Source organism: Nesterenkonia sandarakina (assembly GCF_003003175.1).
Taxonomy (GTDB): Bacteria; Actinomycetota; Actinomycetes; order Actinomycetales; family Micrococcaceae; genus Nesterenkonia; species Nesterenkonia sandarakina_A.
In genome coordinates this window covers 55739-113409 of the sequence record NZ_PVTY01000006.1, presented here as the reverse complement: position 1 = coordinate 113409, position 57671 = coordinate 55739, and the positions used below count along the sequence as shown (strand labels likewise).

Annotated in this window: 47 protein-coding genes (2 of these 47 running past the window's edge); 42 read left to right on the top strand and 5 right to left on the bottom strand. The window is 67.3% G+C overall.

The features are described from left to right. From BCL67_RS06480 to BCL67_RS06400, 17 genes are all read left to right on the top strand, one after another. On the top strand, positions 1-604 hold the 3' portion of the coding sequence (locus BCL67_RS06480) for a LacI family DNA-binding transcriptional regulator (RefSeq protein WP_146131095.1). It extends 419 nt beyond the left edge of the window; 604 of the gene's 1023 nt are visible here — the last part of the coding sequence; its start codon lies off the left edge, out of view; its stop codon occupies positions 602-604. A 151-nt stretch (positions 605-755) separates the two neighbouring features. Then, positions 756-2435: a ribulokinase gene (gene araB / locus BCL67_RS06475; RefSeq protein ID WP_106122636.1), complete on the top strand. Its 1680-nt coding sequence runs from the start codon at positions 756-758 to the stop codon at positions 2433-2435. After that, positions 2432-3205, top strand: a complete 774-nt coding sequence (locus BCL67_RS06470; RefSeq protein ID WP_106122635.1) for an L-ribulose-5-phosphate 4-epimerase — start codon at positions 2432-2434, stop codon at positions 3203-3205. Before araB ends, BCL67_RS06470 begins: the two co-directional genes overlap by 4 nt. Further along, the gene (gene araA / locus BCL67_RS06465; protein ID WP_181255915.1) at positions 3202-4746 is read left to right on the top strand and encodes an L-arabinose isomerase; all 1545 of its coding nucleotides are present in this window, start codon (positions 3202-3204) and stop codon (positions 4744-4746) included. The genes BCL67_RS06470 and araA overlap by 4 nt, the downstream gene beginning before the upstream one ends. Before the next feature lie 79 nt (positions 4747-4825). Next, on the top strand, positions 4826-5989 hold the full coding sequence (chvE, locus tag BCL67_RS06460; RefSeq protein ID WP_106122634.1) for a multiple monosaccharide ABC transporter substrate-binding protein: 1164 nt from the start codon (positions 4826-4828) through the stop codon (positions 5987-5989). A gap of 103 nt (positions 5990-6092) precedes the next feature. Further along, positions 6093-7634, top strand: a complete 1542-nt coding sequence (gene mmsA, locus BCL67_RS06455; protein WP_106122633.1) for a multiple monosaccharide ABC transporter ATP-binding protein — start codon at positions 6093-6095, stop codon at positions 7632-7634. A 3-nt stretch (positions 7635-7637) separates the two neighbouring features. Continuing rightward, a complete protein-coding gene (mmsB, locus tag BCL67_RS06450) occupies positions 7638-8819 on the top strand; it encodes a multiple monosaccharide ABC transporter permease (RefSeq protein ID WP_106122632.1) in 1182 nt (393 codons plus the stop codon). A gap of 157 nt (positions 8820-8976) precedes the next feature. Next, a complete protein-coding gene (locus tag BCL67_RS15910) occupies positions 8977-11211 on the top strand; it encodes an SMP-30/gluconolactonase/LRE family protein (protein WP_181255914.1) in 2235 nt (744 codons plus the stop codon). A 277-nt stretch (positions 11212-11488) separates the two neighbouring features. After that, a complete protein-coding gene (locus BCL67_RS06440; RefSeq protein WP_106122699.1) occupies positions 11489-12637 on the top strand; it encodes a Gfo/Idh/MocA family protein in 1149 nt (382 codons plus the stop codon). 7 nt (positions 12638-12644) lie between these two features. Beyond that, the gene (locus BCL67_RS06435; protein WP_106122631.1) at positions 12645-13337 is read left to right on the top strand and encodes a ThuA domain-containing protein; all 693 of its coding nucleotides are present in this window, start codon (positions 12645-12647) and stop codon (positions 13335-13337) included. Further along, entirely contained in the window at positions 13334-14479 is a 1146-nt protein-coding gene (locus tag BCL67_RS06430) for a Gfo/Idh/MocA family protein (RefSeq protein ID WP_106122630.1), read from the top strand. The genes BCL67_RS06435 and BCL67_RS06430 overlap by 4 nt, the downstream gene beginning before the upstream one ends. 81 nt (positions 14480-14560) lie before the next feature. Beyond that, positions 14561-15622 (top strand): LacI family DNA-binding transcriptional regulator, encoded by a 1062-nt coding sequence (locus tag BCL67_RS06425; protein ID WP_106122629.1) that lies wholly within the window; start codon positions 14561-14563, stop codon positions 15620-15622. Positions 15623-15733: 111 nt separating this feature from the next. Then, positions 15734-17059 (top strand): extracellular solute-binding protein, encoded by a 1326-nt coding sequence (locus BCL67_RS06420; RefSeq protein WP_106122628.1) that lies wholly within the window; start codon positions 15734-15736, stop codon positions 17057-17059. Then, positions 17056-18030, top strand: a complete 975-nt coding sequence (locus BCL67_RS06415; protein ID WP_258174804.1) for a carbohydrate ABC transporter permease — start codon at positions 17056-17058, stop codon at positions 18028-18030. Before BCL67_RS06420 ends, BCL67_RS06415 begins: the two co-directional genes overlap by 4 nt. Then, positions 18027-18941: a carbohydrate ABC transporter permease gene (locus tag BCL67_RS06410; RefSeq protein ID WP_374955627.1), complete on the top strand. Its 915-nt coding sequence runs from the start codon at positions 18027-18029 to the stop codon at positions 18939-18941. The genes BCL67_RS06415 and BCL67_RS06410 overlap by 4 nt, the downstream gene beginning before the upstream one ends. A gap of 78 nt (positions 18942-19019) precedes the next feature. After that, complete coding sequence (gene arfA / locus BCL67_RS06405; protein WP_106122627.1) at positions 19020-20576, top strand: arabinosylfuranosidase ArfA; 1557 nt, start codon at positions 19020-19022, stop codon at positions 20574-20576. Positions 20577-20724: 148 nt separating this feature from the next. Then, a complete protein-coding gene (locus tag BCL67_RS06400) occupies positions 20725-22335 on the top strand; it encodes an aldehyde dehydrogenase (NADP(+)) (protein WP_106122626.1) in 1611 nt (536 codons plus the stop codon). 58 nt (positions 22336-22393) lie between these two features. Here the strand turns inward: BCL67_RS06400 and BCL67_RS06395 are convergent, their stop codons facing one another. Then, the gene (locus BCL67_RS06395) at positions 22394-23455 is read right to left on the bottom strand and encodes a M24 family metallopeptidase (protein WP_258174802.1); all 1062 of its coding nucleotides are present in this window, start codon (positions 23453-23455) and stop codon (positions 22394-22396) included. Positions 23456-23638: 183 nt separating this feature from the next. On the opposite strand from BCL67_RS06395, the gene BCL67_RS06390 reads away from it, so the two are divergent. From BCL67_RS06390 to BCL67_RS06360, 7 genes are all read left to right on the top strand, one after another. Further along, the gene (locus tag BCL67_RS06390; RefSeq protein WP_106122625.1) at positions 23639-24571 is read left to right on the top strand and encodes an NAD-dependent epimerase/dehydratase family protein; all 933 of its coding nucleotides are present in this window, start codon (positions 23639-23641) and stop codon (positions 24569-24571) included. Continuing rightward, positions 24568-25497: a 5-dehydro-4-deoxyglucarate dehydratase gene (locus tag BCL67_RS06385; protein WP_258174800.1), complete on the top strand. Its 930-nt coding sequence runs from the start codon at positions 24568-24570 to the stop codon at positions 25495-25497. The genes BCL67_RS06390 and BCL67_RS06385 overlap by 4 nt, the downstream gene beginning before the upstream one ends. Further along, positions 25497-26579, top strand: coding sequence for a mandelate racemase/muconate lactonizing enzyme family protein (locus tag BCL67_RS06380; protein ID WP_146131094.1), 1083 nt, complete (start codon positions 25497-25499; stop codon positions 26577-26579). Before BCL67_RS06385 ends, BCL67_RS06380 begins: the two co-directional genes overlap by 1 nt. Before the next feature lie 23 nt (positions 26580-26602). Continuing rightward, positions 26603-27634: a LacI family DNA-binding transcriptional regulator gene (locus BCL67_RS06375; protein ID WP_106122695.1), complete on the top strand. Its 1032-nt coding sequence runs from the start codon at positions 26603-26605 to the stop codon at positions 27632-27634. A gap of 171 nt (positions 27635-27805) precedes the next feature. Further along, positions 27806-29122 (top strand): ABC transporter substrate-binding protein, encoded by a 1317-nt coding sequence (locus BCL67_RS06370; RefSeq protein WP_106122622.1) that lies wholly within the window; start codon positions 27806-27808, stop codon positions 29120-29122. A gap of 148 nt (positions 29123-29270) precedes the next feature. Beyond that, the gene (locus BCL67_RS06365; RefSeq protein ID WP_106122621.1) at positions 29271-30923 is read left to right on the top strand and encodes an MGH1-like glycoside hydrolase domain-containing protein; all 1653 of its coding nucleotides are present in this window, start codon (positions 29271-29273) and stop codon (positions 30921-30923) included. Between the two features lie 63 nt (positions 30924-30986). Further along, the gene (locus BCL67_RS06360) at positions 30987-31877 is read left to right on the top strand and encodes a glycoside hydrolase family 43 protein (protein ID WP_181255913.1); all 891 of its coding nucleotides are present in this window, start codon (positions 30987-30989) and stop codon (positions 31875-31877) included. 3 nt (positions 31878-31880) lie between these two features. Here the strand turns inward: BCL67_RS06360 and BCL67_RS06355 are convergent, their stop codons facing one another. Continuing rightward, positions 31881-33149 carry an MFS transporter gene (locus BCL67_RS06355; RefSeq protein ID WP_106122620.1) on the bottom strand — a complete coding sequence of 423 codons (1269 nt, stop codon included), beginning with the start codon at positions 33147-33149 and terminating at the stop codon, positions 31881-31883. Positions 33150-33306: 157 nt separating this feature from the next. On the opposite strand from BCL67_RS06355, the gene BCL67_RS06350 reads away from it, so the two are divergent. Genes BCL67_RS06350 through BCL67_RS06340 form a run of 3 tightly spaced genes read left to right on the top strand, consistent with a single transcriptional unit; the run spans position 33307 to position 36625 of the window. Next, entirely contained in the window at positions 33307-34257 is a 951-nt protein-coding gene (locus BCL67_RS06350; protein WP_181255912.1) for a carbohydrate ABC transporter permease, read from the top strand. Beyond that, a complete protein-coding gene (locus BCL67_RS06345; RefSeq protein WP_106122619.1) occupies positions 34247-35182 on the top strand; it encodes a carbohydrate ABC transporter permease in 936 nt (311 codons plus the stop codon). Before BCL67_RS06350 ends, BCL67_RS06345 begins: the two co-directional genes overlap by 11 nt. A 60-nt stretch (positions 35183-35242) precedes the next feature. Continuing rightward, complete coding sequence (locus BCL67_RS06340) at positions 35243-36625, top strand: Gfo/Idh/MocA family protein (protein WP_106122618.1); 1383 nt, start codon at positions 35243-35245, stop codon at positions 36623-36625. 30 nt (positions 36626-36655) lie between these two features. Here BCL67_RS06340 and BCL67_RS06335 read toward each other — a convergent pair whose 3' ends face one another. After that, positions 36656-37663 (bottom strand): LacI family DNA-binding transcriptional regulator, encoded by a 1008-nt coding sequence (locus BCL67_RS06335; protein WP_106122617.1) that lies wholly within the window; start codon positions 37661-37663, stop codon positions 36656-36658. A 167-nt stretch (positions 37664-37830) separates the two neighbouring features. Here BCL67_RS06335 and BCL67_RS06330 point away from each other — a divergent pair, with 167 nt between their 5' ends. The 9 genes from BCL67_RS06330 to BCL67_RS06290 all read left to right on the top strand — a co-directional run bounded on the left by BCL67_RS06330 (position 37831) and on the right by BCL67_RS06290 (position 49210). Continuing rightward, positions 37831-39360, top strand: coding sequence for a sugar ABC transporter ATP-binding protein (locus tag BCL67_RS06330; protein ID WP_106122616.1), 1530 nt, complete (start codon positions 37831-37833; stop codon positions 39358-39360). Beyond that, positions 39357-40391: an ABC transporter permease gene (locus tag BCL67_RS06325; protein ID WP_106122615.1), complete on the top strand. Its 1035-nt coding sequence runs from the start codon at positions 39357-39359 to the stop codon at positions 40389-40391. Before BCL67_RS06330 ends, BCL67_RS06325 begins: the two co-directional genes overlap by 4 nt. After that, positions 40388-41584, top strand: coding sequence for an ABC transporter permease (locus tag BCL67_RS06320; RefSeq protein ID WP_106122614.1), 1197 nt, complete (start codon positions 40388-40390; stop codon positions 41582-41584). Before BCL67_RS06325 ends, BCL67_RS06320 begins: the two co-directional genes overlap by 4 nt. An 87-nt stretch (positions 41585-41671) precedes the next feature. Continuing rightward, positions 41672-42712 (top strand): rhamnose ABC transporter substrate-binding protein, encoded by a 1041-nt coding sequence (rhaS, locus tag BCL67_RS06315; protein WP_106122613.1) that lies wholly within the window; start codon positions 41672-41674, stop codon positions 42710-42712. Positions 42713-42810: 98 nt separating this feature from the next. Continuing rightward, positions 42811-43266 (top strand): L-rhamnose mutarotase, encoded by a 456-nt coding sequence (locus tag BCL67_RS06310; protein WP_106122612.1) that lies wholly within the window; start codon positions 42811-42813, stop codon positions 43264-43266. Positions 43267-43273: 7 nt separating this feature from the next. Continuing rightward, positions 43274-44434, top strand: coding sequence for an L-rhamnose isomerase (rhaI, locus tag BCL67_RS06305; RefSeq protein WP_106122611.1), 1161 nt, complete (start codon positions 43274-43276; stop codon positions 44432-44434). 11 nt (positions 44435-44445) lie between these two features. After that, positions 44446-46479, top strand: a complete 2034-nt coding sequence (locus BCL67_RS06300; RefSeq protein ID WP_106122610.1) for a bifunctional aldolase/short-chain dehydrogenase — start codon at positions 44446-44448, stop codon at positions 46477-46479. Further along, positions 46479-47918 (top strand): rhamnulokinase, encoded by a 1440-nt coding sequence (locus BCL67_RS06295; RefSeq protein ID WP_106122609.1) that lies wholly within the window; start codon positions 46479-46481, stop codon positions 47916-47918. The genes BCL67_RS06300 and BCL67_RS06295 overlap by 1 nt, the downstream gene beginning before the upstream one ends. A 56-nt stretch (positions 47919-47974) precedes the next feature. After that, positions 47975-49210 (top strand): alpha-hydroxy acid oxidase, encoded by a 1236-nt coding sequence (locus BCL67_RS06290; protein ID WP_106122608.1) that lies wholly within the window; start codon positions 47975-47977, stop codon positions 49208-49210. 77 nt (positions 49211-49287) lie between these two features. Here BCL67_RS06290 and BCL67_RS06285 read toward each other — a convergent pair whose 3' ends face one another. After that, positions 49288-50271, bottom strand: a complete 984-nt coding sequence (locus BCL67_RS06285; protein WP_106122607.1) for a sunset domain-containing protein — start codon at positions 50269-50271, stop codon at positions 49288-49290. 309 nt (positions 50272-50580) lie between these two features. Here BCL67_RS06285 and BCL67_RS06280 point away from each other — a divergent pair, with 309 nt between their 5' ends. The 4 genes from BCL67_RS06280 to BCL67_RS06265 all read left to right on the top strand — a co-directional run bounded on the left by BCL67_RS06280 (position 50581) and on the right by BCL67_RS06265 (position 54638). Then, positions 50581-51396 carry an electron transfer flavoprotein subunit beta/FixA family protein gene (locus BCL67_RS06280; protein WP_258174799.1) on the top strand — a complete coding sequence of 272 codons (816 nt, stop codon included), beginning with the start codon at positions 50581-50583 and terminating at the stop codon, positions 51394-51396. Continuing rightward, positions 51393-52352, top strand: coding sequence for an electron transfer flavoprotein subunit alpha/FixB family protein (locus BCL67_RS06275; RefSeq protein WP_106122606.1), 960 nt, complete (start codon positions 51393-51395; stop codon positions 52350-52352). Before BCL67_RS06280 ends, BCL67_RS06275 begins: the two co-directional genes overlap by 4 nt. Before the next feature lie 77 nt (positions 52353-52429). Next, positions 52430-53344, top strand: coding sequence for an HpcH/HpaI aldolase/citrate lyase family protein (locus BCL67_RS06270; RefSeq protein WP_106122605.1), 915 nt, complete (start codon positions 52430-52432; stop codon positions 53342-53344). 127 nt (positions 53345-53471) lie between these two features. Then, positions 53472-54638, top strand: a complete 1167-nt coding sequence (locus tag BCL67_RS06265; RefSeq protein ID WP_106122604.1) for an acyl-CoA dehydrogenase family protein — start codon at positions 53472-53474, stop codon at positions 54636-54638. 33 nt (positions 54639-54671) lie between these two features. Here BCL67_RS06265 and BCL67_RS06260 read toward each other — a convergent pair whose 3' ends face one another. Further along, positions 54672-55136, bottom strand: coding sequence for a GNAT family N-acetyltransferase (locus tag BCL67_RS06260; RefSeq protein ID WP_106122603.1), 465 nt, complete (start codon positions 55134-55136; stop codon positions 54672-54674). Positions 55137-55237: 101 nt separating this feature from the next. Between BCL67_RS06260 and BCL67_RS06255 the strand changes: the two genes are divergently transcribed. Both BCL67_RS06255 and BCL67_RS06250 read left to right on the top strand, forming a co-directional pair. Beyond that, positions 55238-56617: a sugar porter family MFS transporter gene (locus BCL67_RS06255; protein WP_106122602.1), complete on the top strand. Its 1380-nt coding sequence runs from the start codon at positions 55238-55240 to the stop codon at positions 56615-56617. A gap of 260 nt (positions 56618-56877) precedes the next feature. After that, positions 56878-57671 carry the 5' portion of a maleylacetate reductase gene (locus BCL67_RS06250; RefSeq protein ID WP_106122601.1) on the top strand. The gene runs 298 nt beyond the window's last position, so the window shows 794 of its 1092 coding nt (coding positions 1-794); it begins with the start codon at positions 56878-56880; its stop codon lies beyond the right edge, outside the window.

Sequence of the window (57671 nt, the reverse complement as noted above, 5' to 3'; positions counted from 1 at the left end):
GGCCAAGCAGCTCTCCACCCGTGTCCCGCTGGTGCTGGTCACCTCCGGGCTCTGGCCCGCCGGGAACATGAACGTGGCGGGCATCGACCAGGAGCTCGGTGCCCGCCGGGCCACCCAGCACCTGATCGACTGCGGTCATCGCTCGATCGCGCACATCGCCGGACCTATGGACTGGTTCGACGCCCGCGGACGCGTGGTCGGGTGGCGGCAGGCGCTCGCCGTCGCCGACCTCAGCGCCCCGCGGATGATCCGCGCCTCAGGCTGGACCGCCGAGGCCGGCTATGAGGCCGCCCAGCAGCTCTTCAGCCTGCCGGCGCTGCCGGATGCGATCTTCGCATCGAACGACTTCATCGCGCTGGGGCTGATCCGCGCCCTGGCCGAACATGGACTCTCGGTCCCGGGGGACATCTCGGTGGTCGGGTTCGACGACGTCGACGCGGCCGGGTACTTCTCGCCGCCGCTGACCACGGTGCGCCAGCCTTTCGAAGAGGCCGGACGTGCCGCCTTGGAGCTGCTGCTCGACGTCAGCGACGGGCTGACCCATGTGCCGAACTTCATCTCTCCGGAGCTGGTCGAGCGCGGATCCACCGCCCTGCGCGGCTGAAATAAAAATCTGGAACAGCTCTTGACGTGGAGTGCGATGTTAACGTTAACATTGCTGAGACGTGGATCACGTGACTGAGGTCACGCCCACATGCCGCTCACGGTCACCTCCGGCCCGGGGCCAGTTCCAGTTCAAGGAAGAACGGTGTTCAATGTCTGCTGCGGACGCAGTCGTCATCGGTGTCGACTACGGCACGCTCTCGGGGCGGGCTTTGGTGGTGCGGGTCAGCGACGGCGCAGAGCTCGGATCCGCCGTCCACGCCTACCGCCACGCGGTCATGGATGCGACGCTCAGCGCCCACCGCGGCCAGCCGCTGCCCCCGGAATGGGCGTTGCAGGTCCCCGGCGACTACGTCGAGGTGCTCAGGTCCGCGGTCCCGGAGGCCCTGCGTGAGGCCGGCGTCGCTCCCGAGCAGGTCATCGGCATCGCCACTGACTTCACCGCCTGCACCATGGTGCCCACCACGACTGAGGGCACCCCGCTCAGCGAGCTGCCCGACTACGCCGACCGTCCGCATGCCTACGTGAAGCTGTGGAAGCACCACGCCGCCCAGGCGCAGGCCGACCGGATCAACGAGCTCGCCCACTCCCGCGGGGAGTCCTGGATCAACCGCTACGGCGGATTCATCTCCTCTGAATGGGAGTTCGCCAAGGGACTGCAGATCCTCGAGGAGGACCCGGAGATCTACGCGGCCATGGACCACTGGGTCGAGGCCGCCGACTGGATCGTCTGGCAGCTGACCGGTGAGTATGTGCGCAATGCCTGCACCGCGGGCTATAAGGGCATCTATCAGGACGGCAGCTACCCCGACGCCGAGTTCCTCTCCGCCCTGAACCCCGAGTTCTCCGGCTTCGTGACGGAGAAGCTCGACCACCGGATCGGTCAGCTGGGGGAGCGCGCCGGCGGGCTGAGTGCCGCCGCCGCCGCATGGACCGGGCTGCCGGAGGGCATCGCCGTCGCCGTCGGCAACGTGGACGCCCATGTGACCGCCCCCGCCGCCGACGCGGTGGCGCCGGGACAGATGGTCGCCATCATGGGGACCTCGACCTGCCACGTGATGAACGGAGACCGGCTGGCCGAGGTGCCGGGGATGTGCGGCGCCGTCTATGGCGGGATCACCGACGGGCTCTGGGGCTATGAGGCCGGTCAGTCCGGCGTCGGTGACATCTTCGCCTGGTATGTGGAGAACCAGGTGCCCGGGGGCGTCAGCGCCGAGGCCGAGGGCCGGGGACTGAGCGTGCATGAGCTGCTCACCGAGAAGGCCGCCGCGCAGCCGGTCGGCGCGCACGGACTGGTGGCCCTGGACTGGCATTCGGGCAACCGCTCGGTGCTGGTGGACCATGAGCTCTCCGGCCTGGTGCTCGGCCAGACGCTGGCCACCAAGCCCGAGGACGGCTACCGCGCCCTGCTGGAGTCCACCGCCTTCGGCACCCGCACCATCATCGAAGCCTTCAACGACTCCGGTGTGCCGGTGACCGAGCTCGTCGTGGCGGGGGGACTGCTGCGGAACGCCTTCCTGATGCAGCTCTATGCCGACATCACGGGACTCCCGATCTCGACCATCGTCTCCGCCCAGGGACCGGCCCTGGGATCGGCCATCCACGCGGCCGTCGCCGCCGGCGCCTACCCGGACGCCTCCGCCGCCGGCGCCGTCATGGGTGGACGCCGCAAGAACGCCTACACCCCGCAGCCGGAGGCTGCCGCTGCCTATGACGAGCTCTACGCCGAATACCGGGCGCTGCACGACTACTTCGGCCGCGGCGGCAACGACGTCATGCGCCGGCTCAAGGCCATCCGCCGTCGGGCACACCACCAGGAGGTCACCGCATGAACGCCCTGCACCTGAACGATTTCTCGCTCACCGCCCGCGAGGCGATCGCTGAGGCCCGGGAGACGGTGGCCGGGCTGCATGCCGAGCTGCAGCGCAATGACCTGGTGGCCTGGACCGCGGGAAACGTCTCAGCCCGGGTGGACCTGCCGCAGGAGGCTGCGCAGGCCGCCGCCGAGGCCGCGGGCCAGGCCTCGGGCGATGTGTCAGGACTGTTCGTGATCAAGCCCTCCGGGGTCAGCTACGACGAGCTGGAGCCCGGCAACATGGTGGTCTGCACCCTGGACGGGGTCAAGATCGACGACGACACCTCCATCGGGCTCTCCCCCTCGTCCGACACCGCCGCCCACGCCTACGTCTACCGGCACATGCCCCATGTGGGCGGGGTGGTCCACACCCATTCCTCCTATGCGACCTCCTGGGCGGCCCGGGGCGAATCGATCCCGTGCGTGCTGACCATGATGGCCGATGAGTTCGGCGGAGACATCCCCATCGGGCCCTTCGCGCTGATCGGGGACGACTCGATCGGCCGCGGGATCGTGGAGACCTTGGAGGCCTCCCGGTCCAAGGCGGTGCTGATGGACCGGCACGGACCCTTCACCATCGGGGCCGACGCCCGCCAGGCGGTGAAGGCCGCGGTGCTCTGCGAGGAGGTCGCGCGCACCGTGCACTTCGCCCGCGCCTACGGCGATCCGCAGCGGATCGACCAGGACCAGATCGATGCGCTCTACGCGCGCTACCAGAACGTCTATGGACAGAAGGACCACGCATGAGCCCCAGCACCACCAGCCCCACCGGATCCCCGCTGGCCTCTCCCTTCGCGGGCAAGTCCATCTGGTTCCTCACCGGATCCCAGGGCCTCTACGGGCCCGAGACCCTGGATCAGGTCGCCGAGCAGTCCCGCCAGGTCACTGGCGCCCTCGACGCGGCAGAACAGATCCCGGTTCAGATCGTGTGGAAGCCGGTGCTCACCGAGCGCGACGCGATCCGCACCGCCGCACTGGAGGCCAACGCGGATGAGGACTGCCTCGGGGTGATCGTATGGATGCATACCTTCTCCCCGGCGAAGATGTGGATCGCGGGACTCGAGGCGCTGGCCAAGCCGCTGCTGCACTTCCACACCCAGGCGAACATGGCGCTGCCCTGGGCAGACATCGACATGGACTTCATGAACCTGAACCAGGCCGCCCACGGTGACCGCGAGTTCGGCTACATCGCCACCCGCACCGGGGTCCGGCGCAAGACCGTGGTCGGGCACAGCACCGATCCCAGGGTGCAGGGCGAGGTGGCCAGCTGGGCGCGCGCCGCGGCTGGATGGAACGAGCTGCAGAACATGCGGGTGTGCCGATTCGGGGACAACATGCGCAACGTCGCGGTCACCGAGGGGGACAAGACCGAGGCCGAGATCCGACTCGGCACCTCGATCAACACCTGGGCGGTCAACGACCTGGTCGCCCGGGTCGACGCCGTCACCGATGCCCAGGTCGATGAGCTGCTGGCCGAGTACGACGCGCACTACGACGTCGCGGCCGAGCTTCAGGACGGCGGGGCGCGTCGGGAGTCCCTGGCCTATGCCGCCCGGCAGGAGGCCGGGATGCACTCCTTCCTTCAAGAGGGCGGGTTCTCCGCGTTCACCACCAACTTCGAAGACCTCGGCGGACTGCGCCAGCTTCCCGGCCTGGCCGTACAGCGGCTCATGAGCGCCGGGTACGGGTTCGGCGCCGAAGGCGACTGGAAGACCGCTCTGCTGGTCCGGGCGGCGAAGGTCATGGGTCATGGCCTGCCCGGGGGCGCCTCGTTGATGGAGGACTACACCTACGAGATGACTCCGGGGAAGGAGAAGATCCTCGGCGCGCACATGTTGGAGATCTGTCCCTCGCTGACCACCTCCACCCCGCGGATCGAGATCCACCCGCTGGGCATCGGCGACCGGGAGGACCCGGTCCGGATGGTGTTCGACACCGATCCCGGTGAGGGCGTCGTCGTCGCCATGTCTGACCTGCGCGAACGGTTCCGGCTGACCGCGAACCTGGTGGACCTCGTGGCACCGGACGAGCCGCTGCCGAATCTTCCGGTGGCCCGCGCCGTGTGGGAGCCGCGCCCGAACTTCGCCACTTCCGCGACCTGCTGGCTCACCGCCGGGGCGGCGCATCACACGGTGCTCTCCACCGGGGCGGGGTTGGAGGCCTTCGAGGACCTCGCCGAGATCGCAGGCATGGAGCTGGCGGTCATCGATGCCGACACCACCGCCCGCGGCTTCGCTCAGGAGCTGCGCTTCAACGCGGCCTACCACCGACTTGCGCAGGGGCTCTAGCCCCGGCGCACGCAACACCCACTCATTCGCACCACGTGTCTACCGAAGGGGCAGGCACTACTTCTCAGGAGGAAACACCATGCACAACCGATCAATGAAGATGTTGGGCATCTCGGCGGCCCTGGTTCTGGGCCTCACCGCATGCTCCGGCGGCGGCGCAGGCAGCGACGGCGGCGGCGACGACGCCGGTGGCGGCGACGCAGCACCGGAGGACATGACCGTCGGAGTCTCGATGCCGACCCAGACCTACGAGCGCTGGGTCAATGACGGCGCCTCGGTGGAGGAGGGCCTGGAAGAGCTCGGCTACACCGCTGACCTGCAGTTCGCCGATGACGACATCCCCACCCAGCAGCAGCAGATCGACCAGATGATCACCCAGGAGTATGACGCGCTGATCATCGCCTCGATCGACGGCTCCTCGCTGACCAGCCAGCTCGACGCCGCCGCCGCGGCAGACATCCCGGTGATCTCCTACGACCGGCTGCTGACCAACAGCGAGGACGTCGACTTCTACGTCACCTTCGACAACTTCGCGGTGGGCCAGAACCAGGCCAACGCGCTGCTCTACGGGCTCGGCGTGCTGGATCAGGACTTCGAGCCGGCCGAGGACGCCCCCGAGGAGACGCTGAACGTCGAGCTCTTCGCCGGATCGCTGGATGACAACAATGCGCGGTTCTTCTGGGACGGCGCCATGGACGTCCTCGAGCCGTATATCGAGGACGAGACGATCACCGTTCCCTCGGGTCAGACCACCATCGAACAGGCCGCCACGCAGCGCTGGGAGCAGGAGACCGCGCAGGAACGCATGGAGAACCTGCTCACCAGCACCTACAGCGGCGACGAAGAGCTCCACGGTGTGCTCGCCCCGGCTGATCCGCTCTCCCGCGGCATCATCCAGGCGCTGCGCAGCGACGGTCTCGGCGACACCATCGAAGACGGGCTGCCGATCGTGACCGGGCAGGACGCCGAGATCGCGACCGTCTCGCTGATCGCCGACGGCGTGCAGCACTCCACCATCTTCAAGGACACCCGCCTGCTCGCCGAGCAGGCCGTCAACGCCGCGGACACCTTCCTCAACGGGGAAGAGCCCGAGGCCAACGACACCGAGAGCTACGACAACGGCTCCGCGGTCATCCCCTCCTACCTGCTGCCGGTGGAGATGATCCTCCAGGAGAACTACGAGGAGATCCTCGTGGACTCCGAGTACTACACCGAGGAACAGGTCGAGTCCGGCCAGCTCTGATCTCATCCGATATCTGAGCTGAGCATCGCTCACCAGTTGCACAGGGCGGGTCCGGGGTGAAAGCCCCGGACCCGCCCTGAAGCAGAGGTCCTAAGGAGGGCCCATGAACGAGAACATCCTCGAGATGCGCTCCATCACCAAGACGTTCCCAGGTGTGGTGGCGCTGAAAGACGTGAACCTTCAGGTGCGTCGGGGGGAGATCCACGCGGTCTGTGGCGAGAACGGTGCAGGCAAGTCCACCCTGATGAAGGTGCTCTCCGGGGTGCACCCGGCAGGCAGCTATGAGGGCGAGATCCACTTCGAGGGCGAGCATGTGAGCTTCTCCTCGATCAACGACTCAGAGGACCTGGGCATCGTGATCATCCACCAGGAGCTGGCTCTGGTGCCGCACCTCTCGGTGGCCGAGAACATCTTCCTGGGCAATGAGAAGGCCACGGCAGGCATCATCAACTGGCACGAGGTCAACTCCGCAGCCGTACGGCTGCTGGAGAAGGTCGGCCTGTCCGAGAACCCGGTCACCCCGGTGGGCCACATCGGCGTCGGCAAGCAGCAGCTGGTGGAGATCGCCAAGGCGCTGAGCAAGAACGTGAAGCTGCTGATCCTCGACGAGCCCACGGCTGCTCTGAACGACGACGACTCCAGACACCTGCTCGGCCTCATCCGCGACCTGCGCGATGAGGGCGTCACCTGCATCATCATCTCGCACAAGCTCGGCGAGATCGCGGCCGTGGCGGACTCCACCACCGTCATCCGAGACGGCAGCACGGTGGAGACCATCGACATGGCCGAGGCTACGCGCAACGGCGAAGACCTCACCCGACGGATCATCCGCGGCATGGTCGGACGTGACATGGAGAACATGTACCCGGACCGCGAGGTCACCCTCGGCGAGGAGGTGTTCCGGGTCGAGGACTGGCACGTGAACCACCCCACCCAGCCCGGCCGCAAGGTCGTGGACGGGGCTTCGCTGAACGTCCGTGCCGGAGAGGTGGTCGGCATCGCCGGACTCATGGGCGCCGGTCGCACCGAGCTGGCGATGAGCGTGTTCGGCAAGTCCTACGGGCGTGACATCACGGGCACGGTCTACATGCACAAGAAGCCCGTGAAGGTCGATTCCGTGGCCGACGCGATCAAGGCCGGCATCGCGTATGTCAGCGAGGATCGCAAGCGCTACGGACTCAACCTGATCGACGACATCCGACGCAATGTCAGCGCCGCGGCCCTCAAGCGGGTCGCTCCGCGCGGGTGGATCAACGGCAACGAGGAGATCGCGGTGGCCGAGCGCTACCGCACCTCGATGAACATCAAGGCGCCGACGGTGATGTCTGTCATCGGCAAGCTCTCCGGGGGAAACCAGCAGAAGGTGGTGCTGAGCAAATGGCTCTACACCGAGCCAGAGCTGCTGATCCTCGACGAGCCGACCCGCGGCATCGACGTCGGCGCGAAGTACGAAATCTATTCGATCATCAACAAGCTGGCCGCGTCGGGGAAGGCGATCATCGTCATCTCCTCGGAGCTGCCCGAGGTGCTGGGCATCTGTGACCGCGTGTACACGCTGTCCTCTGGCCGGATCACCGGGCAGGTTCCCGTGGAAGACGCCACCCAGGAGCGCCTCATGGAGCTCATGACTATGGAGAAGGACTGAGGCATGACCGGTACATCAAATCTCTTGGAGCTCATGACGCGGAATCTGCGTCAGAGCGGCATCTACATCGCGTTCGTGTTCATCGTCCTGCTCTTCGCGGTGCTCACCGGCGGCACGCTGCTGAGCCCGGGCAACCTCACCAACCTGGTGCTGCAGTACTCCTACATCCTGATCCTCGCGATCGGCATGGTGATGATCATCGTCGCCGGGCACATCGACCTCTCGGTGGGTTCGGTGGTGGCGCTCACCGGCGCCGTGGCCGCCGTCGTGGTGATCAGGGAGGGCATGCCCTGGTGGGTCGGCATCATCGCCGCGCTCATCACCGGCGTCCTGGTGGGCATCTGGCAGGGGTTCTGGGTGGCGATCGTGGGGATCCCCGCGTTCATCGTCACCCTGGCGGGCATGCTGATCTTCCGCGGGCTGACCATGCAGGTGCTGGACAACGTCTCGCTCTCCCCGTTCCCCGCTGAGTACCAGCGGATCGCCGGAGGTTTCCTCAACGGGCTGCTCGGCGGACCCGGCTACGACGTGTTCACCCTGGTGATCTTCGCCCTGGCGGCGGTCGGCTTCGGCGTCCAGCAGTGGCGGGTGCGGATGCGCAAGCTCGAGTACAAGCAGTCGGTGGAGGCGCTGTGGCTCTTCGCGGTCAAGGTGCTGCTGGTCGCCGCGGTCATCATGGCCTTCGGCTGGCGACTGGCCAATGCGCGCGGTCTGCCCATCGTGCTGATCCTGCTCGCGGTCCTGGTGCTGATCTACGGCTTCGTCACCCAGCGCACCGTCTTCGGTCGCCACATCTACGCCATGGGCGGCAACCTCGACGCGGCCAAGCTCTCGGGTGTGAAGACCAAGCGGGTGAACTTCCTGCTCTTCGTGAACATGGGCGTGCTGGCGGCCATCGCCGGCATCGTCTACTCGGCGCGGTCGAACTCGGCGCAGCCCGGGGCGGGCAACATGTTCGAGCTGGACGCGATCGCCGCGGCCTTCATCGGCGGAGCGGCGGTCACCGGCGGTGTCGGCAAGGTTCAGGGCGCCATCATCGGCGGCCTGATCATGGCGGTGATGTCCAACGGCATGCAGATCATGGGCATCGACCAGTCCACCCAGAACGTCGTCCGCGGCGTGGTGCTGGTGCTCGCCGTGGCCTTCGACGTGTGGAGCAAGAAGCGGTCCTCCGTGAGCGCCTGACCTCGGCCGAAGGGCAACCGAATACGTCATCGAGTGTGCGATCTGTGCAGCTTCTGCAGCCATCTCCGGCTGAATTCCTGCACAGATCGCACACTCGATGTCGTGAGGATGAACCAACGCGCGCTGTGACGCCGCCTACTTCTGGAAGTATGAGGGAATGAGCATCGATTCCGAACAGCACACATCGGTAGTCCGCAGCGACTGGGCCCCCGTGGACGAGCGGCGACTCTTCCTCGGCGAGGGCGCACGCTTCCTGGAGACCGGGGTCAGCCCGGTTTCGGAGGCCGAACAGCCGGGCACCGCCCAGCACCCCTTCGTGCTCGTCGACATCATGGACGGCACCCTGTACTCCACCAGCGCCGAGCCCGGCTCGGGGCTGACCCTGCAGGGAAGCGTGGACGAGCCGCTCGGCGCGGTGGCCCCGGTGCGTCAGCACAGCTCCGCCCCCGACGGGCGCTGGGTCGCGGCGCTCGGCACGGGCCTGGCCCTGCTGGAACGCTCCGCCACCGGTGAGCTGCAGGTCATCCAGGCGCTGGGCGAGCCCGCCGCCGACCGCTCCTCGGTGCCGCTGCGGATGAACGACGCCGTGGCCGACCCGCACGGCCGCTTCTGGGCCGGGGCCATGGCCTATGACGGTGACGCCGGGCAGGGCTTCCTGCTGCGCCTGGACCCCGACGGGTCCATCCACATCGTGCTCGAGGATCTGGCCATCCCCAACGGCCCGGCGTTCAGCGCCGACGGCGCCACCATGTACCTCTCCGACACCCCGACCGGATGGATCCGCCGCTACCGGGTGGACATCGCCACCGGTGCGCTCGACGCCGGCGAGGACTTCATCCATATCAGCGAGGGCGGCCCCGACGGGATGACCGTCGACGCCGAGGACTGCCTCTGGTCCGCCGTCTGGGGCGGGTCCTGCCTGCACCGCTACTCACCCTCAGGTGAACTGCTCGAACGCATCGACGTTCCGGTCCGGCAGCCCACCTCGATCGCGCTCAGCGCAGCCCCGCCCTACCGGGTGATGGTCACCTCCGCCACCCAGCACCTCGAGGAGCCCATCGACCACGACGGACGCGTGATCACCGCCGAGGTCAGCGTCGCGGGACGTCCCGCGGTGAGCTGGCGGCCCAGCTCGCAGCAGGAGCCGCAGGCCAACTGGGCCGGAAACCTCACCTACTCCAGCGCCCGGCTGGAGCGGCCCCGCTCGATCGACGAACTGGCCCGGCTGGTCGCGGAGTCCGAGCAGGTCAAGGCGCTGGGCAGCCGGCACAGCTTCAGCTCCGTGGCCGACACCACCGGCACCCTGATCGAACTCACCGCGATGCCGCGGGTCTTCACCCTCGATGCCGAGGCCGGCACGGTCACCTTCGACGCGGCCACCCGCTACGGAGACCTCGCCGCCGCGCTGCAGGCGGAGGGCTGGGCGCTGCCGAACATGGCCTCGCTGCCGCACATCACCGTGGCCGGGTCGGTGGCCACCGGCACCCACGGATCCGGCGACCGCAATCCGCCGCTGGCCTCCTCCGTGCGCAGCCTCGACATGGTCCTCGCCGACGGCAGCCTGCGCACCTTCCGCCGCGGCGACGCCGACTTCGACGGCGCAGTGGTCAGCCTGGGCGCCCTCGGGGTGGTCACCACGCTCACCCTCGACGTGATCCCCAGCTTCGAGGTCCGCCAGGACATCTACGAGGGCGTCAGCTGGGACGGCGTCCTGGAGAACTTCGAGGAGCTCACCGGTTCGGCCTACAGCGTCAGCCTGTTCACCCGCTGGGCCGGGGAGGACTTCGGTCTGGTCTGGATGAAGTCCACGCAGGAGCCCCCGGCCGAGGTGCTGGGCGTCACCGCGCGGCGCGAGGACATCGGTCTCGCCGGAGGACCTCCGGAGTTCGCCACCGAACAGGGCGGACGGTGGGGGAGCTGGGACCAGCGCCTGCCGCACTTCCGGCTGGACTTCACCCCCAGCAACGGCGACGAGCTGCAGACCGAGTACCTGCTTCCACGCGAGAACGCCGTGGAGGGACTCCGCCGGATGCGCGCCCTCAGCGCCGAGATCGAACCGCTGCTGCTGGTCAGCGAGATCCGCACCATGGCGGCTGATGAGCAGTGGATGAGCGGCGCCTCCGGCCGAGAGACCGTCGGGTTCCACTTCACCTGGCTGCAGCGCGAGGGGGAGGTCGCCGCGCTGCTGCCGCGCCTGGAGGAGCAGCTGCTCCCGCTCGGGGCCCGTCCACACTGGGGCAAGCGCTTCGCCACCACCGACATCGCGAGCTTCTACCCGCGGGTGGACGACTTCACCCGGCTGGTGAAGGAACTGGATCCCACGGGCACGTTCCGCAATGCGTTCCTCAACGACCTGCTCTTCGGCGCAGAGTCGGGGGAGTCGCGCGGCTAGGGCCGGCATACAGAGCGGGGCCGGCACGGCAGCATCCTGTCGTGTCCGGTCCAGCTCTGCCCCGCCCCTGAGGCGTCCGGCTCCGGCTCTCGCCGGGACGCGCGCGATCGAATTAGTTGCGCGGTGATGTGTTTTGCGACACAAGGCGTAAGGTTGACGCGGATCACATTCCTGCTGCCGCCGAGGAGTCCGATTGACCGAGTCACCCGAAGTCCACCAGTCCACCCGCACGTCCGCCGGACGCCCCCTGCGGGTGGCCATCATCGGCCACGCCTTCATGGGCGTCGCCCACACCCACGCCTGGCGGACCGCTCCGCGATTCTTCGACCTCGGCCACGCCCCTGAGATCGCCCTGCTGGTCGGACGGGACGAGGCTCGCACCCGCGCCGCGGCCGAGCGCCTGCAGATCGCGGAGATCGAGACCGACTGGCGCCGCGCCGTCGAACGCGAGGACATCGACGTCGTCGACATCTGCACCCCGGGCGACACCCACGCCGAGATCGCCCTGGCGGCCCTGGCCGCGGGCAAGCACGTGCTGTGCGAGAAGCCGCTGGCGAACTCGGTGGCCGAGGCCGAAGCGATGACGGCGGCCGCCGAACGGGCCGCGGCCTCCGGGGTCCGGACCTTCTGCGGATTCAGCTACCGCCGCACCCCCGCACTGGCGCTGGCCAAGCGCTTCGTCGAGGAGGGCCGGCTCGGAGAGATCCGGCACGTGCGCGCCCAGTATCTCCAGGACTGGCTCAGCGACGCCGATACCCCGCTGAACTGGCGACTGGACAAGGACAAGGCCGGCAGCGGAGCCCTCGGGGACATCGGGGCGCATTCGGTGGACGCCGCCCAGTGGGTCTCCGGACAGCTCATCGAGGGCGTCTCGGCCATGCTGCACACCTTTGTGGAGACCCGCCCGCTGGCAGGCACCGCCGAGGGCCTCGGCGGCAGCGCGGAGGCCGGTGCGCCGCGCGGTCCCGTGACGGTCGACGACGCCGCGGCCTTCACCGCCCGGTTCGACGGCGGCGCGATCGGCATCTTCGAGGCGACCCGGTTCGCCCAGGGACGCCGCAACGCCAACCGGCTGGAGATCAACGGCAGTCTGGGCTCCATCGCCTTCGACTTCGAGTCGATGAACACCCTCGAATACTTCGACGCCCGCGACGACCAGGCGGCCCAGGGCTTCCGCACGATCCAGGTCACCGACGCGGTGCACCCCTACACCGATCACTGGTGGCCCGTGGGCCACGGCCTGGGCTACGGGGACCTCTTCGTGCACCAGGTGGCCGACGTCGTCGCAGCTCTCGAGACGGACACCGCTCCGCGCCCCGACTTCGCCGACGCGTTGACGGTCCAGCGGGTGCTCCACGCCGTGGAGGCCAGCGCCCAGGACGAGAGCCGATACACCGCCGTAGACCGCAGAGATTCAGGAGCCTGAGAACACCATGACCAAGACAGCACTCATCGTCCGCGGCGGCTGGGACGGGCACCAGCCCGTGGAGGCCACCGAGATGTTCCTGCCCTTCCTCCAGGCCAACGACTACCAGGTGGCGATCCACGAATCCCCCGAGGTCTATGCCGACGCGGCGACCATGGAGTCTGCGGATCTGATCGTGCAGTGCATGACCATGTCCACCATCGAGAAGGAGCAGCTCGAGGGTCTGCGCACCGCGGTCGCCGCAGGCACCGGACTGGCCGGATGGCACGGCGGCATCGCGGACTCCTATCGCGCCAGCGACGGATACCTGCAGCTGATCGGCGGACAGTTCGCCCATCACCCGGCGGTCCACCCCGACGAGCGCACCGGCGAGCAGTCCGACTACTACACCCCGCATCGCATCGACATCGTGCCCGAGGCGGCCGACCACCCGATCACCGCCGGGATCGAGAGCTTCGACCTGGTCACCGAGCAGTACTGGGTGCTCCACGATCAGCTCATCGACGTGCTCGCCACCACCACCCTGCCGAAGCGGGACTTCGACGACTGGGAGAAGCCGCATGTGAACCCGGCGATCTGGACCCGGCGCTGGGGCCAGGGGCGAGTCTTCGTCTCGACCCCCGGGCACCGCGTCGAGGTGCTGGAGCACCCGAACGTGCGCACCATGATCGAGCGCGGCATGCTCTGGGCCAGCCGATGAGCGCCGCAGCAGGGTCGTCGCAGGCAACATCGCAGGGCGCGCCGCAGGGACCGCAGCGCACGCTCAACGTCGGACTGATCGGGGCCGGCAACATCAGCGGGCAGTACCTGCAGACGCTGAACCGGCTGGCTGACCTGAACCTGGTCGCCGTCGCCGACCTCGACATCGACCGCGCCCGACAGGTCGCCGAAGCCGGCGGCGCCCAGGGCATGAGCGTGGAGGAGCTGCTGGCCTCCCCGGAGGTCGAGGCGGTCATCAACCTGACCATCCCGCGGGCCCATGCTGAGACCTCGCTGGCCGCCATCGCCGCAGGCAAGGGCGTCTATGTGGAGAAGCCCTTCGCCGCGACCGTGGCCGAGGGCCACCAGATGCTCGCCGCCGCCGAGGCTGCCGGAGTGGTCATGGGCAGCGCACCGGACACGGTGCTCGGGACCGGGGTGCAGACCGCACGCGCCGCCGTCGACTCCGGGAAGATCGGCACCCCGATGAGCGCGGTGGCCACCATGGTCACCGCCGGTCACGAGAGCTGGCACCCCAACCCTGACTTCTACTACCAGCCCGGCGGCGGACCGCTGCTGGACATGGGCCCCTACTACGTCACCAGCCTGATCACCCTGCTGGGACCGGTGACCACTGTCATCGGCGCCGCCAGCGCGCTGCGCACCGAGCGGGAGATCGGGTCCGGGCCTCGGGCCGGGGAGAAGCTGAGCGTGAGCACGCCGAGCCACATCACCGGGGCGCTGATCCATGAGTCGGGCGCCATCTCGACCCTGGTGATGAGCTTCGACGGCACCGCGAGTCAGGCGCCGCCGATTGAGGTCCACGGCACCGAAGGGTCGATGACGGTCCCGGACCCGAACCACTTCGCCGGGGAGGTGCAGATCGCACGCGACCGCGGCCAGTGGCAGACGCTGGAGACCGCCGGCGGCTACGTCCAGGCGGCCCGCGGCTACGGACTGGCCGACCTGCTCTGGTCCGGCGCCTTCGACGGCGACCCCGGGCTCGGCCGTGCCCAGGGCGCCCTGGGGCTGCACGTGCTCGAGGTGATGGCCGGGGTGCTCAGCGCCGCGGAGACCGGGGCGTCGGTGAGCATCAGCTCGCGGGCGGATCGTCCGAGCGCGGTGCCGCTGGATCCTCGATGAGTCCCGGCTGCGCGGTTCATCTCGGGGGTCCTCTCCGGGGTCCGGTCTGCGGTCTTGTGGGGTCGGCCTAGGCTAAGGGCCATGACCCCGCCCAGCTCCCGGCCCACCATGCGCGACGTCGCGCTGCGCGCGGGCGTGTCGCCTAAGACGGTCTCGAACGTGCTGACCGGGACCGCGCAGGTCCGGGAGCCGACCCGGCTCCGCGTGGAACAGGCGATGCGCGAACTGGACTTCGTGCCCAACCTCAGTGCCCGCGGGCTGCGCAACGGCCGCTCCGGGGTCATCGGACTCGCCCTGCCGGATCTGCGCGCCGCCTTCTCCGCGAGCATGACCCACGCCGTGGTCGAGGCGGCCCACGCCCGCGGACTGGTGGTGCAGGTCGAGGAGACCGCCGCGGAGCCGGGCCGGGAGCACGACCTGGTGACTCGGGCTCGGACCCATCTCATCGACGGCATGATCCTGAATCCCGTGCGGCTGCAGGACAGCGTGGTGGAGCACCTGGACCATCTCCCGCCGATCGTGCTGATCGGCGAGGTGGAGCAGCACCGCACCGACCGGGTCTTCATCGACTCCCGCGCCGCCGCCCGCGACGCCGTCCGCCACCTCCTCGCGCGCGGCGCCCGTCGCATCGTCTCCCTCGGCGGCGCGGAGTCCGGGCCGGGCCTGGACAAGGCCACCCAGGGGCAGCGGCTGCGCGGATACCTCGCCGGCCTCGCCGAGGCGGAGCTGCCTGCACCGGCGGAGCTGCAGACCGAGGTGCCGGAGTGGACCATCGCCGGCGGCGCCGAAGGGATGCGCCAGATCCTGCAGCAGGGCGCACAGTTCGACGCGGTCCTGGCCTTCACGGACTCCATCGCCCTGGGTGCCATGCATGAGCTGCGCAGCTGGGGCGCGCGTCTGCCCGAGGACGTCCTGGTCTGCGGCTTCGACGACGTCGAACACGCGCGTTTTGCCGGAACCCCGCTGACCACGATCGCCTTCGATCACGAGGACTACGCCAATGCGGCGCTGGACCTGCTGACCTCCCGGATGCGGGATCGCGCGCTGCCGCCGCGGGCGGTGGAGATGCCCTACGAGCTTCTCGCCCGAGCCAGCACCACCGGTCCTCCCGCCGGGTTCTCCGGAAGAATCTCCGAAAACTAGTGTGACCTGCACCACAGCTGTGTAGGATGGGCGCAGTCTTTACATCGATGTAAAAGACAACCGATCACGATTGCGGAGCTTTGAGCCCGCGCACGTCCGGAGTGGTGAGTGATGACCGAACTACGCGTCAACCGTCGAAGCGTCCTGGCTGGGGGCCTGGCTGCCGCAGGACTCGCAGCGCTTTCCGGCTGCTCCCCGGGGCAGAACGGCGCCGCGCGAACCCTGCAGTTCTGGCACCTGCTCAGCGGAGGCGACGGCATCGCCCTGCAGGGACTGATCGACGACGTGAACTCCGCCCACCCCGAGTTCCACGTCCGCCCCACCGTGCTGGCCTGGGGCGCGCCCTACTACACGAAGCTCTCCATGGCCGGCGCCGGAGGCCGTGCGCCGGAGCTCGCGGTGATGCACTCCTCCCGCGTGCCCGGCTACGTCCCCGGCGGGCTGCTGGACCCCTGGGACCTGAGCCGGTTCAGCGAGCTCGGCGTGGACGAGTCCACCTTCAGTGAGCCGGTGTGGAACTCCTCGGTGGTCGACGGCGAGCTCTACAGCGTCGCCCTGGACGCGCATCCCTTCATCGCGCTCTACAACACCGACATCTGCGGGCAGGCCGGGGCGCTGGATTCCGACGGCCTGCTCCTGCGCCCCAGCGATCCCGAGGAGTTCCGTGAGATGTGCCGCGAGATCGCCGGGGTCACCGGGACCCATGGCCTCTCCTACGGCTTCATCGGCGACGGGCAGCAGATGTGGCGGCTGTTCTACACGCTCTACTGCCAGCACGGCGCCGAGATGACCTTCCCGCCGGGAGGTCAGGTGGAGATGGACCCCGAGGCCTTCGCCGCGGTGCTGGAGTTCATGCACTCGCTGGCCGACGGCGAGATCGCCGCCCAGCGCGGCACCATCGACGTGGCGATCGCGGAGTTCGCCGCGCAGCGCTCGGGCATCCACTTCACCGGAGTCTGGGAGCTGCCGGCCATGCAGGACGCCGGGGTGCCGGTCGGGGCGACCATGATCCCGCCGCTCTTCGGCGGCAACGCGGTCTACGCGGACTCGCACTCCTTCGTGCTCCCACACCAGAGCGAACCGGACGAGCAGGCCCGCAGCGACACCTACACCGTGGTCGCTGACCTGCTCAAGTCCTCGCTGACCTGGGCCGCGGCGGGTCACATTCCGGCCTACCTGCCGATCGTGGAGGACCCGGCCTATGCCGAGCTCAGGCCCCAGGCGGAGTACGCCGAGGCTGCGGACTATCTGGTCTATGACCCGGTGGCCTGGTTCACCGGATCCGGGTCCAACTTCGTCCAGCAGTTCGGCCAGATCGTCGGCGGCGCGGTGGTCTCGGGCAGCGGCTACGACGAGGCCGCGGAAGACTTCCGCAGCTACGTGAACACCATGCTCGCCCAGCCCAATCCCGCCGATCCTCAGGGAGAACGGTCATGACAGATGTGATGGCAGACCGCAGCGCGGTCGGACCCGACCCGGAGGTGACGCCCGGAGCCGCCTCCGGTCCGCGCCCCGCCCCGCCCACGCGTCGCCAGGCCAGGCGCCGCGGCCAGCTGGTCGCCTGGGCCTTCCTGGCGCCGTTCATGCTGGCCTTCGTGCTCTTCGTCATCTGGCCGCTGATCCACGGGATCTACCTGTCCCTGACGGATCAGTCCCTGACCGGCACCGGCGGCAGCTTCATCGGCCTGCAGAACTACTCGGAGGCGCTCTCCGACGCCGTGATGTGGCGCTCGATCGGCAACACGGTGTGGTTCACCGTGATCACCACGGTGCCGCTGGTGCTCTTCGCGCTGATCATGGCGCTGCTGGTGAACACCGGGCTCCCCGGTCAGTGGCTGTGGCGGCTCTCGTTCTTCATGCCCTTCCTGCTCGCCTCCACTGTGATCTCCCAGATCTGGGTCTGGATCTTCAACCCGGAGATCGGTGCGGCGAACGAGATCCTCAGCGCCGTCGGCCTGGAGCCGATCGCCTGGCTGCAGACCGCCAACGTCGACCTGATCTCGATCGCCATCGCCACCATCTGGTGGACCGTGGGCTTCAACTTCCTGCTCTACCTCGCGGCGCTGCAGAATATCCCGACGCTGCAGTATGAGGCCGCGGCCGTCGACGGGGCCGGACCCTGGCGGCAGCTGTTCTCAATCACGCTGCCGCAGCTGGGACCGGTCACCGGAGTCATCCTGGTCCTGCAGATGCTGGCCTCGCTGAAGCTCTTCGACCAGGCCTACCAGATGATGGACGGCAACTCCTCGGAGAGCTCGCGACCGATCGTGCAGTACATCTTCGAGGCCGGCTTCGTCGGCTACCGCTTCGGCTACGCCTCCGCCATCTCCTACATCTTCTTCGTGCTCATCCTTCTTGTGGGCATCACACAGATGATCGTGCTCCGCCGCCGGAAGGAAGACTCATGAGCGCCACGACGACCATGAACGAGATCGATGCCCCCGGGGCCGATGTCACCCAGGTCAGACGGACCAACAGGATGCCGGGGGAGAAGTCCTTCGGGCTGCTGCGGATCCTGGCGTTCGCCGCCCTGGTGAGCATGGCGGTGCTCTGGCTGCTACCGGTGTTCTGGGCGGTGGTGACCTCCTTCAAGACCGAGACCGACGCCGCCTCCGGAGGCCTCGACCTGATCGGTCCCAGCGGCTTCACCACCCAGGCCTTCGAGGCGATCCTCTCGCAGGGCAACGTATACGTCTGGGCGCTCAACAGCCTCTGGACCTCCGCGGTGATCACCGCGATCACCGTGGCGATCTCCGCGCTGGCCGCCTACGCCTTCTCCCGGCTGCAGTTCAAGGGCAGCCGCTGGCTCTTCCTGATGGTCATCGCCTCGATCATCGTGCCGTCCCAGGCGCTGATCATCCCGCTCTACTACCAGATGCTGACCTTCAACATGGTCGACACCTACTGGGGGCTGATCCTCCCGCAGGTCGTGATGGCGCCCATCGTGTTCATCCTGAAGAAGTTCTTCGACGCCGTCCCCGTGGAGCTCGAAGACGCGGCCCGGGTCGACGGCGCCGGCCGGCTGCGGGTGTTCTTCTCCGTGGTGCTGCCGCTCTCACGCCCGATCCTCGGCGCGGTGTCGATCTTCGTGTTCATCCAGGCCTGGAACAACTTCCTGTGGCCCTTCCTGATCATCAACGACACCACCCTGATGACCCTGCCGGTCGGGCTGCAGACCGTGCTCAGCGCCTACGGCGTGCAGTACTCCCAGGTCATGGCGCAGGCGGTGCTCGCCGCGCTGCCACTGGTCATCGTCTTCCTCTTCTACCAGCGCCAGATCGTCAAGGGGGTGGCGACCACCGGCTTCGGCGGCCAGTGACCGATCATCCCGACAGAACACGCAGCCCTGCACGCAAGACCTCACACAGCAGCACACACCCCGATCACAAGGAGCACCATGTCCCACGCCCGCATCATCGTCGACCGTGACTTCACCATCGCCGATGTCTCCCCGCGACTCTTCGGCTCCTTCGTGGAGCACATGGGCCGCTGCGTCTACACGGGGATCTACGAGCCCGGCCATCCGGAGGCCGACGACCAGGGATTCCGCAAGGATGTGATGGCCCTGGCCAAGGAGCTCGGCGCCACCGTCGTGCGCTACCCCGGCGGCAACTTCGTCTCGGGCTACAACTGGGAGGACGGGGTGGGACCGCGCGAGGACCGGCCGGTCCGGATCGACGGCGCCTGGCACACCATCGAGACCAACGCCTTCGGCCTCCATGAGTTCGTCGAATGGGCCAGGCGGGCGGACATGGAGGTCATGGAAGCGATCAACCTGGGCACCCGGGGCGTGGACGAGGCCCGGGCGCTGGTCGAATACGCCAACCACCCCTCCGGCACCTACTGGTCCGACCTGCGCCGCGAACACGCCGCCGCCGCGGGCACCAGTCAGGAGCCCTTCGGCATCAAGCTGTGGTGCCTGGGCAACGAGCTCGACGGCCCCTGGCAGATCGGGCACAAGACCGCCGAGGAGTACGGCCGGCTCGCCCAGGAGGCCGCGAAGGCCATGAAGCTGGTGGACCCCGACATCGAGCTCGTCGCCGTGGGCTCCTCGGGCAAGCAGATGCCCACCTTCGGCACCTGGGAGCAGACCGTGCTCACCCACACCTACGACGAGGTGGACTACATCTCGATGCACGCCTACTACCAGGAGCACGACGGCGACGCCGCCTCGTTCCTGGCCGAGGCGGTGAACATGGACGGCTTCATCGACGGGGTGGTCGCGACGATCGACGCGGTGAAGGCCGCCGGGAAGCACACCAAGCAGATCGACATCTCCTTCGACGAATGGAACGTCTGGTACCAGCAGGGCCTGGACACCGAGGACCAGCCGGATCAGGTGGCCAAGGAGTGGAAGTCCCACCCGCGGCTGATCGAAGACCGGTACTCGGTCACGGACGCCGTCGTCGTCGGCACCCTGATGCACTCGCTGCTGCGCCACGGCGACCGGGTGCGGATCGCCAACCAGGCGCAGCTGGTCAACGTGATCGCCCCGATCCGGTCGGAGGAGAACGGGCCCGCCTGGCGGCAGACCATCTTCTGGCCCTTCGCGCGGATCGCCGAGCTGGCCACCGGAGAGATCCTGCGCCTGGTCGTCGGCGCCGACCAGCAGCCCACCGCCCGGCACGGCGACGTCGACGTGATCGACGCCGCCGCCACCCACGACGCCGAGACCGGGGCGCTGACCCTGTTCATCGCGAACCGCGGGCTCGAGGAGGCCGCCGACGTGACCCTGGACCTGCGCGGCTTCACCGCCAGCGAGGTGCTGCGCGCGGAGGTGCTGAGCATCCCCGAAGGCGGTGACCGGCACACCGCCAACGACCTGCAGAGCCAGGAGGCGGTGGGACTGGTGCCGCTGGAGGGCGTCCGGCTCGGGGACTCCGGGCAGAGCACTGCCGTGACCATGAGCCTGCCGGCACTGTCCTGGGCGGTCGTGCAGGTGAAGGTGGCCTGACCAGGGTTGGGGCCTGCCGCAGGGCCGGATTCAGGACGCTCTGTGGCAGGCCACAGTCTGCGGTTGTCCCAAAGCGGGACAGAAAGCGGTTTCTCAGCTACTGTGATGTGGGCCAGCCGAGACCCGATCCAGACGCGGAGGACGCACCATGGGAATGCAGCAAGAGACCACCTGCCACTCGTTGATCGCGGGGAAGTCGACTCCGGGGGTCGCCGGAAGAGTTCGCAGCGTCGACCCCAGCACCGATCGGGAGGAGGGGCCCGAGTTCAGCTTCCTCAGCGAGGGGCAGCTGTGTGCCGCCGTCCAGGCGGCGGATGAGGCGTTCGCGGAGTACCGTGCGCTCGATCCCGCCCGGCGTGCGGCCTTTCTGGAGGATGCGGCACAGAAGGTGGACGCCCAGGGTGAGGAGATCATCAGCACTGCGATGCGGGAGACCGGACTGCCGAGGCAGCGGCTCCAGGGTGAACTGGCCCGTACGGTCAATCAGCTCAGGCTCTTCGCCGGGGTGGCGCGGGAAGGTGACCACTTCGGAGTCCGGATCGACCCCGCACTGCCCGAGCGTGGGCCCCTCCCACGTCCGGACCTCCGCCAGCGCAAGGTGCCCCTCGGTCCCGCGGCAGTCTTCGGAGCGTCGAACTTTCCGCTCGCCTTCTCTGTGGCAGGCGGGGACACTGCCTCCGCGCTCGCCGCCGGATGCCCGGTGGTGTTCAAGGCTCATAACGCACACCCGGCGACCAGTCAGCTGGTGGGTCTGGCGCTCAGCGCAGCGGTCGCCGAAGCCGACCTTCCGGGAGGGGTCTTCTCGTTGGTCTACGGCCGCGGCAATGAGATCGGGCAGCAGCTGGTCAAGGATGCGCGCATCAAGGCCGTCGGGTTCACCGGGTCACGCGGCGGAGGAACAGCCCTGATGGCCACGGCTGCCGCGCGGCCGCAGCCGATTCCTGTCTTCGCCGAGATGAGCTCGATCAACCCGGTGGTGGTCCTCGCTTCAGCGATCGCATCGAGGACGATGAGGGCCGTCCTCGCGGAGGGGTTCATCGGTTCGGTCAACGGTTCCGGTGGACAGCTCTGCACGTCCCCGGGCCTGATGTTCGTGCCAGCGGGGAGTGACGGAGACGCCTTCATTGAGACGGTCGCCGACCAGGTGAGCATGGCGGAAGGGGCGACCATGCTCACGCCCAGCATTTCCACCGCCCGGGTGCGTGGAGAATCCAGGGTGTCCTCGCTGCCAGGAGTCCACGAAGTGGGCCACGGCGTCGAGGGCGCTTCGGCCAATGCGCCGGCGCCCTCGGTGTATTCCGCCGCTGCCACGACCTTTCTGCAGACGCCTGCGCTCGCGGAGGAGGTCTTCGGGGCACACAGCCTCCTCATTCGCTATGCGGATCTGGAGGAGCTGGAGGCCCTGGTGGACCACCTGGAGGGGCAGCTGACCGCGACATTGCACCTGGACCCCGAGGACAGTGGGGACCTGGAGATGGCTCGCAGCATCCTGCCTGCACTTGAGCTGAAGGTCGGACGCGTCCTCGCCAACGGCTGGCCCACCGGTGTTGATGTAGGGGAGGCGATCGTGCATGGCGGCCCCTTTCCCGCCACTGCGGACGGACGCTCCACCTCGGTGGGCACACTCGCAATCGATCGTTTCATGCGCCCAGTGGCATACCAGAACCTACCTGAGGGGCTCCAGCCGGAGGTCGTGCGAGACGCCAACCCGTGGGGCGTGCCGCGCCGGGTGGATGGGGAGTACGACCTCGGCGGCTGAACTGCAGTCAGGCTGAGGGCCTCCCCGGACGCCGCTCGCCCCGGGCGGTGCGGAGGGCTCAGACCTCGAGCGTCACCGGACGCGGTATGCCGTTGACGGTCACAGAGGGCCAGGAGGGGTCGACCGTCAGCGGTCGGATCTCTGCACCGTCCAGGAGGACGGTGTCCTCCACCTTGGCGCCCGGGGCAGAAGGGTTCCATGCAAAGGCCTGTTGGTCCTGAATCATGTCCGGCGTCTCTGGCGCGGCACGGGGATCGCGGCCCGCATAGCCGGCGGCGCCGCCCTGATGGTGATTCTGCCATTCTTCCGCGTCGAAGTCGTTCTCGGCGTACGCTGCGGCGCCCTCCCGGAGCACCTGATCAAGTGTTCGACCCTGGCGGGTAGCCCCGAGGTAGGCGGCCTCGACGGCGAGTATCCGCCGTTCCCGCTCGAGGTCCTCGGGGTGCGGGGCGCCGACGCGCACCCATCGGGTGAGGTTGGCGATGAGTCCGTGGCGGCGTGCGCAGACGACGATCATGGCGCGATCGCCGACGGGAGCGTCGGTGGGCAGGGGGTGTCGATAGGTCAGCCGAGTCGCTCCTGCGATCATGACGACCACGGGGTCCGCTCCCAGCTCGACGATCCCTGCGGAGATCTCGGCTGCCAACTGACGTTCGGTGCGTCGGGAGCTGAAGGTCCTCAGGTGCGTCGTGAGCAGTGCCGCAGTCTCTGCGCAGAGCTGTTCGAACCTCGCCAGCTCCCTGGGCAGCAACGCCGCACGAGCCGCGCGAACCTCCGGTTCCATGTCGACTTCTCGGCGCAGTCCCGGGATGTCCACAAGCGCGGACTCCAGCGGCGCATGCCAGGGGACAGTGCGCAGCTCAAGGCCCGCAGGGAGCTCCTCAGCGGCCAGGCGGTCCGCTTCGTTGCTGAAGCTGACCACCTGTTCTACGTCTCTGCCCACCAACACCCCCGCGACCGGGGGGCCCACGAGAGAGGTGTGGATCCGCGCGCCATCCAAGTACCAGGCCACGGCGGCGGGGCTGCTCAACCAGACCGAGGAGTCCTCGGCGCGCAGGAGGGAGCAGAGGCGTTCGCGCTTGAGGGCGCGGTCTGCGGAGATCTCTGATGTTGTGTTCACCGTCACAGACTAAGTGAGAAGTGCTCGGCTCGCACGATGCGGAATCGCCCCACGATCCACAGTTGAATGCTGGAGGCTCAAGGGGATAGACTCTGAGAAAGCGCTTTCTTGCAGGTCTGGTCGAGATTCCGATTCTCGCCCTAGATCCAAGAAGAGGACCAGGCACCTGGAGAGGGGGTCGGAATGCATATCGCTGTCACCGGCGGTTCGGGGCGTCTCGGGCGAAGCGTGGTCCGAGGGCTCCGTGAGGCGGGCCTCAGGGTCACCTCTATAGACCGGACCGGTTCCACGGATGAACAGTCCGTCGAGGCCGACCTCACGGAGCCCGCACAGGCCGCCGCGATCCTGCACAAGCTGCGACCCGACGCGCTGGTCCATCTGGCGGCGATCGCCGTGCCGTTCAGCGCTCCTGAACGAACCATCTTCGGAGTCAACACCGGAATGGGCTTCACGGTGCTGGAGGCGGCGATCGAGGCCGGGGTCACGCGCATCCTCGTGGCCTCCAGTCCTACCGTGCTCGGTTACGGGAGGCCCGGGTGGCAACCACAGAGCCTTCCGCTCGATGAACACAGCGAGGTGCAGCCCCACCACGCCTACGCGCTCTCCAAAGTCGTCCTGGAGAAGATGGTCTCCAGCTTCGCGCTGGCCCATCCGCAGACCAGGCTGGCCTCCTTCCGCCCGTGCTACGTGGTGGCGCCGGAGGAGTGGCAGGGTGCGCCGACCCAGCAGGGGCACACGATCGAGGAGCGGCTGGCCTCCCCGGAGCTCGCCGCGGTCTCGCTCTTCAACTACCTCGATGCGCGCGACGCAGCCAGCTTCGTGATGGCCTGGCTGGACGCGGACTCGGCCCCTTCAGGCAGGTGCTACTTCGTCTCGGCCGCCGATGTCATGGCTGTGACACCACCAGCAGACCTGCTGAGCACCTACCTGCCCGAGATCGCCCATCTCAGTGATCAGCTCTCCGGGAACGGCTCACTGTTCAGCATCGAGGCCGCGGCGCAGGACCTCGGATGGGCGCCGACCCGGAGCTGGCGAAACCAGCTCCCAGCCGCAGCGTTGGAGAGGCTGGGGGCGCTGACAGCAGACCCCGCTTCCACCGAAAGGACGTTTCATTGACCTCGCTCACCTTCTCCGACGGACCGCTGTTCTTCCCCGTGACCCCATTCGTCACCGGCGGCGCGCACGAGGGCTCTGTGCATCCCGAGCTGCTGGCCGAGCACGTCGAACGAGGCATGCAGGCAGGGCCCGGAGGAGTGTTTCCTGCCTGTGGAACAGGTGAGTTCCACGCGCTGACCCCGGCCGAGTCCCTGCGCGCGGTGGACGCCACGATCGCGGCGGTGGCCGGCAGGGTCCCGGTCATTGCCGGAGCCGGCGGGTCGCTCGGTCAGGCGCGAGAGTCCGCCAGGAATCTGGAGGACCTCGGAGCCGACGGTCTGCTGCTGCTGCCCCCGTATCTCGTCGGCGGCACTCAGGAAGGTCTCTTCCAGTACGTCAAAGCTGTCACCGCCGCCACGGCTCTGCCGGTCATCGTCTACCACCGGGCGAATGCGCAGTTCACCGCGCAGACGGTTGCCAGGATGCTCGCCGAGCTCCCGTCCGTGGTCGGAGTCAAGGACGGAGTGGGCGACGTCGCACTGGCTCAGCAGATGACGCTTAGCGGGAGGGCCCAGCGCGAAGACGCCCTATTCTTCAACGGGCTGCTCACCGCAGAGGCCTCCCAGGCTGCCTACACCGCTATCGGCATGCCACTGTACTCTTCGGCCATCTTCGCTGCTCAGCCGGAGATCGCCACGGCCTTCTACCGCGCCCTTCGCGACGGAGACTCGGTTGCGACCGATCGTCTGCTGGCCGAGTTCTATATGCCCTTCACGGAACTGCGTGACACGACCGCCGGCTACGCGGTGAGTCTGATCAAAGCGGGAAACAGGCTGCGCGGGTTCCCTGTCGGAGGAGTACGTCCTCCGCTCGTCGATCCCACGCCGGAACATCTCGAGCGACTTGAAACACTCTTGGATCATGGACTCTCGCTGTGTGGGATGTGATGGACACCAGTATCTCCGCAGTCCGGACGTGGCCGCTGACCAGGTCGATGCGCCGCCCCTGGGTCCCGAATGCGCCGGAGATGCACGTCACCGTCGTGGAAGTCACCGACGACCAGGGGAATCGGGGCAGGGGGTTCTCCTGGACTCCCACCATCGGTTCGCGGGCGATACGGGTGTTGATCGATCATGACATCGCCGATTTCGTCGTCGGGAGGCCGACCGATCCGGTTCGGGTGTGGGAGCAGCTCTGGCGGCACCTGCACGAGGTGGGCGGCGGCGGCATGACGACCATCGCGATGGCAGGAGTGGACCTGGCGTTATGGGACATGAAGGCGCGTCGCGCCCATGCCGGGGTCCCTGAGGTCCTCGGTGCTCGCCACCGACGCCTGCCTGCCTACGGCTCCGGCGTCAACCTTCACTACGGCATTCAGGAGCTCGCGGATCAGGTCCAGAGGTGGGTCGAAGCGGGGTTCTCTGCGGTCAAGCTCAAGGTCGGCTCCGAGGATCTTGGACGCGATGTTGCTCGGGTCGGACTCGCCCGGGAGATCTTGGGTGCTGATCGGAAGCTGATGCTCGATGCGAACCAACGCTGGGACCTTGAGACGGCGGAACGGGCGGTCATCGCCCTGGCGGAGTTCGACCTGGAATGGATCGAGGAGCCGCTGCGCGCAGACGATACCTCGAGCTACGCAGAGCTTGCTCGGCGGATCACCCGCAGTGGCCCCGGGGTGCCCATCGCTGCGGGAGAGAACTTCCACACGATTCACCGGTTCCGTGATGTGATTCGGGCCGAAGGTGCGCAGATCCTCCAGCCGAATGCGATCAGGGTCGGGGGGATCACCCCTTTTCTGCGTATCGCGGACCTTGTGCGCGAGTCAGGGTTGCGCTTGGCCCCCCATGTCCTTCCGGACCTCCACGGACAGCTTGCAGCGTCCCTGCCCGAAGAGGTCTGGGTGGAAGACGTGGAGGATGCCGGACTGCATTCGCTGGGCTTTCTTAGTACAGCCTCTCCGGTGCGCGTCGAGGAAGGTTCAGCGCTCATCGAAGCGGCGCACGGGCTCGGATTAGAGTTCTCCATATAGTCTGGAGCCACAACGAGGTGAGGATGGCAGCGAAAGTGCCGCGAAAGAACAACGGCAGGTCCCGCGGCGCGACGACGATCGCGCAGGTGGCAGCTGAAGCGGGCGTCTCTCCTGCCACAGTCTCCAGAGTGATGAACGACCGTTTCGTCGGCGAGGACAAGATCGCTGAGAGAGTGCGCGAGACGGCCGTACGACTGAACTACGCGCCGAGTTACTCCGCCAGAAGTCTCGCGCTGGGGCAGACTCAGGCGGTCGCATTTGTCGCCCCTGACCTGCGAAACCCTGCGTTTCAGGCGATACTCTCCGGCTTGAGCACCACGGCCAACGAGGACGGTTATCGCGTGCTGATCGGCGATTCCGCAGAGTCAGTCTCCGAGGAGCCGCTCCTCGCTCGTGAGATCCGCCGACGATGTGACGCACTCGTTCTCTGTGCGCCCCGGATGCCAGATCATGAACTCGTGGACCTCGCCTCAACGCTGCACCCCATGGTGCTGGTGAACCGGTCAGCGGCCGGCGCGGCACCTGCGCTCACCGTTGACTACCGAACCGGCATCGAGTCGCTTCTGAAGCATCTCTACGAGCTGGGCCACCGCCACATCGCCTACGTCGGAGGACCCACCCACAGCATGTCTGACAAATACCGGCGGGACGGCCTGCAAAGCTTCACCGCCCAGAATGCCGACCTCGCTGTCACAGAGGTGCCGGGGGGAGTGGCCAGCGAAGACGGTTTCAACGCCGTGGACGCGGTGATCTCCACTAAGGCCACAGGGGTGCTCGCCTTCAACGATCTCGTGGCTATCGGACTTCTCGGCGGCCTGCAGGAGCGCAACGTCAGGGTTCCGGAGGAGATCTCAGTGGCGGGATTCGACGACATCCCCTTCGCCCGATACATCGCGCCGCCCCTGACGACGGCGTCCGTGCCGCACGAGGAGCTCGGGGTGCAGGCCTGGTACCGACTGCGCTCGCTCATCGAGGGGAAAGAGCCCGGCCACGACATGGTCTTTCAGCCCAGAGTGGAGATCCGAGCATCGACTGCCGTGCGGCGCCCCGATTAACCAGCCGAGGACGACGCACGGATTGACAGTTTGTGATGTGAGTCATACCATCAGGGTACGAGAAAGCGGTTTCTCGAAAGCGGTTTCTGACCAGTGCTCTACTGGCGGGGCCAGCACCCTTGACGAGGCGGTTCGGCATATGGCCGCCACTAGATGAAATGAGGCAGACCTATGACGCCTAAGTCGCCATCCCACAAGCGCCGCGCCGCCCTCGGTGGTGTCCTAGTGGGCGCGCTGGCCCTGACTGCATGCGGCGGCGGAGGCAATGACGCGGCCGCTGAGGAGTTCGACGAAGACGCCGAGATCACGCTGACGGTCGCCTGGTGGGGCAATGATGAACGGGCCCAGCTGACTCAGGAGGTCTTTGATCTCTTCGAGGAGCGCCACGACAACATCACGATCGAATCCCAGCCCACGGGCGACCCGGGCGATCTCTTCGATCGACTTTCCACGGACTTCGCCGCCGGAGGCGGCCCCGACCTGTTCACCCTCGGCGGTGCCATGCCGCAGGAGTACGGCGCAGCGGGCGCTCTCTACCCCCTCGAAGAACTCAGTGAGCATGTGGATCTCGAGCCCTATGAGGACTTCATGGTCTCGAGCGCGGTCGTCGATGACACGCTGTATGGGCTGCCCACCGGTGGCAACGCCATAGGGCTGCTGGTCAACGAGACGATGTTCGACGAAGCCGGGGTCGAGCTGCCCGAAGAGGGGTGGGGTTGGGATGAGTTCATCCAGGCCGCCACGGACATCTCCGAGAACCACGAGGATGCGGTGGGGATGGACCTGCGCATCCAAGACATCATCTCCACCTACGTCGCGCAGTACAACGACCTCGGCCTCTATGACTGGGACGGACAGCTCGCGGTCACCGAAGAGGAGCTGACCAACTGGTATGAGACGGAGCTCGAGATGGTTGAGACCGGTGCCCTGCCAGACCCCTCGGTGATCGTGGAGCACCACACTGTGACCCCTGATCAGTCGCTGTTCGGCGTGGGCGACGCCGCGATGAGCTTCAGCTACAGCAACCAAATGACCCCCTACACCCAGGCACTGGGGGATGATGAAGTCAGCATGATGCTGCCGCCGACTGACACGGACAACCCGGGTGTGGCAGTGCTGCCGTCACAGTTCTGGTCCATCAACGCGAATTCCGAACAGCCGCAGGCCGCTGCGATGCTGCTCGACTTCATCCTCAACGACGCCGAAGTGGCGGAGATTCTTCAGGACGACCGCGGTCTGCCGTTCAATCCCGAGATGCTGGAAGTCGTCGAGCCGATGCTTGACCCGATCAACTCCGAGGCTGCCGCGTACATCCAGGAAGTCCTGGAGCAGGGGGTGGTGGCGCCGCCACAGCCTGCCGGTGGCGCTGAGATGAACGACCTCTCCCAGCGTATCCAGACCGATATTCTGTTCGACAACTCAACTGTCGAGCAGGGTGTGCAGGACTGGATCAGCTACATGGAGAACGCCTTGTCTCAGGGGGGCTGAGATGCTCCCGACCACCCTTGAGTGACGACGGTCAGATGGTGCGGATGGCTCGATGAGAGTCATCCGCACCGTCGTGTCGCCAGCACCGCATCACCGCACCGCGCCAGCTGCATGCATCGGCGAAGCGCGCACAGAGGAGAGGTTTCCCATGACAGCGATCGATGATGCCCTGGTCCGGCTGCGAACAGCAGCCCCGGCGCCGATGAAGGCCGGCCTCACCGGCGTGCTTGCCGGGCAGTTGGGATCCTCAGGAGTGGGCTTCGCGGCACTGGGGGGTCCCCTGGAGGACCGCTGGCACCAAGCGCTCACCGAGCTGGAGCAGTGCATCCGCCCTCTCGGCGATTCCATGCCCGTGCTCAACGAAGGCGGCGTCTACGCGGGGTCCTGGATCGAATCCACGGGCACCATCAACACGGAGGTCCTCTCCCGTCTGGCCCCCCGCACGGCCAAGGAGACGTTCGCCCTTTTCGCCAGGCATCAGCGCGGGGACGGCTTGATCCCCTATAAGGTCACCGCTGATGGTCCCGGATTCAGTCAGATCCAGATCGTCACACCCCTGGCGCGATCAGTCTGGAACCACTACGAGCTGCACAGAGGCACCGAGGACGCCGATCATGGCTGGCTCAGGCTCATGTACCAAGCGATGGTCCGCTATGACGCGTGGCTTGCGACGAACCGGGACACCCGAGGCACCGGGTGCGTCGAGGCCTTCTGCACCTTCGACACCGGCCATGATCTGTCCCCCCGTTTCTGGTTCGCCCCTGAACGCTGTCTCCACGGCGACGCCGCGCAGTGTGACCCAGAGGCTGCCCTGGTTCCCTATCTCGCACCAGACCTCACGGCCAATGTGGCGTGCCAGCGCCGCTACCTGGCGAAGATCGCGGGGGAGCTCGGGGAGGACGCTGATTCCTGGGAGGACAAGGCGAGGGCATCGGTCAAGGCACTCTTCGAGCAGTGCTACGACGAACAGGACGGGACCTTCTATGACGTCGACTCGCAGGGCAACCGCGTACGGGTCGTCTCAGATGTGCTGATGCGTGTACTGGCCAGTGAGATCGGAGATGCCGAGTTCTTCGCCGTCGCACTTCAGCGGTACATCCTGAACACCGCGCACTTCCTCTCCCACTACGGCTTCACCTCCGTCTCAATCTCGGACCCCCGCTTCGACGGGGATCACACCAGGAATTCCTGGGCAGGTCCGGTGAACTTTCTGACCCAGATCCGAGCACCTCACGCCTTCGAACACCACGGCCGGTCCGCCGAGCTGGCGACGGTCACCAGACCGCTTCTGGGAGCCCTTGCCCTGGCCGATCGGTTCCCCCAGTGCATCGACCCCTGGAGCGGCTCCGCGGGTTTCACCACGGCGTATTCTCCGGCGATCCTCTGGCTTCTGGACACCGTGGAACGATCCTGCGGCATCGAGCCGAGACCTGATGGAACCCTCTCGTTCACCTCGCTTGCCCCGACCCGACTCGACCATGGAGCGGCCGCGGACGCCACCGCCTATTCGCGCACCGTGGCGGGGGCACACTATGAGCTTGCCGCGGATGATCACCAGACTCTGGTCTGCCGTGATGCTCAGGAGCACATGCGCTTCCCCCGGGGGTGGAGGGTGATCACTGATCGTGGTGGGCTTCCCACGCAGGTGATCGGCATGACCACCAGCGCGGCCCGAGGCACGCTGAGCGCAGGTGGCAAGACGTTGGAGCTGAGCCTCGATCCCAACGAGCGAGTGGAGCTGGTGGACCTCGAGGTCTCGGCACGGCACACTCCCGGCTATACACCGCCGCGCGCAGGATGATCCACCACCGGACCCGTGCAGAACGCCACTCCACCCACCCATCCGAGTTCCCAGGAGGACCACGTGCAGATCAGCGACATCCAGCTGCGAGACCCCTTCGTGCTGCCCCGTGCGGAAGAGGGGTCCTACTGGCTCTTCGGTTCCACCGACAAGGACATCTGGAAGGGCCAGGCCACCGGGTTCGACTGCTATCGCAGCCAGGATCTGGACACATGGGAGGGCCCCTTCCCCGCCTTCCGTCCAAGACCAGATTTCTGGTCACCGACCAACTACTGGGCTCCGGAGGTCCACGAGTACCACGGTCGCTTCTTCATGTTCGCGACGTTCGGGCATCCGGAGCCGCAAGTGCGCCGCGGGACGCAGATTCTCGTCGCTGATGAGATCCAAGGACCGTACGAGCCGCACAGCAATGGGCCAGTGACCCCGTCCGACTGGGAGTGCCTGGACGGCACGCTGCACGTCGAGGCAGACGGCACACCATGGATGATCTTCTGCCACGAGTGGGTGCAGATCTCCGACGGGGCCATATGCGCGCTCCCTCTCTCGGGGGACCTGCAACGAGCCGCGGGTGAGCCGGTGGAGCTGTTCCGGGCCTCCATGGCGCCGTGGGTGGATCCCGTGAGCTCCCCGCGACATGGCACAGGTTATGTCACCGATGGGCCGTACCTGCATCGGACCGCCGAGGGAGATCTGCTGATGCTCTGGGCGAGCTTCAGGAACAGACGCTATGCGCAAGGCGTCGCACGCTCTGCCTCCGGGACGATCCGGGGCCCGTGGCAGCAGCAGGAGGAGCCTCTCTTTGAGGCGGACGGCGGACACGGGATGATCTTCAAGGCATTCGACGGCACGCTCTATCTCACGCTGCATTCCCCCAACGAGACGCCGTTTGAGCGGGTGGTCTTCATCGAGCTCGAAGAGGACCACGGCGCTCTCGGGGTCAAAGGCGCAGCGTGAATATCAGGGGACCGGGTCGGCGCCGTCGTACCGCCTGAAACCTGGTCTGAGCCTGAGGTAGGCCCCCGTGGCGAAAAGGATCAGGAGAGCCCCGAGCAGCTGTGGGAACCACAGTGTGAACAGCGCGGCCACGAAACCGATATACGTGTCGCCCAGCCGAGGACCGGCGCTCAGCACGAGGGTGTAGATCCCCTGGAGGCGCCCCCGATATTCATCCGGGGTCGCCGACTGCATCATCGTGGTCCGGAAGATCCCTGCCACGTTGTCTGCGCCGCCGATGAGTGCGGTCAGGCTGCACAGCAGCACCAGCCCGCCGAAGTCTGCCGCGCCGGCGCTGACCGCGCTGTCTGAACGGGTCAGGCAGAGCGTCGCGAGCCCCAGTGCGCCGACCATGAGTCCATAGACCATGGTGGAGTATCCGATCGCGACGCCGTGGCGGCGGACCTCTCCGAAACGACCCGAGAATACGCTGGAGGCGATGACGCCGATCGCTCCGGAGGCGGTCAGCAGGCCCACAGTCCACGCACCTCCGCCGATGAGCAGAGCGCCGACGGCGGGGAAGATCGCATAAGGTCGGCCGAGGGTGAACGCCACCACGTGCAGCCCGATGGCCGTGCGGAGATTCTGGGCCCGCCTGAGGAATGCCAGACCGTCCCGGAGTGCACCGAGGTTGAACCTGGGCTGCCCCTGAGGGCGTATCGGAGGCAGCGAGATGATCCCCCAGAAACCGACCGCGAACAGCGCCACATCGATGGTGTAGGTCCATGCGTAACCGACGCTGGCCACCAGGATGCCGGCCAGGGCAGGCCCACCCGCGGCCTGGAGCCCCGCAGAGACGGCGGAGAGCGCGGCAACAGCCGGCAGAAGCTCACGCCGCACCAGGCGAGGGTGGATGGCGAAACGAGCAGCCCCCACGAGCGCCCCGGCTGCCGAGGAGAGGGTGGTGAACGAGTAGTAGGCCCACAGCGTCTCGACATTGTTCCAGGCCAGCAGTGCGATGCCGATCGGAGCGCAGAAGGCGACACCCGAGGCGGAGATCAGCACCTTCCGTCGATCGAAGGCATCCACCAGGGTCCCCCCTAGGACCCCCACCAGGATCATAGGTCCGAGGGCCAATGCGCCGACCATGGCGACGGCCGCGGTTGAACCGCTGATCTCGTAAACCTGAATGCCGATGGCGACGGCCGTCAGTTGGACCCCAATGCCTCCGGCGATTCCGCTGATCCAGAATCGCAGATAGGCCGGCGACTCACGCAGAGGGGACAGGTCCATGAGAAAGTTGCGACGAGGCACGTGAGTACCCTACGTCAAGAAACCGCTTTCAGGTTGACACCCTGTGACGTGGCTCATACGATGATCACAGCGCGAGAAACCGCTTTCACATGAATCCGTGGTTTCCGCATCCTGCCACCAGACACGAGGAGGTTCCGTGAGCAGTCTGGGCGAACTTCGCACTTTGGCGAAGCGTACGAAGGCCGAGCGCGGACAGCCGAAGGCCAGACGGAAGCACCGTGAGAACAAGGCAGGCTTCTTCTTCCTGCTGCCCTGGCTGATCGGGTTCTTCGTCTTCACGGGTGGGCCCATGCTGGTCTCGCTGTACCTGGCGTTCACCAATTACAACCTGCTTCAGCCTCCTGAGTGGGCGGGCTTCGGGAACTTTGTTCGGATGTGGGAGGACCAGCGGCTCTGGAAGTCCCTGGAAGTGACGTTCCTCTACGTATTCGTGAGCGTCCCGTTCCTGCTTGTCCTTGCCCTGGCGGTCGCAGTTCTGCTGGACAAGGGCATGCGGGGGCTGCCCATCTACCGGTCGGTCTTCTATCTGCCTTCGTTGATGGGAGGATCGGTCGCCATTGCCATCCTCTGGCGCCAGGTGTTCGGCTACGACGGTCTAATCAACGGTCTTCTCGGGTTCTTCGGGATCCAGGGACCGGGTTGGGTCGCGCACCCTGACTACGCCCTCGGCACCCTGATCGTGCTGAACATCTGGACCTTCGGATCGCCGATGGTGATCTTCCTCGCCGGCTTGAGGCAGATACCGGATATGTACTACGAGGCGGCGGGTGTCGACGGAGCGAGCAAGCTCCGCCAGTTCTTCACCATCACGCTTCCGCTGCTGACGCCGATCATTTTCTTCAATCTGGTGCTCCAGGTCATCTTCGCCTTCCAGAACTTCACCCAGGCCTATGTGGTCTCCGGCGGAACGGGCGGACCCTCGGACTCGACGCTCTTCTACACGCTCTATCTCTATCAGCAGGCGTTCAATACGCCGATGCAGATGGGCTACGCCTCGGCGATGGCCTGGCTGCTCGTCCTTTTCATCGGAGCGCTGACTGCTCTGAACTTCTGGCTCTCAAAGTATTGGGTGTTCTATGACGACTGATCTGCAGACCACGAACAAGTCCATCTCTGAGCCACTGGGCGGGACGCCCGCGGTGTCGCGGCCCCCGGGACCGAAGGCCGTGACCCGGCGACCCATGAAGCAGCGGGTGAGATCGGTCGTGAAGCACGTGCTGCTCATCGCGCTCTCGCTGATCATGATCTACCCGCTGATCTGGCTGGTCGTCTCCTCGCTCAAGCCGAACGCGCAGATCTTCACCGATCTGAGCATCTTCACCACAGATCTGAGCCTGGACAACTATGTCGAAGGCTGGGATGCCCAGTTCCTGCCGTTCCACATCTATCTGATGAACTCCTCGATCTTGGTCATCGGTGCCATCATCGGCAACCTGATCTCCTGCTCGATGGCCGCCTATGCCTTCGCGAGGCTGGACTTCCGGTTCCGCAACCTCACTTTCGCGATCATGCTGGGCACGATTCTGCTGCCGTTCCATGTGGTGCTGGTCCCGCAGTTCATCCTGTTCCGAGAACTGGGCTGGCTGGACACGTTCCTCCCCCTCGTGGTCCCGAAGTTCCTCGCCACGGAGGCGTTCTTCGTGTTCCTCATGGTCCAGTTCATCCGATCGCTGCCCAACGAGCTCTATGAGGCCGCACGGATCGACGGGGCAGGTCACATCCGACAGTTCGTTCAGGTGACGCTGCCGCTGATGGTCCCCGCCCTCGCGACCACCACGATCTTCACGTTCATCTGGACCTGGGCTGACTTCTTCGGACCGCTGATCTACCTGCGCAGCCCAGAGAACTATGTTGTTCCGCAGGCCCTGACCATGTTCATCGATGGGCAGTCGACCTCCAACTTCGGCGCCATGTTCGCGATGAGTGTGGTCTCGCTCATTCCGATGTTCATCGCGTTCCTCATCGGGCAGAAGTTCCTGGTGAAGGGCTTCGCGAAATCAGGCATCAAATAAGTGCAGCGCGGGGAGCCCGAACGGGTCTCAGCATCTTCTTGGAAAGGACGCAGTGTCAGCATGACTGATTCCGCAAAGAATCGCCTCCGATACGGTCTGCTCGGGGCAGGGTCTCGGTCACAGATGTACCTGGACGCCATCGCAGGGCCACACCGAGACGTCGCTCAGCTGATCGCCTGGGCCGACACGAACCCAGGACGGCTGGACTTCTCTGAGCATTGGGAGGGTCGGGACCTGGGCGAACCTGCGCGGTTCGAGCCCGCTGACCTGGAGACGGCAATCGCAGCGTTCAGACTCGACCGGGTCATCATCACCACCCCGGACTTCACCCACGCGGATTACATCGTCAGGGCTCTGGACGCGGGGGTCGATGTCATCGTGGAGAAGCCGCTGACCATCAGCCAGGAGGGTGTGCGGTCGATCGGAGATGCGGTCGAGCGCACTGGCCGGAATGTGGTGGTGACCTTCAACTATCGCTACTCGCCGCGCAACTGGGCGTTGAAGCGCCTGATCGCGGAGAAGGAGCTCGGCGAGGTGACATCAGTGCATTTCGAATGGCTGCTCGACACCGCTCACGGGGCGGACTACTTCCGCCGATGGCATCGAGAGAAGGCCAACTCCGGTGGACTGCTGATCCATAAGGCTTCGCACCACTTCGACCTGGTCAACTGGTGGCTTGACGACGTTCCGACAAAGGTCTATGCCTCTGGCGGCCTGCGGTTCTACGGAGCAGAGAACGCGCGTGCTCGGGGATTGCCGGCACGGCCGGCACGTGGGACCACAGATCTTCCGTCACGCGATGCCTTCAGCCTCGACCTGCGCACCGACCCGGTATTCAAGGGTCTCTACTACGAACAGGAACACCACGACGGGTATCTGCGCGACCGAGACGTCTTCGACGAGGGCATCACCATCGAGGACAACATGTCGCTGGTCGTGGACTACCAGGGCGGCGCCTCGATGGCGTACACCCTTTCGGCACATGGGCCGTGGGAGGGCTACACCGTCACCGTCAACGGCACTGCCGGACGGGCCGAGCTTACTGTGGTGGAGCGTGGCGCCGTTACACTTGACGACGCTGGGTACGTGGTGGTCGACCCCTCTGCTCGTCCCGATGTGGTGGCCGAGGACGGAGCTCGCGGGGTCTCGGAGAAGCTGCTGCTGCAGAAGCACTTCGCCTCCGCGGTCGAGATCCCGATACCCGAGGGCGTCGGTGCGCACGGGGGCGCGGATGACGACCTTCTGCGCGAGGTGTTTCGTGGACCTCAGGACGATGACCTGGGGCGAGCCTCGGGCTGGCCGGACGGAGTGCGTGCCGTAACCGTTGGCTTGGCAGGCAATGCATCGATCGACACGGGCAATGCGATCCGTATCGAGGAGCTGGAGATCGGACATGCCGCTGAGCTCTCCGGACTGCCCTCGCGGACTCTGTCCGGTCGCTGAGTCCGCATTCCGGCCGACGTGGCCGGGGTGTCAGGGACCGAGAGTCGACTCCCGCGCCACCAGAGCGGGGGTGAAGACCGGATGCTGCACACTCGCCGAGGGATCAGCGATCGCGGCGACAAGAAGTCTGGCGGCCCGCGCTCCGATCTCCTGTGCCGGCTGCCGGATCGAGCTGATCGGCACGGTGGCCGAGGCCGCGAACTGGATGTCGTCGTAGCCGATCAGCGCGACGTCCTCAGGGACGTGGATCCCGGCCCTGGTGAGCTCCTGGAGCGCGCCGAGGGCCACGAGGTCATTGGTAGCAAAGATGGCATCCGGTCTTTCCTCAGCAGGGAGGGCCAAGAGGGTCTTGGTCGCATCGCGGCCGGCTTGAGAGTCCATGGCACCGGTGTCCCAGAGCTGCACCGTAGCGTCCTCCAGGGCGGAGGCGGCGGTTCGAGCGCCCTCATAGCGGTCGGCGACCTGCCGGATGATGCGTGGCCCGCCGATGACCGCGATTCTCCGGCGGCCGAGCTCCAGGAGGTGCTGAGCGGCCAGGCGCCCGCCGAGGACGTCATCGGTGGAGACCGATGAAAACTCATCAGCGCCGGCCTCTCGGTCCACGATCACGACCGCGATACCTCTGTCCTTGATCTGGCCCAGACGTTGCAGCGCGTCCCCGACAGGTGTGATGAGGATTCCTGCCACGCGCTGTTCCTCGAAGAGTCGCAGCTGAGTGAGCTCCCGTTCGGCGTTCTGACTTGAGTTTCCCAGCAGCAGCGGTCGCTGAAGCTCCCCCAGGGTGTTCTCAGCACCGCGGGCGACATCCGCGAAGAAAGGGTTTCCGATGTCGAGCACGATCATGCCGACGGCCAGGTTCTGCTGCTGCCGCAGCTGACGCGCTGCGTCATTGCGGACATATCCGAGCTCTTCGATGGCCTGACGCACCCGCTCCCGCGTCTTGGCCGAGACCTTGTCCGGGTGGTTGAGCGCATTCGAGACGGTTGCGGGGGACACCCCTGCCCGTGCCGCCACGTCAGTCACCTGCGCTAGTGCCATACGGCTCAGGATACCCCTCGGCCTCCTCGAGGGAGTGCCGTGCTGGGCCGGTGCCGGGCGTCCCGCGGCGCAGCTGATCTTGCCGAGGTGTTGACACGTTGTGACCTGAGTCATAGTATCGAAACCGAAATTGAAACGATTTAATTCTCGCCTTTCCAGGAGGCCCCATGACTCGCGACGAATCTCCGCCGGTGCTGGAACTGGTCGGGGTGCGTAAGACGTTCGGCAGCGTCACTGCGCTCGCCGACGGGAGCATCACCGTCCATCCCGGGTCGATCCACGCCCTGGTGGGTGAGAACGGCGCTGGAAAGTCCACGTTGATCAAGGTCGTCGCCGGGCTGCACCGCCGGGACAGCGGCACCTTTCGATTCCGGGGAGCCGACGCGGCCTTCAACTCCACCGCCGAGGCGAAGAACGCCGGCATCGCCGTGATCTACCAGGAGCCCACCCTGTTTCCTGACCTGTCGGTCACGGAGAACATCTTCATGGGCAGGCAGCCGCGGTCTCGGGCGGGTCGCATCGACAAGCAAGCCATGCATCAGGAAGCGGCACGGATCTTCGCCCGGCTCGGAGTCACTCTTGACCTTCAGCGACCCGCCGAGGGCCTCTCTATCGCTGATCAGCAGATCATCGAGATCGCCAAGGCCATCTCGCTGGACGCTCATCTGCTGATCATGGACGAGCCCACCGCCGCGCTCTCCGGTGTCGAGGTGGAACGGCTCTTCGCCGTCGCCCGCAGCCTGCGCGACGAAGGACGCGGCATCGTCTTCATCTCCCACCGTTTCGACGAGATCTTCAGCCTGTGCGACATGATCACCGTGATGCGAGATGGGGCTTACGTGGCGACCACCCCGACCAGCGAGACCAGCAACGACGAGCTGGTCACCATGATGGTGGGCCGCGAGGTGGCTGACCTCTACCCCAAGGACCTTGCACCCATTGGAGAAGTCGTGCTCGAGGTGAAGAACCTCAACTCGGCAGGTAACTTCCATGATGTGGACCTGTCCGTCAGAGCGGGCGAGATCGTAGGCCTGGCGGGTCTGGTAGGCGCTGGACGAAGTGAAATAGCCCGTGCGATCTTCGGCGTGGACTCCTACGACTCGGGAACCGTCAGGCTCAACGGCAGGACCGTTCCCAAGGGTCGCCCCGCCGCGGCCATTCGTGCCGGCATGGCCCTCGTGCCCGAAGACCGACGGCAGCAGGGTCTGGTGGTGGAGGCGTCGCTGGCTCGCAACATTGGAGCAGCCATTCGCCGCAGGCTTTCCCGGTTCGGCCTGATCACCGCGGGCATCGAGAACAAGACGGCGGGCCCCTGGGCCGGGCGCCTCCAAGTCAAGTCCTCGGCGCTGTCGATGAGTGCCGCGACCATGAGCGGAGGCAACCAACAGAAGGTCGCGATTGCGAAATGGCTCGCCACTGACCCGAGCCTGCTCATCATCGATGAGCCGACCCGAGGGATCGACGTCGGCACCAAGGCCGAGGTCCACCGCCTGCTGTCGCGGCTCGCAGGTGAGGGCATGGCGATTCTCATGATCTCCTCGGAGCTGCCCGAGGTTCTGGGCATGGCAGACCGAGTCCTGGTCGTGGGAGAGGGGCGCATCAGCGCCGACCTCGACCGCGCGGATGCAACTCCGGAGAAGGTCATGCACGCCGCAACGGCGCGCCATGAGCAGAGCCGACAGGAGGCCAGCGCATGAGCGCAGACACCCGAACCGCGCCCGATCGACAGAGCCGGACCCTGCAGACGGCACGGACCCTCCTGGCCTCACGCGAGACGGCGATCGTCATCGTGATCGTGGTGATCATCGCTGTCGCGACTGCCATGAACCAGTCCTTCCTCTTCAGCGGACAGGGATGGCGGGACCTGCTCCTCACCCCCTCGATCCTGATGGTCATGGCGGTCGGCTCGGCGGTGGTGATCATCACCCGCAACGTGGACCTCTCGGTGGGCTCCACACTGGCCATCACGGCGTATCTGACCGGACGTCTGTTCATCGATTTCCCCGGAATCCCGATCCTGCTGGTCGTGTTCATCGGTACCCTCGTGGGTGCCGTGCTAGGACTGATCAACGGTGCGCTGGTCGCCTACGGCAAGGTCCCAGCACTGGTGGTCACGCTCGGCACGATGTACATCTATCGCGGGGCCGTGCTCACCTGGGCCGGCAGTGACCGGATCAACGCCTCAGACATGCCGCGGGACTTCCTGCACCTCGGCACGATGCAGATCCTGAGCATTCCGCTGCTGACCATCGTGGCGGTTCTGGTCCTCGTCTGCGCCGGATATTGGCTCTCCTCCACCCGCAGCGGGCGTGAGATGTACGCCATCGGTTCCGAGCCCGAGGCGGCCAAGCTCTACGGTCTGCCGACCACCCGTCGGGTCATCACCGCCTTCATCCTGGGTGGCGCACTGGCCGGACTGGCCGGCGTCATGTACGCCGCACGCTACGGAACGATCAGCGCCAGCGCGGGAATGGGTTGGGAGTTCCAGGCCATCGGCGCCGCAGTCATCGGAGGCGTAGCGATCTTCGGCGGGTCAGGCAGCGTCTGGGGAGCCGCGTTCGGCGCGATCCTCCTGCTGACGATCAACCGAACCCTGCCGATCATCGGCATCCCCGACTTCTGGCAGCGCGCAGTGGTCGGTGCGCTGATCATCGGAGCAATCGTCCTTGACCGGTACCTGTCCGCGAGAAGACACCGTCAGCTGCAAGAAGCGAGGGACCAGACATGACCGCCGCAATCGGCGCCCAGCCGAGCCATCCCATCGACCCCGCGACCGGCCCACAGGACGAGGGACGCACGTACGCCGCCTATCACCGACCCTGGTGGTTCCGCACGTTCGTCAGTGCCGAATTCCTCATCATCGCTCTCCTGGTGCTGGTCTGGCTCGTAGCCATGACCTCGGTGGACAACTTCTCCGGTCCGCTCACCGTGCGCTATCTGCTGCTGGACATCGCGCCGCTGCTGATGATCGCGCTGCCGATGACTCTGATCATCGTCACGGGACAGATCGACCTCTCCGTGGCCAGCACCATGGGGCTCTCCTCGGTACTGGTAGGCATCCTGCACGTACAGGTCGGGATGCCCATCCCCGCCGCGGCGATTATGGCCGTCCTCGTCGGTGTGCTCTGCGGGGCCTTCAACGGTTTCCTCGTCGCCTATGTGAAGCTGCCCTCGCTGGCCGTGACCATCGGCACGCTGGCGCTCTATCGCGGAGTCGCCGTCGGTCTGCTCGGCACCACCGCGCTGACGGACTTCGATCCGCGATGGACGGACCTGGCGACGTCGAGCATCGGAGAGTCCCGCATTCCCGCCATCATGATCCCCGTGGTGATCCTCATCGTGACGTTCACGGTGCTCCTGCACTTCACCCCCTTCGGTCGAGGGCTCTACGACATCGGCCACAACGAACAGGCCGCGTGGTTCAGCGGCGTGAACGTGGCCCGGTCACAGATGACCACCTTCGTGCTCTCCGGTGCCGTGGCCGCCGCCGCAGGTGTGTTCTACACGATGCGGTTCGGCAACTCACGCGGAGACAATGCCACCGGCCTCGAGCTCGAAGTCATCGCAGCGGTGCTCCTCGGCGGGGTGCTCATCTTCGGTGGCCGCGGCGCCATCCACGGTGTCCTCGCCGGGGCGCTGCTGATCGGAGTGCTCTCCTCGGCGCTGCGTCTCGAGGGAGTCACGGTGAACGTCATCAACATCATCATCGGCCTGCTTCTCGTGATCTCGGTGCTGGCGCCCACCATCATCAGCGGGATCCAGCAGCTGCGCTCGCGCAAGACGCAGCGAAAGGACACATCAGGTCGAACCGGGACCGGATCGACCTCCACAGACCCCTCACCCAGCAACACCGATGCTCCACCCGTGCCGGCAACCGCGGCACCGCAAGAATCCGCACCCATCGCACCACCACGTCAGTAGTCACCACCAAGAATCACCACACCAAGAATCGGCTCATCCGAGCTCGGCATCGAAGCCGACCGGTATGCCTTGATGAAAGGAACCACCATGTGGCACAACGCTCACAAGAGGTCCATCCCCGCGCTGGCCGTCCTGGCAGTCGGGACTCTCGCCCTCACTTCATGCGGCGGAGACAACGGCGACACCGCGGAGGGGGACGGCGAGGCCAGCGGCGAGGAGCTCAGCATCACGTTCCTGCCGAAGAACCTCGGCAATCCCTACTTCGAAACCTCCAACGCTGGAGGACAGGAGGCGATCGAAGAGTTCGGCGGCAGCTATTCGGAAGTTGGGCCCCAGGAGGCAACGCCTGACGGACAGGTGGAGTACATCAACACCGCAGCCCAGCAGGGTGAAGACGCGCTGGTGCTCTCGGCGAATGACCCCAGTGCCATCTGCGGAGCGCTCAATGAAGCGCGCGACGTCGACGTCGCAGTCGTCACCTTCGACTCAGACACCGACGTGGAGTGTCGCGACCTGTTCGTGAACCAGGCCACCGCGGAGGGCATCGCGAGCGCCCAGGTTGCCCTGGTCACCGAGCAGATCGGTGAAGAGGGGGAGATCGCCATCCTCTCTGCATCGGCCAATGCCAGCAACCAGAACCTGTGGATCGAACTCATGGAGGAGGAGCTCGAGGCTGACTACCCCGACATCGAAGTCGTGGACATCGTCTACGGTGACGACGACGATCAGCGCTCCTTCGATCAGACCGCGGCGCTGCTGCAGACACACTCAGATCTGGACGCCATCGTCTCGCCCACGACAGTAGGCATCGCTGCTGCGGCGCGCTACATCGCAGATTCCAACTACGCCGGTGAAGTTGCCGTGACCGGACTGGGAACTCCGAACCAGATGCGTGAGTACGTCGAGGACGGCACCGTCGAGTCGTTCGCACTGTGGAATCCCGAAGACCTCGGGTACCTCTCCGCGTGGGCGGCCCACGCGCTTGCCTCCGGCGAGATCGAAGGCAACGAGGGAGACACCTTCGAGGCCGGACGTCTGGGGGAGTACACCGTCGGTGCAGACGGGGAGATCGTGCTCGGCGACCCGTTCGTCTTCGATTCTGAGAACATCGCGGACTTCGACTTCTGATCAGCACGAGGTGCGGGGGCGAGGTGAACAACCTTCCCCCGCACCTCTGCCCCCCCCGCCCACCCATCACGCTGGCCCGATCGGCCGAGAGGACCCCCGTGCAACGAGTCTGCTTCCAGCTCCAGGTCAAGCCCGAGCGCCTGGAGGAATACGCCGAGCGTCACCGTGCCGTCTGGCCAGAGATGCTGCAGGCGCTGAAGCGCTCGGGGTGGCACAACTATTCGCTCTTCCTGCGCGAGGACGGTCTGCTCATCGGCTACGTGGAGGTCGAGTCACTCACCGCCGCGCAGGCAGCGATGGACGCCGAAGACATCAACGCGGCCTGGCAGGAACAGATGGGCGAGTTCTTCATCGACCTCGACGGGGCACGGCCGGACACCGGTTTCCTCGAGCTCCAGGAGGTCTTCCACCTGGAGGACCAGCTGGCGGCCGTCGAGCAGTCCACTGCCCAGACCCCGCAGAACCCCCAGACGCAGAAGCACCAGACTCCGTTGAGCCACCAGAACTCGTCGCACCACCAGACCCCGCAGAACCACCAGACGCGGCAGAACTAGAGGAACCATGCCTACTTTTGAGCAGATCTCCCAGCAGCTGGACCACCAGGCCATCGAGGTCCCCTCCTGGGCCTACGGCAACTCCGGGACCCGCTTCAAGGTCTTCGGCTCCGCCGGAACCCCCCGCACCGTTCAGGAGAAGATCGCAGACGCCGCGGCGGTGCACCGGTTCACCGGCCTGGCGCCGAAGGTCGCGCTGCACATCCCCTGGGACAAGGTCGAGGACTACGCCGCGCTCACCGCCTATGCGGCCGAGCAGGGCGTGCAGATCGGCACCATCAACTCCAACACCTTCCAGGACGACGACTACAAGCTCGGCGGGCTCACCCACCATGATCCGGCGATCCGGCGCAAGGCCATCGATCACCACCTCGAATGCCTGCAGATCATGGACGCCACCGGCTCCCAGGACCTGAAGATCTGGCTGGCCGACGGCTCGAACTACCCCGGTCAGGCCGACATGCGCTCCCGCCAGGACCGGCTCGCGGAGTCCCTGGCCACCATCTACGCGGAGCTCAAGGACGATCAGCGCCTGGTGCTGGAGTACAAGATCTTCGAGCCGGCGTTCTATCACACCGATGTCCCCGACTGGGGCACCGCCCTGGTGCAGGTCCAGGCGCTGGGTGAGAAGGCGATGGTCTGCCTGGACACCGGCCACCACGCTCCGAGCACCAACGTCGAGTTCATCGTGGCCCAGCTGCTGCGGCTCGGGCGGCTCGGTTCCTTCGACTTCAACTCTCGGTTCTACGCCGACGACGACCTGATCGTCGGCTCGGCCGATCCGTTCCAGCTGTTCCGGATCATGTTCGAGGTGGTGCGCGGCGGAGGCTACGCCGCGGACTCCGGAGTCGCCTTCATGCTGGACCAGTGCCACAACGTGGAGAAGAAGATCCCCGGTCAGATCCGCAGCGTGCTCAACGTCCAGGAGATGACCGCTCGCGCACTGATGGTCGACACCGAGGCGCTCGCCGCCGCCCAGCAGGCCGGTGACGTGCTTGGCGCCCACGAGGTCTTCATGGATGCCTTCTACACCGACGTGCGACCCGACCTCGCCGCCTGGCGCGAGTCCCGCGGACTGCCGGCGTCGCCGATGCGCGCCTATGCCGAATCCGGCTACCAAGAGACGATCGAGGCCGACCGTGTCGGCGGAACCCAGCTCAGCTGGTGAAGGAGACCCCTGTGAACCCCACGGTCAACGACCTGATCACCCGCTCCAACAGCCTCGGTGCGGACCCGAAGAACACCAACTACGCCGGCGGCAACACCTCCGCCAAGGGTACCGAGCAGGATCCGGTCACCGGGGAAGAGGTGGAGCTGCTCTGGGTCAAGGGCTCCGGCGGCGACCTCGGCACCCTCAAGGCGGCCGGTCTCGCGACCCTGCGGCTGGACCGGATGCGTGCGCTGAAGAGCGTGTACCCCGGAGTCGAGCGCGAGGATGAGATGGTCGCCGCCTTCGACTACTGCCTGCACGGCAAGGGCGGAGCCGCCCCGAGCATCGACACCGCCATGCACGGACTCGTCGAGGCCGCCCACGTGGACCACCTGCACCCGGACTCCGGCATCGCGATCGCCACCGCCGCCGACGGGCCGGAGCTGACCGCGACCATCTTCGGCGAGAAGGTCGTCTGGGTGCCCTGGCGCCGACCAGGCTTCCAGCTGGGCCTGGACATCGCCGAGATCAAAGAGGCGAACCCGCAGGCCATCGGTTGCATCCTCGGCGGCCACGGCATCACCGCCTGGGGTGACACCTCCGAGGAGTCCCAGCAGAACTCGCTGTGGATCATCGACACCGCCTCCGCCTACATCGCGCAGCACTCGCGCGCCGAGCCCTTCGGTCCGGCGCTTGAGGGATACGCGGCGCTGCCCGCGACCGAGCGCCGAGCCAAGGCCGCCGCGCTGATCCCGACGATCCGCTCCCTCGCCAGCGCGGACAAGCCTCAGGTGGGGCACTTCAGCGACGACGACGCCGTGCTGGAGTTCCTCGGCCACGCCGAGCACCCCCGGCTCGCCGAGATGGGCACCTCCTGTCCGGACCACTTCCTGCGGACCAAGGTCAAGCCGCTGGTGCTCGACCTGCCCGCCGACGCCACCGTCGAGGACTCGATCTCCCGGCTGCGCGAGCTGCACGAGGCCTACCGCCAGGACTACCAGGCGTACTACGACCGGCACGCGACCGCCGAGAGCCCCGCCCTGCGCGGCGCCGACCCGGCCATCGTGCTGGTCCCCGGCGTCGGGATGTTCAGCTTCGGCAAGGACAAGCAGACCGCCCGGGTCGCCGGGGAGTTCTACCTCAACGCGATCAACGTGATGCGCGGCGCCGAAGGCCTCTCGACCTACGCCCCGATCGAGGAGGCGGAGAAGTTCCGCATCGAGTACTGGGCGCTGGAGGAGGCCAAGCTGCAGCGCATGCCGGCGTCGATGCCGCTGGCCACCCGGATCGCGCTGGTCACCGGTGCTGCCTCCGGCATCGGCAAGGCCATCGCGGAGCGGCTGGCCGAGGAGGGCGCCGTCGTCGCCATCGCGGACCTGGACCTTGCCAAGGCCCAGGAGGCCGCGGCCGAGATCGGCGGGCCCGACAAGGCCGTGGGCATCGCGGTGGACGTCTCCGACGAGGACGCCGTGACCAAGGCCATCGATGAGACCCTGCTCGCCTTCGGCGGCCTGGACATCGTGATCAACAACGCCGGGCTGAGCCTGTCGAAGTCGCTGCTGGAGACCACCGCGAAGGACTGGGACCTGCAGCACAACGTGATGGCCAAGGGCTCCTTCCTGGTGTCCAAGGCCGCGGCCCGGGTGCTCATCGACCAGGGCCTGGGCGGCGATGTCATCTACATCTCCTCCAAGAACAGCGTCTTCGCGGGGCCGAACAACATCGCCTACTCCGCGACCAAGGCCGACCAGGCCCATCAGGTGCGGCTGCTCGCGGCCGAGCTCGGTGCCCACCAGATCCGGGTCAACGGGATCAATCCCGACGGGGTCGTCCAGGGCTCGGGCATCTTCGCCTCCGGCTGGGGCGCCAACCGTGCGGCCACCTACGGCATCGATGAGAAGGACCTGGGCGCCTTCTACGCCCAGCGCACGATCCTCAAGCGCGAGGTGCTGCCGCGCAACGTGGCCAACGCGGTGTTCGCCCTGGTCGGGCCCGAGCTCTCGCACACCACCGGACTGCACGTGCCCGTCGACGCCGGCGTGGCCGCCGCGTTCCTGCGCTGATGCACCCGGCGACGACGACGCATGCCGCCGTCGACCTCGGGGCCTCCTCCGGGCGCGTGGTGCTCGGCCGGGTCGGACCGGACTCGCTCGTGTTCCACGAGGCCGCGCGGTTCTCCAACGGCGTGGTCCCCATGCCCGACGGGCTGCACTGGAACCTCGTCGGGCTCTATGAACAGGCCCTCGCCGGGCTCGGCGCCGCGGTGCGCGAGACCCACGGCGAGCTGGCCTCGGTGGCGATCGACTCCTGGGCGGTGGACTACGGTCTGCTCCACGGGGCCGACCCGCACCGGATGCAGCTGCTGGGCACCCCGTTCCACTACCGGGACGAGCGCACCGCAGCAGGCGTGGAAAAGGTCCACGGCAGGGTCTCCTTCGCGGAGCTCTACCGGCGGAACGGACTGCAGTTCCTGGCCTTCAACACGCTCTACCAGCTGGCCCAGGAGGGCCTGGCCCCGCATGCAGATCGGCTGCTGCTGGTGCCGGACCTCCTGGGCTACTGGCTCACCGGTGAGCAGCTCACCGAGGTCACCAACGCCTCGACCACCGGTCTGCTTGACGTGCACACCAAGGTCTGGGACACCGAGCTGATCTCCACGCTCGGCCTGGAACCGGACCTCTTCGCGCCGGTGGCCGCCCCGGGCGCCACGCTGGGCCGCACTCGGTCCGAGCTGGCCCCGCTGCTGGGCGGGCACCGGCTGCCGGTCACCCTGGTAGGCTCGCACGACACCGCCAGCGCCATCGTCGGCACCCCGCTCTCAACCCCCGACGCCGCCTATATCTCCTGCGGCACCTGGGGGCTCGTCGGGCTGGAGCTCACAACCCCGGTGGTCACCGACGCCTCCCGGGCGGCGAACTTCACCAACGAGGGCGGCGTCGACGGGCGCACCCGGTTCCTCACCAACGTCATGGGCACCTGGCTGCTCTCCGAGACGCTGCGCACCTGGGAGCGCGAGGAAGGCCGGGCACAGGACCTGGTCGGGCTGCTCGACGCCGCCGCCCAGGTGAACCCGGCCGCCGTCGTCGTCTTCGATGTCCAGGACGAGCGGTTCGTCGCACCCGGGGACATGCCGGCGCGGATCGCGCAGCTATGCGCCGAACAGGATTCGCCGATCCCGGCGGGCAGGGCGGAGCTGGTGCGCAGCATCGTGGAGTCCATCGCCCACGGATTCGCCGCGGCGCTGCAGACCGCCGGAGACCTCGCAGACCGGCGGATCGACGTGGTCCATATGGTCGGTGGAGGGTCGCTGAACGCGCTGCTCTGCCAGGCCACCGCCGATCGCAGCGGATATCCTGTGGTGGCCGGGCCCGTGGAGGCCACCGCCATCGGCAACCTGCTCATTCAGGCGCGCACCGCAGGGACGCTCTCAGGCAGCCTCGAGGACCTGCGCGAGCTGATCCGCCGCACGCATTCCCCGATCACGTACCGTCCACAGTCCTGAAATTCCACAGTCCCGCAATTCCCGAGTCGAAGCAGTCACCGGTCTAGGAGCATCCAATGGTTCAGCGTCAACTGCCCAAGCCGCGCGACATCGCGCCGCTGATGAAGTTCAAGAAGTTCGACTTCAACGCCTCCCGCCGTCGGCTCTCCGCGGCGCTGACCATCGAGGACCTGCACAAGATCGCCAAGCGGCGCACCCCGAAGGCCGCGTTCGACTACACCGACGGCGCCGCGGAGGGCGAGTTCTCGCTGACCCGGGCCCGGGAGGCGTTCCAGGACATCGAGTTCAACCCCTCGATCCTGCGCGACGTCTCCGAGGTGGACACCTCCTGTGAGATCTTCGGCGGACGCTCCGCGCTGCCCTTCGGGATCGCCCCGACCGGGTTCACCCGGCTGATGCAGACCGAGGGCGAGATCGCCGGCGCCACCGCGGCCGGGGCCGCCGGGATCCCGTTCACCCTCTCCACCCTGGGCACCACATCCATCGAGGCCGTGAAGCAGGCGAACCCGCACGGGCGCAACTGGTTCCAGCTCTATGTGATGAAGGACCGCGAGATCTCCTACGCGCTGACCGAGCGAGCCGGCAAGGCCGGGTTCGACACCTTGTTCTTCACCGTGGACACCCCGGTGGCCGGTGCCCGGCTGCGGGACAAGCGCAACGGGTTCTCGATCCCGCCGCAGCTGAGCCTGGGCACCGTGGTCAACGCGATCCCGCGGCCCTGGTGGTGGTATGACTTCCTCACCACGCCGCCGCTGGAGTTCGCCTCGCTGTCCTCGACCGGGGGCACCGTGGGGGAGCTGCTGGACAAGGCGATGGACCCCTCGATCAGCTTCGATGACCTGAAGATCATCCGGGACCTGTTCCCGGGGAAGCTGGTGGTCAAGGGCGTGCAGAACGTCGAGGACGCGAAGAAGCTCGCGAGCCTCGGAGTGGACGGGATCGTGCTCTCCAACCACGGCGGCCGGCAGCTGGACCGCGCGCCGGTGCCGTTCCACCTGCTGCCCGAGGTGGTCCGCGAGGTCGGAGAGGACCTCGAGGTCACCATCGACACCGGAATCATGAACGGTGCGGACATCGTGGCCTCGATGGCCCTGGGCGCGAAGTTCACCCTGATCGGGCGGGCGTACCTCTACGGCCTGATGGCCGGGGGCCGGGCCGGGGTGGACCGGACCATCGAGATCCTGGCCGACCAGGTCGAGCGCACGATGAAGCTCCTGGAGGTCCCGAACCTCGCGGAGCTTCAGCCCAAGCACGTGACCCAGCTCGAACGCCTGGTCCCCCGCGCCCGCTGATGTTCTTCCTGGGTGGTTGCGTTCTCCGGTGGTGACGTTCCGACCGGATAACGCAACCACCCAGGAGGTGGGGTGGGCTAGCGCTTGGACGCGCGGTAGCCGGCGCTCTTGGCCGCCGCCGCGGTGGTGAAGCACTCCTCGGGCTTGGTCCGGGAGTAGAACGCCCCGCTGGGCACGTGGTAGATCCCGGAGTCCGCGTTGCCCTTGACCGGGTAGCCCTTCGGGCAGTTGAACGACGAGGACGTGACCTTCACCCGGGTCGGCTTCGCCGCCGGTGCCGGCGACTTCACCGTCGCGGTGGTCGCCGAGGTGCGGGTCACGGTGGTGTGCCCGGACTTCTTGCCGGTGACCACCACCGAGATCCGCTTGCCCTTGTGGGCGCTGGCGACCTTATAGGTCCGGCTTGTCGCTCCCTTGATCGTGGTGCCGTTGGCCCGCCACTGGTAGGAGAACGACGTCGCCCAGGTCCAGGTCCCGACGCTGGCCGAGAGGGTCTTCCCGGTGGTCGCGGAGCCGCTGATCTTCGGTGCGGAGGAGCGGGCCACCTTCAGCGTGGCCGCCGAGGTCTTCGACGCCGTCGCGTAGCCTGCACGCTTGCCGGTGACCTGCACGGTGATCCGCTTGCCCTGGTGCGCCGTGGTCGGTGTGAACGTGCTGCGGTACCCGCCGCTGATCGCCTTGCCGTCGGCATGCCAGCGGTAGCTCAGCGAGGTCCCGCTGGTCCAGGTGCCCGGCGACGCGGTGAGCCTGGTGCCCACGGCGGCGGCGCCGGAGATCCTCGGGGTGGGGGCGCGGAGCGTCTTCGCCGTGGAGCGGCTGGAGGTCACCGCCACGCCGGGAGCCGCGGCGGATCCGGTCGAGACCGCCGACGACGCCGGAGCGCTGGCCAGCTGGACGGCTGCCGGAGCAGACGTGGTCGGCGCAGGGGCGCTGAACACGGAAGGGGACAGCGGCGGCGTCGTCGGCTCCGGCGGTGGTGCGGAGGCGCCGAGCAGTGCGGCGGCCAATACGGTGGTGGTCAGGACCGAGGTGATGGTCCGCCAATGCAGGGAGTTCCCCATGGCATTCGTCTCCAGTGTGAGGCGTCCACTGCGCGGGACGGGGCGGCACCAGGATCCACTCCTGAACAGAGTGATCATATAGTCAAACAAGCCAATCTCCACCCGATCCAGACCACAACTTTTCCTGGGCAGTTGAGTTCTCCGGCAGCTACGTAGGAACCGGATAATGCAACTGCCCAGGAGGGTGGGGTGGGTGGGGGTTGCTGGCGGGGTCGTGGGGCTTCATGACCCTGCCAGGAATCGTGTTTCATGCGACCATGGAACATCTCTGATACTCCACACATTTCGAGAGTGAGGCGGGAGCACCGCATGGTGAATGCACCCCTGCACATCATCACCCTGGTCAAATGGGTCCCTGATGCCCAGCTCGAGCGCCGGTACAACGCCGAGGGGCGCATCGACCGCTCCGAGGGCGTGCTGAGCGAACTGGATGAATACCCGCTGGAGGCCGCGCTGCAGCTGCGCGAGGCCGCGCAGGACCGGGAGGTGCGGGTCACCGCACTGACCATGGGCCCCGCCGGATCCAGCACCGCCGTGAAGAAGGCCCTGCAGATCGGCGCCGACGACGCCTACCAGCTCACCGATGAGGCCCTCATCGGCGCCGACATCTGGGCCAGTTCGGTGGCGCTGAAGGCCGCCGTCGAGGCCGTGGCCGGTGCCGGCGAGTTCGAGTCCGGCGAGCCGGAGTACCTGGTGCTCACCGGCATGGCCTCCGAGGAGGGCGAGTCCGGCGCGATCCCCGCCCAGCTGGCCGAACGCCTCGGGGCCCATGTGGTCACCTACGCCACCAGCCTCGAGCTCGAGCCCGAGCGTCTCGTGGTCACCCGCTCCGGCGGCACCGAGTCGCAGAAGGTCGCGGTGCGCATGCCCGCCGTCGTCTCGGTCACCGACCAGGCCAACGACCCGCGCTACCCCAACTTCAAGGCCATCATGGCGGCGAAGAAGAAGCCGCTGACCCGCTTCAGCCTCGCCGACATCGGGCTGCGCGCCGAAGAGGTCAGCGCAAAGGTCCGCGTGCTGACCACCACCGCGCGCCCACCCCGCACCGCGGGAGAGATCATCACCGACGAAGGGGACGCCGGTCTGAAGATCGTCGAATTCCTGGCGAAGGAGCGTCTGCTGTGAGCAATGTCCTGGTCTTTTTCGACGTGCTCGGCGATGCGCTGAGCCCCGCCCAGCGTGAGCTGATCGCCCAGGCGCAGTCCCTGGGCGAGGTCCACGTCGCCATCGGCGCCTACGAAGGGGACCCCACCCCGGCGCTGGCGATCGGCGGCATCGGCGAGGTCTACCTCGCCGAGACCAGCCTGCCCGCCCCCGAGGTCGCCGTGGTGGACCTGCTGGAGACCGCCGTCGCCGAATGCGGCGCCGAGATCATCCTGGGCTCCGCCACCGCCGACATCACCGACGCCCTGGCCCGGCTCGCCGTGCGGCTCGACACCGGGATCATCTGTGGCATCGCGGCGCTCAACGGTGAACTCGTCGCCACGAAGTCCGAGCTGGCCGGCTCCTACACCACCATGTCGCAGCTGATCCCCGCCCCGGGCCGGCCGCTGGTCGCGACGTTCAAGCCGAACAACCTCGACCCGGAGCGGGTCGACGCGCTCCTGGAGGCAGGCGACGCCCCCGACGGCACCGTGCTCCCGGTGCGCCCCTCCGTGGGCGGGGTCGAGATCCTCGAACGCACCGCCCTGGAGGTCTCCGCCCGCCCAGCCCTGGCCGAGGCGCGCGTCGTCGTCGCCGGCGGCCGCGGCGTGGAGGGAGACTTCACCCCCCTGGAGGAGCTGGCGGACGAGCTCGGCGCCGGACTGGGCGCCTCCCGCGCCGCCACCGACGCCGGCTGGATCGAACACGCCGCCCAGGTGGGGCAGACCGGGGTCACCGTCTCCCCGCAGCTCTACATCTCCGCCGGCATCTCCGGAGCGATCCAGCAGCGCGCCGGCATGCAGACCGCCGGGACCATCGTGGCGATCAACAAGGACGAGGACGCCCCGGTCTTCGAGATCGCCGACTTCGGCGTGGTGGGAGACCTGCACGAGGTCATCCCGCAGATGATCGAGGAGCTGCGCCGACGCAAGGGGTGACCCTGCTCGCGCGACCCGCCTCAGAGCCGGCCCTCCCACCCAGGTGCCGGCACGCCCACCACACTCGGAGCACAGACATGTCACACCCCACCAAGGCCCGCTTCGGGCTGGGACCCGCCCTGCTGTTCTGTCCGGCCAGCCGGCCCGAGCTCTTCGCCAAGGCCGCCGCCGTGGCCGACGCGGTGATCATCGACCTCGAGGACGCGGTGGTCTCCGGGGAGAAGGAGATCGCTCGCAGCAACATGGTGCAGGCGCTGAACTGGGGCGACGAGTCCATGGATCCGGCGCGGACCCTGGTGCGGGTCAACGCCCCGGCCTCCGGAGAGCTCGAGGAGGACCTGCGCGCCCTCGCCGGGACCGAGATCAGCTACGTGGTGATCGCCAAGGCCGAGCGCACCGAGATCCTCGACCAGGTCGCCGCCGCCCTGCCCGGCGTCGGACTGATCCCGCAGATCGAGACCCCGGTGGGGGTGCTCAACGACCTGGCCCTGGCCCAGCACCCGGCCACCGCGGCCCTGCTGTGGGGCACCGAGGACCTGATCGCCGGCATCGGCGGCACCACCTCGCGCAACAACGACGGCTCGCAGCGCGAGATCATCCGGTTCACCCGCAACCGGCTGCTGCTCACCGCCGGTGCCGTGGGAGTGCCCATCATCGACGCGGTGTTCACCCGCGTCCCCGACCTCAAGCGCCTCGCGGTGGAGACCGAGGACGCCTGCGCCTCGGGCTTCATCGGGAAGGCCTGCATCCATCCCAAGCAGATCGACTCGATCCGGAAGGCCTACACGCCCACCGCGACCGATCTGGAATGGGCCAAGGGCGTCATCGCCGCCTTCGAGAACACCGCTGGGCTCGCCCCGGGCGCCGGGCATCGCGCCGACCCGGAGCTGGCCGGCGCGTTCAGCTTCCGCGGTGAGATGATCGACATGCCCGTGATCATCCAGGTCCAGCGCATCCTCACCCGCTTCGAGTCCATCGGCAGGGTCGCCTGAACCTGGCGGCACGCCCGCTGAACCTGGCTCTGGCGCCGCAGCCCCGCCCGCCGAAGCCCCGCCCGCCGCAGCAGCGACACCTGTACTGAACCAGCCTCCGCATCTCCCGAAAGGTCACCCCCCCCCGATGTTTGCCGGCTTCTACGACGAGATCCACGAGGAGTTCCGCGAGGTGGTGCGCGAGTTCGTCGCCCGCGAGGTCACTCCGCACTACCAGGCGTGGGACAACGCCCACATGATCGACCGCTCGATGTGGCTCGCCGCCGCGGAGAACGGGCTGCTCGGGCTCGCCGTGGACGAGGAGCACGGGGGCATGGGGCTCGGGGACTACCGGTTCCGGATGATCCTCGACGAGGAGCTCGCCCGCGCCGACGCGCTCGGAGTCGCCCTGGCGCTGCACCTGCACGACGACTGGGTCCTCCCCGCGGTGCTGAAGTTCGGTTCCACCGCGCAGCACCAGGCCTGGCTGCCGCGCTTCATGGACGGCTCCTTCGTCTCCTCGGTCGCCTTCACCGAGCCCGGGGCCGGGTCCGACCTGCGTGCCGTGCGCACCAAGGCGGTCAAGAACGACGACGGCGGCTGGACCCTCGACGGGCAGAAGACCTTCATCGGCAACGGCATCTCCGGTGACGGCGCCCTGGTCCTGGCCCGCACCGACGGCTCCGACGTCCGCCGGCGCGGCGCCGAGAGCTCCTTCAGCCTCTTCCTGGTCGAGAAGCAGGACAACCCCGGCTACCAGCCCGGACGTCAGCTGGAGAAGATGGGGCTCAAGGCCTCCGACACCGCTGAGCTGTTCTTCGCGGGGGTGCAGATCCCCGCAGCGAACCTGATCGGTGAGGAGGGCGGCGGGCTGGCCTACGCCAAGGCGATCCTGCCGCAGGGACGCCTCGGCATCGCCACCTCGGCCGCCTCGATCACCGCGGAGGTGCTGCGCCAGACACTCGGCTACGTCGCGGAGCGGCAGACCTTCGGGCAGCCCGTCAACGAATACCAGAACACCCGGTTCGAGCTCGCGCAGCTGCAGACGGGACTCGAGGCCACCCAGCGCTATGTCGCGGCGGCCGTGGAGCAGTTCAACGCCGGAGAGCTGGACCTGGTCACCGCCTCGAAGGTGAAGCTCTGGGCCAGCGAGCAGGCCAAGGGGTCAGTGGACAGCTGCCTGCAGCTGCACGGCGGCTACGGCTACATCCTGGACTACCCGGTCGCCCAGGCCTACCTCGCGGTGCGCCTGCTCACGATCTTCGGCGGCACCAGCGAGATCCTCAAAGAGACGATCGCGGCAGAGCTGCGCTGACGCTGCGCTTCCCCCACGCTGCAGCCACCCCGCTCAGCCCAGGACCCGAGTCATGAACACGCTGTTGGGATCCGGGACGTAGGCCCCGAAGGGCGGGCATTCGGTGAACCCGTGCCGCCGGTAGAGCCGGCGCGCCGCGGCGAAGTAGTCCTCCACCCCGGTCTCCAGGCTCAGCCGGGTGTAGCCGCGGGCGCTCGCCACGCTGAGCAGGTGTTCCACCATCGTGCTGGCCACCCCGCGCCCGCGCGCCGCCACCGAGGTGCGCATGGTCTTGATCTCCCCATGCGCCGGGTCCAGCTCCTTGAGCGCGCCGCATCCGGCCAGCACCTCCTCGGGCTCCAGCCAGGCGCTCCAGAACGTCATCCCCGGTCCCGCCAGGGCGTCCAGGTCGAGGGCGTGGATGCTCTCCGGGGGCGAGGTCGCGTGCATATCTCGCAGGTGCTCGAGGATGAGCTCCTGCACGACAGGATGATCCAGGGTCCCCTCGGTGATGCGCATGCTCGATATTCTGCCACCGGTGAGTCCACGCACTAGTCTGATCAGGTTCCATGCGCAGGCCAGCGCCTGGGGCCTGGGACACAGCAGGAGAACGGAACAGCATGAGCACAGCAGCACCCGCCGGCACCCGAGCAGGCCGCGGCTCTACTCTGATCTACCTCTTCGGCGCACTGGGTGGACTGAACTGGGGCTATGACACTGGCGTGATCTCCGCCGGGCTGGTGTTCCTGCGCCGAGACTTCGAGCTCAGCAGCTGGGCCGAAGGCGCGATCGTCACCGGCCTGATGGTCGGCGCCGCGATCGGGGCCTGCCTGGGCGGACGGCTCTCCGACCGATACGGTCGACGGGCCGTGCTGCTGGTCACCGCCGCGCTGTTCCTCATCGCTCCGCTGGGCATGGCCTTCGCGCCCAACGCCGAGGTGCTCGTCGCCGCCCGGCTCGTGGTCGGGCTCGGCACCGGCCTGGCCGCCGTCGTCCTTCCGGTGTACCTCTCCGAGATCGCTCCGGCACGGATCCGTGGACGCGTCACCGCCTCCTATGTCCTGGCGATCGTGATCGGCCAGTTCCTCGGGTTCGTGGTCGGAGTGGCCTTCGCCCCGATGGAGTCCTGGCGCTGGATGTTGGGACTCTCGGTGGTGCCCTCGGTGCTCTTCGCGCTGGGCCTGACCGTGGTCCGCGAGACCCCGCGCTGGTTGGTCCACCGCGGTCGGGAGGCCGAGGCAGAGCAGATGCTGCTGCGCGACCGGACCCCCGAGGAGGCCCGCCGCGAGCTCGATGAGATCCACGAGGTCCACGAGGCGGAGAAGCGCGACGGCGTCTCAGGTCTGCGCGCGCTGCGCCGCCCCTGGGTGCTCTCGATCCTCGGGGTGGGGTTCGGCCTGGGCGTCTATCAGCAGGTGATGGGCATCAACGCGGTGCTCTACTACGCGCCCACCACGCTGCAGAACGTCGGCTTCTCCGACGAGGGAGCGATCGGCTCCAACCTGATCATCGGGGCGCTGAACATCGCCGCGGTCTGGGTGGCGATCACCTACACCGACCGCTGGGGCCGCCGCCCGATGCTGCTGGTGGGCGCCCTGGGCACCTCGCTGGCGCTGGCGGTGCTCGCCGTGGTGAACCTGGTCATGCCCGCCCCCGACGGGCTCGGCGCGCTGGGCATCGCGACCCTGTCCTGCCTGGCCGTGTTCATCTTCATGTTCCAGGTCAGCTGGGGCGCCCTGGTCTGGGTGGTGCTCGGGGAGATCTTCCCCCTGGGCGTGCGCGCGGCCGCCATGGGCGTGGTGACCACCGCGCACTGGCTGGCCAACGGCCTGGTCTCGCTGCTCTTCCCCACGGCGCTCGCCGCCTTCGGCGTGGGCTGGATCTTCGCCGGATTCTCGGTCATCTGCTTCACCGCGTTCGTCTTCACCTGGAAGAAGGTCCCAGAGACCAAGGAACGCACCCTGGAGCAGATCGAGACGGCGTTCCGCCGCGCCGGCTGAACCCGTCTTGCGAGCTGGTCTGAACCCGTCTCGCGACCGGGTCTGAACCCGCTCTGCACCGGCTCGGACCCCGGGCCGGCACGGATTCGAGCCGGTGGAGACCGGCTGCGCCCGCCGGACTGCCTCCTGCGCTGGACCGCGGACCCTCGACAGCCCTAGTGGTTCACGTCACATAATGGCGCTCGGACAACTGTCCGGTGATCCCGCAGTCCTCGCGCCTGCAGTCCTGACTCCGCCGCAGCGCGGGAGGAGAGACCCCTATGACCATGAGCTTCAGCCACCAGACGCTGGGTCAGCGGGTCCACTTCGGCGTCGGGAATCTGACCACGGATGTGCGCACCGAGGCGAAGCGGCTCGATGCCCAGGAGATCCTGCTCATCGCCTCAGGCAGCGCGGAGCCCGCCGCCGATGATCTGCATGCCACCCTGCGCATCGCGCACCGGCTCGACGGCGCGCGGCAGCACGTCCCGGTGGAGGATGTGGAGCTCGCCTGCGACGCCGCCACCCAGGCCGGGGCGGATCTGATCCTCTGCGTGGGCGGGGGCTCCGCCATCGGCCTCGGCAAGGCGGTCGCGCTGAAGACCCGGGCTCCGATCATCGCGGTGCCCACCACCTATGCAGGCTCCGAGGCGACCAATGTCTGGGGCGTCACCGAGGCGGGTGCCAAAGCCACCGGGATCGATGATGTGGTCCTGCCTCGAAGCGTGGTCTACGACGCCGAGCTGGTCCGGGACCTCCCGGCCGAGCTGGCCGGCGCCTCCGGGATGAACGCGCTGGCTCACTGCATCGACTCGTTCTGGGCGCCGGGCGCGGACCCGCTGAACAGTCTGTGGGCTGAAGAAGCCATCCGGGCCCTGCGCCGGGGACTGGCCCAGCTCGCCGAGGGGTCGATCCACAGCCTGGAGGCGAGCCAGCAGCTCCAGTACGGCGCCTATCTCGCCGCCACGGCCTTCGCCTCCGCCGGCTCGGGCCTGCACCACAAGATCTGCCACGTGCTGGGCGGAGCCTTCGGGCTGCCGCACGCGCAGACCCACGCCGTGATGCTGCCCCACGT

What these genes read in the sequence shown, in the direction of transcription:
- BCL67_RS06335 (WP_106122617.1), bottom strand. Translation starts at nt 37,663, where the DNA reads ATGGCACTAGCGCAGGTGACTGACGTGGCGGCACGGGCAGGGGTGTCC.
- BCL67_RS06355 (WP_106122620.1), bottom strand. Translation starts at nt 33,149, where the DNA reads ATGGACCTGTCCCCTCTGCGTGAGTCGCCGGCCTATCTGCGATTCTGG.
- BCL67_RS06410 (WP_374955627.1), top strand. Translation starts at nt 18,027, where the DNA reads ATGAGCGCCACGACGACCATGAACGAGATCGATGCCCCCGGGGCCGAT.
- BCL67_RS06330 (WP_106122616.1), top strand. Translation starts at nt 37,831, where the DNA reads ATGACTCGCGACGAATCTCCGCCGGTGCTGGAACTGGTCGGGGTGCGT.
- arfA (WP_106122627.1), top strand. Translation starts at nt 19,020, where the DNA reads ATGTCCCACGCCCGCATCATCGTCGACCGTGACTTCACCATCGCCGAT.
- BCL67_RS06345 (WP_106122619.1), top strand. Translation starts at nt 34,247, where the DNA reads ATGACGACTGATCTGCAGACCACGAACAAGTCCATCTCTGAGCCACTG.
- araA (WP_181255915.1), top strand. Translation starts at nt 3,202, where the DNA reads ATGAGCCCCAGCACCACCAGCCCCACCGGATCCCCGCTGGCCTCTCCC.
- BCL67_RS06365 (WP_106122621.1), top strand. Translation starts at nt 29,271, where the DNA reads ATGACAGCGATCGATGATGCCCTGGTCCGGCTGCGAACAGCAGCCCCG.
- araB (WP_106122636.1), top strand. Translation starts at nt 756, where the DNA reads ATGTCTGCTGCGGACGCAGTCGTCATCGGTGTCGACTACGGCACGCTC.
- mmsA (WP_106122633.1), top strand. Translation starts at nt 6,093, where the DNA reads ATGAACGAGAACATCCTCGAGATGCGCTCCATCACCAAGACGTTCCCA.
- BCL67_RS06320 (WP_106122614.1), top strand. Translation starts at nt 40,388, where the DNA reads ATGACCGCCGCAATCGGCGCCCAGCCGAGCCATCCCATCGACCCCGCG.
- rhaS (WP_106122613.1), top strand. Translation starts at nt 41,672, where the DNA reads ATGTGGCACAACGCTCACAAGAGGTCCATCCCCGCGCTGGCCGTCCTG.
- BCL67_RS06285 (WP_106122607.1), bottom strand. Translation starts at nt 50,271, where the DNA reads ATGGGGAACTCCCTGCATTGGCGGACCATCACCTCGGTCCTGACCACC.
- BCL67_RS06390 (WP_106122625.1), top strand. Translation starts at nt 23,639, where the DNA reads ATGCATATCGCTGTCACCGGCGGTTCGGGGCGTCTCGGGCGAAGCGTG.
- BCL67_RS06340 (WP_106122618.1), top strand. Translation starts at nt 35,243, where the DNA reads ATGACTGATTCCGCAAAGAATCGCCTCCGATACGGTCTGCTCGGGGCA.
- BCL67_RS15910 (WP_181255914.1), top strand. Translation starts at nt 8,977, where the DNA reads ATGAGCATCGATTCCGAACAGCACACATCGGTAGTCCGCAGCGACTGG.
- BCL67_RS06260 (WP_106122603.1), bottom strand. Translation starts at nt 55,136, where the DNA reads ATGCGCATCACCGAGGGGACCCTGGATCATCCTGTCGTGCAGGAGCTC.
- BCL67_RS06440 (WP_106122699.1), top strand. Translation starts at nt 11,489, where the DNA reads ATGGGCGTCGCCCACACCCACGCCTGGCGGACCGCTCCGCGATTCTTC.
- BCL67_RS06470 (WP_106122635.1), top strand. Translation starts at nt 2,432, where the DNA reads ATGAACGCCCTGCACCTGAACGATTTCTCGCTCACCGCCCGCGAGGCG.
- BCL67_RS06420 (WP_106122628.1), top strand. Translation starts at nt 15,734, where the DNA reads ATGACCGAACTACGCGTCAACCGTCGAAGCGTCCTGGCTGGGGGCCTG.
- BCL67_RS06415 (WP_258174804.1), top strand. Translation starts at nt 17,056, where the DNA reads ATGACAGATGTGATGGCAGACCGCAGCGCGGTCGGACCCGACCCGGAG.
- BCL67_RS06265 (WP_106122604.1), top strand. Translation starts at nt 53,472, where the DNA reads ATGTTTGCCGGCTTCTACGACGAGATCCACGAGGAGTTCCGCGAGGTG.
- BCL67_RS06430 (WP_106122630.1), top strand. Translation starts at nt 13,334, where the DNA reads ATGAGCGCCGCAGCAGGGTCGTCGCAGGCAACATCGCAGGGCGCGCCG.
- BCL67_RS06425 (WP_106122629.1), top strand. Translation starts at nt 14,561, where the DNA reads ATGACCCCGCCCAGCTCCCGGCCCACCATGCGCGACGTCGCGCTGCGC.
- BCL67_RS06325 (WP_106122615.1), top strand. Translation starts at nt 39,357, where the DNA reads ATGAGCGCAGACACCCGAACCGCGCCCGATCGACAGAGCCGGACCCTG.
- rhaI (WP_106122611.1), top strand. Translation starts at nt 43,274, where the DNA reads ATGCCTACTTTTGAGCAGATCTCCCAGCAGCTGGACCACCAGGCCATC.
- chvE (WP_106122634.1), top strand. Translation starts at nt 4,826, where the DNA reads ATGCACAACCGATCAATGAAGATGTTGGGCATCTCGGCGGCCCTGGTT.
- BCL67_RS06380 (WP_146131094.1), top strand. Translation starts at nt 25,497, where the DNA reads ATGGACACCAGTATCTCCGCAGTCCGGACGTGGCCGCTGACCAGGTCG.
- BCL67_RS06290 (WP_106122608.1), top strand. Translation starts at nt 47,975, where the DNA reads ATGGTTCAGCGTCAACTGCCCAAGCCGCGCGACATCGCGCCGCTGATG.
- BCL67_RS06400 (WP_106122626.1), top strand. Translation starts at nt 20,725, where the DNA reads ATGGGAATGCAGCAAGAGACCACCTGCCACTCGTTGATCGCGGGGAAG.
- BCL67_RS06270 (WP_106122605.1), top strand. Translation starts at nt 52,430, where the DNA reads ATGTCACACCCCACCAAGGCCCGCTTCGGGCTGGGACCCGCCCTGCTG.
- BCL67_RS06435 (WP_106122631.1), top strand. Translation starts at nt 12,645, where the DNA reads ATGACCAAGACAGCACTCATCGTCCGCGGCGGCTGGGACGGGCACCAG.
- BCL67_RS06280 (WP_258174799.1), top strand. Translation starts at nt 50,581, where the DNA reads ATGGTGAATGCACCCCTGCACATCATCACCCTGGTCAAATGGGTCCCT.
- BCL67_RS06375 (WP_106122695.1), top strand. Translation starts at nt 26,603, where the DNA reads ATGGCAGCGAAAGTGCCGCGAAAGAACAACGGCAGGTCCCGCGGCGCG.
- mmsB (WP_106122632.1), top strand. Translation starts at nt 7,638, where the DNA reads ATGACCGGTACATCAAATCTCTTGGAGCTCATGACGCGGAATCTGCGT.
- BCL67_RS06295 (WP_106122609.1), top strand. Translation starts at nt 46,479, where the DNA reads ATGCACCCGGCGACGACGACGCATGCCGCCGTCGACCTCGGGGCCTCC.
- BCL67_RS06370 (WP_106122622.1), top strand. Translation starts at nt 27,806, where the DNA reads ATGACGCCTAAGTCGCCATCCCACAAGCGCCGCGCCGCCCTCGGTGGT.
- BCL67_RS06255 (WP_106122602.1), top strand. Translation starts at nt 55,238, where the DNA reads ATGAGCACAGCAGCACCCGCCGGCACCCGAGCAGGCCGCGGCTCTACT.